Source organism: Ensifer sp. VA4 (assembly GCF_055710065.1).
The window spans coordinates 229,472-284,010 of sequence record NZ_JBVQPO010000007.1 but is presented as its reverse complement, the minus strand read 5'-3'; the positions used below and the strand labels follow the sequence as shown (position 1 = coordinate 284,010).

At 62.7% G+C, this 54,539-nt stretch carries 58 protein-coding genes (2 of these 58 running past the window's edge); 25 read left to right on the top strand and 33 right to left on the bottom strand.

The features are described from left to right. Window positions 1-578, top strand: the 3' end of a protein-coding gene (locus AC0C6X_RS14680) for an MFS transporter (protein ID WP_173518978.1). The gene continues 601 nt to the left of window position 1, outside the view; 578 of the gene's 1,179 nt are visible here — the last part of the coding sequence; its start codon lies off the left edge, out of view; the stop codon is at window positions 576-578. Window positions 579-654: 76 nt separating this feature from the next. Here the strand turns inward: AC0C6X_RS14680 and ycaC are convergent, their stop codons facing one another. After that, a complete protein-coding gene (ycaC, locus tag AC0C6X_RS14675; protein ID WP_173518979.1) occupies window positions 655-1,281 on the bottom strand; it encodes an isochorismate family cysteine hydrolase YcaC in 627 nt (208 codons plus the stop codon). 146 nt (window positions 1,282-1,427) lie between these two features. On the opposite strand from ycaC, the gene AC0C6X_RS14670 reads away from it, so the two are divergent. Further along, on the top strand, window positions 1,428-2,375 hold the full coding sequence (locus AC0C6X_RS14670) for a LysR substrate-binding domain-containing protein (RefSeq protein ID WP_173518980.1): 948 nt from the start codon (window positions 1,428-1,430) through the stop codon (window positions 2,373-2,375). Window positions 2,376-2,589: 214 nt separating this feature from the next. After that, complete coding sequence (locus AC0C6X_RS14665) at window positions 2,590-2,883, top strand: hypothetical protein (RefSeq protein ID WP_173518981.1); 294 nt, start codon at window positions 2,590-2,592, stop codon at window positions 2,881-2,883. A gap of 111 nt (window positions 2,884-2,994) precedes the next feature. Here AC0C6X_RS14665 and AC0C6X_RS14660 read toward each other — a convergent pair whose 3' ends face one another. The 11 genes from AC0C6X_RS14660 to AC0C6X_RS14610 form a co-directional block, all read right to left on the bottom strand. Then, window positions 2,995-3,693 (bottom strand): aspartate/glutamate racemase family protein, encoded by a 699-nt coding sequence (locus AC0C6X_RS14660; protein ID WP_173518982.1) that lies wholly within the window; start codon window positions 3,691-3,693, stop codon window positions 2,995-2,997. 446 nt (window positions 3,694-4,139) lie between these two features. Beyond that, window positions 4,140-4,985: a sugar phosphate isomerase/epimerase family protein gene (locus tag AC0C6X_RS14655; RefSeq protein WP_472953741.1), complete on the bottom strand. Its 846-nt coding sequence runs from the start codon at window positions 4,983-4,985 to the stop codon at window positions 4,140-4,142. Continuing rightward, window positions 4,982-6,292, bottom strand: coding sequence for a DUF6005 family protein (locus AC0C6X_RS14650; protein WP_472953739.1), 1,311 nt, complete (start codon window positions 6,290-6,292; stop codon window positions 4,982-4,984). Before AC0C6X_RS14650 ends, AC0C6X_RS14655 begins: the two co-directional genes overlap by 4 nt. Continuing rightward, a complete protein-coding gene (locus AC0C6X_RS14645) occupies window positions 6,289-7,569 on the bottom strand; it encodes an AMP-binding protein (RefSeq protein WP_173518985.1) in 1,281 nt (426 codons plus the stop codon). The genes AC0C6X_RS14650 and AC0C6X_RS14645 overlap by 4 nt, the downstream gene beginning before the upstream one ends. After that, complete coding sequence (locus AC0C6X_RS14640) at window positions 7,553-9,301, bottom strand: IucA/IucC family protein (RefSeq protein WP_472953737.1); 1,749 nt, start codon at window positions 9,299-9,301, stop codon at window positions 7,553-7,555. Before AC0C6X_RS14640 ends, AC0C6X_RS14645 begins: the two co-directional genes overlap by 17 nt. Next, window positions 9,285-11,069, bottom strand: coding sequence for an IucA/IucC family protein (locus AC0C6X_RS14635; protein ID WP_247958761.1), 1,785 nt, complete (start codon window positions 11,067-11,069; stop codon window positions 9,285-9,287). The genes AC0C6X_RS14640 and AC0C6X_RS14635 overlap by 17 nt, the downstream gene beginning before the upstream one ends. A gap of 103 nt (window positions 11,070-11,172) precedes the next feature. Continuing rightward, complete coding sequence (locus AC0C6X_RS14630; RefSeq protein ID WP_173518988.1) at window positions 11,173-11,463, bottom strand: DUF2218 domain-containing protein; 291 nt, start codon at window positions 11,461-11,463, stop codon at window positions 11,173-11,175. A gap of 113 nt (window positions 11,464-11,576) precedes the next feature. Then, the gene (locus tag AC0C6X_RS14625) at window positions 11,577-13,886 is read right to left on the bottom strand and encodes a TonB-dependent receptor domain-containing protein (RefSeq protein ID WP_472953734.1); all 2,310 of its coding nucleotides are present in this window, start codon (window positions 13,884-13,886) and stop codon (window positions 11,577-11,579) included. 119 nt (window positions 13,887-14,005) lie between these two features. Further along, window positions 14,006-15,007 (bottom strand): FecR family protein, encoded by a 1,002-nt coding sequence (locus AC0C6X_RS14620; protein WP_472953731.1) that lies wholly within the window; start codon window positions 15,005-15,007, stop codon window positions 14,006-14,008. Window positions 15,008-15,212: 205 nt separating this feature from the next. Then, entirely contained in the window at window positions 15,213-15,725 is a 513-nt protein-coding gene (locus tag AC0C6X_RS14615) for an RNA polymerase sigma factor (RefSeq protein ID WP_472953729.1), read from the bottom strand. A 439-nt stretch (window positions 15,726-16,164) separates the two neighbouring features. Further along, on the bottom strand, window positions 16,165-16,614 hold the full coding sequence (locus AC0C6X_RS14610; RefSeq protein WP_472953727.1) for a winged helix-turn-helix transcriptional regulator: 450 nt from the start codon (window positions 16,612-16,614) through the stop codon (window positions 16,165-16,167). Between the two features lie 105 nt (window positions 16,615-16,719). Between AC0C6X_RS14610 and AC0C6X_RS14605 the strand changes: the two genes are divergently transcribed. Next, window positions 16,720-17,991: an MFS transporter gene (locus AC0C6X_RS14605; RefSeq protein ID WP_173518993.1), complete on the top strand. Its 1,272-nt coding sequence runs from the start codon at window positions 16,720-16,722 to the stop codon at window positions 17,989-17,991. A 125-nt stretch (window positions 17,992-18,116) separates the two neighbouring features. Here AC0C6X_RS14605 and AC0C6X_RS14600 read toward each other — a convergent pair whose 3' ends face one another. Continuing rightward, the gene (locus AC0C6X_RS14600) at window positions 18,117-18,953 is read right to left on the bottom strand and encodes an oxidoreductase (RefSeq protein ID WP_173518994.1); all 837 of its coding nucleotides are present in this window, start codon (window positions 18,951-18,953) and stop codon (window positions 18,117-18,119) included. 115 nt (window positions 18,954-19,068) lie between these two features. Here AC0C6X_RS14600 and AC0C6X_RS14595 point away from each other — a divergent pair, with 115 nt between their 5' ends. Beyond that, window positions 19,069-19,974, top strand: coding sequence for a LysR family transcriptional regulator (locus AC0C6X_RS14595; protein ID WP_173518995.1), 906 nt, complete (start codon window positions 19,069-19,071; stop codon window positions 19,972-19,974). Between the two features lie 85 nt (window positions 19,975-20,059). On the opposite strand, the gene AC0C6X_RS14590 is transcribed toward AC0C6X_RS14595, so the two are convergent. Continuing rightward, the gene (locus AC0C6X_RS14590) at window positions 20,060-20,998 is read right to left on the bottom strand and encodes an MYG1 family protein (RefSeq protein WP_173518996.1); all 939 of its coding nucleotides are present in this window, start codon (window positions 20,996-20,998) and stop codon (window positions 20,060-20,062) included. A 351-nt stretch (window positions 20,999-21,349) separates the two neighbouring features. Here AC0C6X_RS14590 and AC0C6X_RS14585 point away from each other — a divergent pair, with 351 nt between their 5' ends. Next, on the top strand, window positions 21,350-21,793 hold the full coding sequence (locus tag AC0C6X_RS14585) for a hypothetical protein (RefSeq protein WP_173518997.1): 444 nt from the start codon (window positions 21,350-21,352) through the stop codon (window positions 21,791-21,793). A gap of 48 nt (window positions 21,794-21,841) precedes the next feature. On the opposite strand, the gene AC0C6X_RS14580 is transcribed toward AC0C6X_RS14585, so the two are convergent. The 7 genes from AC0C6X_RS14580 to AC0C6X_RS14550 all read right to left on the bottom strand — a co-directional run bounded on the left by AC0C6X_RS14580 (window position 21,842) and on the right by AC0C6X_RS14550 (window position 26,136). Beyond that, on the bottom strand, window positions 21,842-22,768 hold the full coding sequence (locus AC0C6X_RS14580; protein ID WP_247958763.1) for a fatty acid desaturase: 927 nt from the start codon (window positions 22,766-22,768) through the stop codon (window positions 21,842-21,844). 220 nt (window positions 22,769-22,988) lie between these two features. Continuing rightward, window positions 22,989-23,795, bottom strand: coding sequence for a phosphate/phosphite/phosphonate ABC transporter substrate-binding protein (locus tag AC0C6X_RS14575; RefSeq protein ID WP_173518999.1), 807 nt, complete (start codon window positions 23,793-23,795; stop codon window positions 22,989-22,991). A 178-nt stretch (window positions 23,796-23,973) separates the two neighbouring features. Then, on the bottom strand, window positions 23,974-24,189 hold the full coding sequence (locus AC0C6X_RS14570; protein WP_173519000.1) for a hypothetical protein: 216 nt from the start codon (window positions 24,187-24,189) through the stop codon (window positions 23,974-23,976). A gap of 45 nt (window positions 24,190-24,234) precedes the next feature. Beyond that, the gene (locus AC0C6X_RS14565; protein WP_173519001.1) at window positions 24,235-24,645 is read right to left on the bottom strand and encodes an SRPBCC family protein; all 411 of its coding nucleotides are present in this window, start codon (window positions 24,643-24,645) and stop codon (window positions 24,235-24,237) included. Further along, a complete protein-coding gene (locus tag AC0C6X_RS14560; protein ID WP_173519002.1) occupies window positions 24,642-24,965 on the bottom strand; it encodes an ArsR/SmtB family transcription factor in 324 nt (107 codons plus the stop codon). Before AC0C6X_RS14560 ends, AC0C6X_RS14565 begins: the two co-directional genes overlap by 4 nt. Window positions 24,966-25,105: 140 nt before the next feature. Beyond that, window positions 25,106-25,420 (bottom strand): hypothetical protein, encoded by a 315-nt coding sequence (locus AC0C6X_RS14555; RefSeq protein ID WP_210266627.1) that lies wholly within the window; start codon window positions 25,418-25,420, stop codon window positions 25,106-25,108. A gap of 251 nt (window positions 25,421-25,671) precedes the next feature. Continuing rightward, window positions 25,672-26,136, bottom strand: a complete 465-nt coding sequence (locus tag AC0C6X_RS14550; protein ID WP_173519003.1) for an Rrf2 family transcriptional regulator — start codon at window positions 26,134-26,136, stop codon at window positions 25,672-25,674. A 197-nt stretch (window positions 26,137-26,333) separates the two neighbouring features. Here AC0C6X_RS14550 and AC0C6X_RS14545 point away from each other — a divergent pair, with 197 nt between their 5' ends. Continuing rightward, window positions 26,334-27,305, top strand: a complete 972-nt coding sequence (locus tag AC0C6X_RS14545; RefSeq protein WP_472953721.1) for an alpha/beta fold hydrolase — start codon at window positions 26,334-26,336, stop codon at window positions 27,303-27,305. A 48-nt stretch (window positions 27,306-27,353) separates the two neighbouring features. Here AC0C6X_RS14545 and AC0C6X_RS14540 read toward each other — a convergent pair whose 3' ends face one another. After that, a complete protein-coding gene (locus tag AC0C6X_RS14540) occupies window positions 27,354-28,085 on the bottom strand; it encodes a glutathione S-transferase family protein (protein WP_247958765.1) in 732 nt (243 codons plus the stop codon). A gap of 328 nt (window positions 28,086-28,413) precedes the next feature. Between AC0C6X_RS14540 and AC0C6X_RS14535 the strand changes: the two genes are divergently transcribed. From AC0C6X_RS14535 to AC0C6X_RS14505, 7 genes are all read left to right on the top strand, one after another. Then, window positions 28,414-28,887 carry a VOC family protein gene (locus AC0C6X_RS14535; RefSeq protein WP_472953718.1) on the top strand — a complete coding sequence of 158 codons (474 nt, stop codon included), beginning with the start codon at window positions 28,414-28,416 and terminating at the stop codon, window positions 28,885-28,887. Between the two features lie 244 nt (window positions 28,888-29,131). After that, window positions 29,132-30,046 carry a glutathione-dependent disulfide-bond oxidoreductase gene (yghU, locus tag AC0C6X_RS14530; RefSeq protein WP_173519007.1) on the top strand — a complete coding sequence of 305 codons (915 nt, stop codon included), beginning with the start codon at window positions 29,132-29,134 and terminating at the stop codon, window positions 30,044-30,046. Window positions 30,047-30,056: 10 nt separating this feature from the next. Then, entirely contained in the window at window positions 30,057-30,434 is a 378-nt protein-coding gene (locus tag AC0C6X_RS14525) for a hypothetical protein (RefSeq protein ID WP_173519008.1), read from the top strand. Between the two features lie 339 nt (window positions 30,435-30,773). Continuing rightward, window positions 30,774-32,114, top strand: a complete 1,341-nt coding sequence (locus AC0C6X_RS14520; RefSeq protein ID WP_472953716.1) for an ABC transporter substrate-binding protein — start codon at window positions 30,774-30,776, stop codon at window positions 32,112-32,114. Between the two features lie 64 nt (window positions 32,115-32,178). Then, window positions 32,179-32,316 carry a hypothetical protein gene (locus tag AC0C6X_RS14515; RefSeq protein ID WP_173519010.1) on the top strand — a complete coding sequence of 46 codons (138 nt, stop codon included), beginning with the start codon at window positions 32,179-32,181 and terminating at the stop codon, window positions 32,314-32,316. Further along, window positions 32,313-33,254, top strand: a complete 942-nt coding sequence (locus AC0C6X_RS14510; protein WP_247958766.1) for a carbohydrate ABC transporter permease — start codon at window positions 32,313-32,315, stop codon at window positions 33,252-33,254. The genes AC0C6X_RS14515 and AC0C6X_RS14510 overlap by 4 nt, the downstream gene beginning before the upstream one ends. Beyond that, complete coding sequence (locus AC0C6X_RS14505) at window positions 33,251-34,066, top strand: carbohydrate ABC transporter permease (RefSeq protein WP_173519012.1); 816 nt, start codon at window positions 33,251-33,253, stop codon at window positions 34,064-34,066. Before AC0C6X_RS14510 ends, AC0C6X_RS14505 begins: the two co-directional genes overlap by 4 nt. 18 nt (window positions 34,067-34,084) lie before the next feature. On the opposite strand, the gene AC0C6X_RS14500 is transcribed toward AC0C6X_RS14505, so the two are convergent. After that, complete coding sequence (locus AC0C6X_RS14500) at window positions 34,085-34,489, bottom strand: CHRD domain-containing protein (RefSeq protein ID WP_312033055.1); 405 nt, start codon at window positions 34,487-34,489, stop codon at window positions 34,085-34,087. Window positions 34,490-34,646: 157 nt separating this feature from the next. Then, a complete protein-coding gene (locus AC0C6X_RS14495) occupies window positions 34,647-35,210 on the bottom strand; it encodes a TetR/AcrR family transcriptional regulator (RefSeq protein ID WP_173519013.1) in 564 nt (187 codons plus the stop codon). Between the two features lie 141 nt (window positions 35,211-35,351). Here AC0C6X_RS14495 and AC0C6X_RS14490 point away from each other — a divergent pair, with 141 nt between their 5' ends. Then, entirely contained in the window at window positions 35,352-36,554 is a 1,203-nt protein-coding gene (locus tag AC0C6X_RS14490) for an MFS transporter (RefSeq protein ID WP_173519014.1), read from the top strand. A gap of 43 nt (window positions 36,555-36,597) precedes the next feature. Here the strand turns inward: AC0C6X_RS14490 and AC0C6X_RS14485 are convergent, their stop codons facing one another. From AC0C6X_RS14485 to AC0C6X_RS14465, 5 genes are all read right to left on the bottom strand, one after another. Continuing rightward, entirely contained in the window at window positions 36,598-37,182 is a 585-nt protein-coding gene (locus AC0C6X_RS14485) for a cysteine hydrolase family protein (RefSeq protein ID WP_173519015.1), read from the bottom strand. A 134-nt stretch (window positions 37,183-37,316) separates the two neighbouring features. Next, the gene (locus AC0C6X_RS14480; protein ID WP_210266628.1) at window positions 37,317-37,700 is read right to left on the bottom strand and encodes a response regulator; all 384 of its coding nucleotides are present in this window, start codon (window positions 37,698-37,700) and stop codon (window positions 37,317-37,319) included. Further along, the gene (locus tag AC0C6X_RS14475; RefSeq protein WP_173519016.1) at window positions 37,697-39,223 is read right to left on the bottom strand and encodes a sensor histidine kinase; all 1,527 of its coding nucleotides are present in this window, start codon (window positions 39,221-39,223) and stop codon (window positions 37,697-37,699) included. Before AC0C6X_RS14475 ends, AC0C6X_RS14480 begins: the two co-directional genes overlap by 4 nt. Window positions 39,224-39,661: 438 nt before the next feature. Then, window positions 39,662-40,009, bottom strand: a complete 348-nt coding sequence (locus AC0C6X_RS14470) for an ArsR/SmtB family transcription factor (RefSeq protein ID WP_472953710.1) — start codon at window positions 40,007-40,009, stop codon at window positions 39,662-39,664. Continuing rightward, window positions 39,975-40,493, bottom strand: a complete 519-nt coding sequence (locus tag AC0C6X_RS14465) for an SRPBCC family protein (protein WP_173519018.1) — start codon at window positions 40,491-40,493, stop codon at window positions 39,975-39,977. Before AC0C6X_RS14465 ends, AC0C6X_RS14470 begins: the two co-directional genes overlap by 35 nt. Window positions 40,494-41,010: 517 nt before the next feature. Here AC0C6X_RS14465 and AC0C6X_RS14460 point away from each other — a divergent pair. After that, window positions 41,011-41,904, top strand: a complete 894-nt coding sequence (locus AC0C6X_RS14460; RefSeq protein ID WP_173519019.1) for a DMT family transporter — start codon at window positions 41,011-41,013, stop codon at window positions 41,902-41,904. A 40-nt stretch (window positions 41,905-41,944) separates the two neighbouring features. Next, window positions 41,945-42,220 (top strand): hypothetical protein, encoded by a 276-nt coding sequence (locus tag AC0C6X_RS14455; RefSeq protein WP_472953707.1) that lies wholly within the window; start codon window positions 41,945-41,947, stop codon window positions 42,218-42,220. Window positions 42,221-42,324: 104 nt separating this feature from the next. On the opposite strand, the gene AC0C6X_RS14450 is transcribed toward AC0C6X_RS14455, so the two are convergent. After that, entirely contained in the window at window positions 42,325-43,776 is a 1,452-nt protein-coding gene (locus AC0C6X_RS14450; RefSeq protein WP_173519020.1) for an amidase, read from the bottom strand. Between the two features lie 49 nt (window positions 43,777-43,825). Between AC0C6X_RS14450 and AC0C6X_RS14445 the strand changes: the two genes are divergently transcribed. Next, entirely contained in the window at window positions 43,826-44,599 is a 774-nt protein-coding gene (locus tag AC0C6X_RS14445) for a helix-turn-helix transcriptional regulator (RefSeq protein ID WP_247958770.1), read from the top strand. Here the strand turns inward: AC0C6X_RS14445 and AC0C6X_RS14440 are convergent, their stop codons facing one another. Further along, the gene (locus tag AC0C6X_RS14440) at window positions 44,600-45,931 is read right to left on the bottom strand and encodes an APC family permease (protein ID WP_173519022.1); all 1,332 of its coding nucleotides are present in this window, start codon (window positions 45,929-45,931) and stop codon (window positions 44,600-44,602) included. A 152-nt stretch (window positions 45,932-46,083) separates the two neighbouring features. Beyond that, window positions 46,084-46,914: an alpha/beta hydrolase gene (locus AC0C6X_RS14435; protein WP_173519023.1), complete on the bottom strand. Its 831-nt coding sequence runs from the start codon at window positions 46,912-46,914 to the stop codon at window positions 46,084-46,086. 327 nt (window positions 46,915-47,241) lie between these two features. Between AC0C6X_RS14435 and AC0C6X_RS14430 the strand changes: the two genes are divergently transcribed. From AC0C6X_RS14430 to AC0C6X_RS14400, 7 genes are all read left to right on the top strand, one after another. Next, window positions 47,242-48,861 (top strand): benzoate-CoA ligase family protein, encoded by a 1,620-nt coding sequence (locus AC0C6X_RS14430; protein ID WP_247958771.1) that lies wholly within the window; start codon window positions 47,242-47,244, stop codon window positions 48,859-48,861. A gap of 4 nt (window positions 48,862-48,865) precedes the next feature. Beyond that, complete coding sequence (kynA, locus tag AC0C6X_RS14425; protein WP_173519025.1) at window positions 48,866-49,702, top strand: tryptophan 2,3-dioxygenase; 837 nt, start codon at window positions 48,866-48,868, stop codon at window positions 49,700-49,702. Between the two features lie 42 nt (window positions 49,703-49,744). Continuing rightward, a complete protein-coding gene (locus AC0C6X_RS14420; RefSeq protein WP_173519026.1) occupies window positions 49,745-50,884 on the top strand; it encodes an ABC transporter substrate-binding protein in 1,140 nt (379 codons plus the stop codon). A 93-nt stretch (window positions 50,885-50,977) separates the two neighbouring features. Continuing rightward, a complete protein-coding gene (locus AC0C6X_RS14415; protein WP_173519027.1) occupies window positions 50,978-51,898 on the top strand; it encodes a branched-chain amino acid ABC transporter permease in 921 nt (306 codons plus the stop codon). A gap of 7 nt (window positions 51,899-51,905) precedes the next feature. After that, a complete protein-coding gene (locus AC0C6X_RS14410; RefSeq protein ID WP_173519028.1) occupies window positions 51,906-52,877 on the top strand; it encodes a branched-chain amino acid ABC transporter permease in 972 nt (323 codons plus the stop codon). Continuing rightward, entirely contained in the window at window positions 52,870-53,619 is a 750-nt protein-coding gene (locus AC0C6X_RS14405; protein WP_247958773.1) for an ABC transporter ATP-binding protein, read from the top strand. The genes AC0C6X_RS14410 and AC0C6X_RS14405 overlap by 8 nt, the downstream gene beginning before the upstream one ends. Then, window positions 53,616-54,302 (top strand): ABC transporter ATP-binding protein, encoded by a 687-nt coding sequence (locus AC0C6X_RS14400; protein WP_472953702.1) that lies wholly within the window; start codon window positions 53,616-53,618, stop codon window positions 54,300-54,302. Before AC0C6X_RS14405 ends, AC0C6X_RS14400 begins: the two co-directional genes overlap by 4 nt. Before the next feature lie 7 nt (window positions 54,303-54,309). On the opposite strand, the gene AC0C6X_RS14395 is transcribed toward AC0C6X_RS14400, so the two are convergent. After that, window positions 54,310-54,539, bottom strand: partial view of a threonine ammonia-lyase gene (locus AC0C6X_RS14395; protein WP_247958775.1) — the 3' portion only. It continues 739 nt past the right edge of the window; only the last 230 of its 969 coding nucleotides appear in the window; its start codon lies beyond the right edge, outside the window; the stop codon is at window positions 54,310-54,312.

Here is a 54,539-nt window from a genome sequence, read left to right as displayed (position 1 = left end):
CACTGCTTGGCGTCTGCTTCTTCGTTTTCGGCATCACCATGACCGAAGGCGCCGTGGCGGACTGGTCGGCCGTCTTCCTTCGCGACGTCTTCGGGCTTTCCGCCGCCAGCGCCGGTTTCGGTTATTCGATCTTCGCCTTCATGGTGGCAGCCGGCCGCTTCGCCGGCGACCGGCTGAAGGCAAGCTATGGACCAGTTGCCGTCGCGCGCGCCTGCAGCATTGCCAGCGTTACCGGGCTGGTTCTGGTGGTCATCAGCCCAGCTGCTTGGGCAGCGCTTGCCGGTTTTGCCGCCATGGGCTTCGGCGTTTCAGTCGGGTTCCCGCTCGCCGTCACCGCTGCGGCCGACCAGAAGGACCGGCCAGCCGCCGCCAGCGTCGCCATCCTGTCCTTCATCGCGCTCTTGGGCTTCCTGCTCGGACCGCCGCTGATCGGCCTCGTCGCCGAACACAGCGACATGCGCTTCGGCCTTAGCGTGCTCGTGCCTTTCCTCGTGATCAGCCTGCTTTTGACCGGCCGGCTGAAACCCGCCGCCCGCGTCACCGTGCAAGATGCTCAACGGGCCGCCAGCCGCGCGTAACGGCCATCGCGATATGCCATGCGAAAAGCCCCGGCCGAAAACGACCGGGGCTTTCACTGTCAGCGGCAGGCGTGCCTTACTTGCGCGCCGCCATGGTGTTGTAGCTGGTGATGAGGTTGCGGTAGTCGGGGATGTGGTTGGAAAACAGCGTACCGAGACCCTCGATGTCGTTGCGCCAGTCGCGGTGCAGTTCGCAGGCAACGCCGAACCAGGTCATCAGTTGAACGCCGGCGGCGGTCATGCGCGACCAGGCGGAATCGCGAGTCACCTCGTTGAACGTGCCGGAGGCGTCGGTGACCACGAAGACCTCGAAGCCTTCTTCGATCGCCGAAAGCGCCGGAAACGCGACACAAACCTCGGTCACCACGCCGGCGATCAGCAACTGCTTCTTGCCAGTGGCCTTCACCGCCTTGACGAAGTCCGCGTTGTCCCAGGCATTGATCTGACCCGGACGGGGAATGAAGGGCGCGTCGGGAAACAGTTCCTTCAGTTCCGGCACCAGCGGGCCGTTCGGGCCGTCTTCGAAGCTGGTGGTGAGAACCGTCGGCAGCTTGAAATATTTGGCGAGATCGCCGAGCGCCAGGACATTGTTCTTGAACTTGTCCGGATCGAAGTCGCGCACCAACGACAGGAGACCGGTCTGATGGTCGACGAGCAGGACGGCAACATCATCCTTGTTGAGACGTACGTAGGGCTTGGTCATCGGAAGTCCTTTCCTTCGCTTGGTTTCCATCACCGCCGGCGGTGCGTTCGTCGCGGCCTGATTCGCTGTGATTGGGTGTAGGCTACTGCAGGACCGACCATGCAAAAAGATTGTGAAATTCGACGCAGCGTTCTATTTGTAGAACGATGCAAGACCTGAACGACCTCTATTATTTCGTGCAAGTCGTGGAGCATGGCGGCTTTGCGGCAGCGGCACGGGCGACCGGAACGCAAAAGTCCCGATTGAGCCGACGGATCGCGATGCTGGAGGACCGGGTTGGCGTCCGGCTGATCCAGCGCTCGCCGCGCCGCTTCTACGTCACCGATGTCGGCCGCGAATATTACCAGCGCTGCGTCGCCGTGTTGATCGAAGCCGAAGCGGCCGATGCCTTCATCGCGCAGCACCAGGGAGAGCCGCAGGGCACCATCCGGGTGAGTTGCCCGACGGCACTGATCTCCTTCCAATTCGGCCGGCTCTTCGCCCGGTTCATGACCGCCCATCCGAAAATCAGCCTGCAGCTCGAAAGCACCAACCGCCGCGTGGACGTGATCGCCGAGGGCTTCGACGTCTCGATCCGGGTGCGGTTTCCGCCGCTGGAAAGAAGCGAGCTCGTCATGCGCAAGCTCGACGACAGTTCGCAATATCTCGTCGCCAAACCGGGCTTCCTCAAGGAGCCGATCCGGGTGCCCGAGCAACTGACGGGACTCGCGAGCCTTGCCTGGACATCCGCCACCCACAGCTATGAATGGCGGCTGGAAAGTTCCTCGGGAGAGCAAGCGGTCATCCGGCATGAGCCGCGCTTCCTGACCGACGATATGGCGGCGCTGCGCGAGGCCGCACTCGACGGCGCCGGCATCGTGCAGTTGCCGACGATGATGATCTGGAAGGACCTTGCGGCCGGAACCCTGGTGCCGGTGCTGCCGCAATGGCGGCCGGCGTCAGGCATCGTTCACGCCGTCTTTCCCTCGAAGCGCGGGCTTTTGCCGTCGGTTCGCACCTTCATCGACTTTCTCGCCCAGGAATGCGCTGCCGACCGCCTGACGATCGACGAGAGCCTGGCATGGCCGACGAAGACCACCCATATAGGTGGCTGAAGCGCCGCGAAGGCAACTCTCTTGCCGTAGGTCGCGACCCATGCGCGGGGCGCATAGTAGCCATTCCTTGCATACCGCGCCGCTATTCACGATTTTAGTGGGGAAGCCGCGTTCGACGCCGGCTCCCTTTAACGATCCATCACAGTCGTAGACTTTTCCCCCGGCCCTCTGGCCGGCGCGGCCAATTCCGGCTTGAACAACAGGGAAGGTAATCATGCAGACATCTGCCAAGACGCTTGACGCCAAGACACTGGACAAGATGACGCTTCACGAGCGTTCGGACATGATGGCGCTCGTCGCAGACGCACTCGAGGCGACGGCCGAAAAGGCCTATGAGATTGGCGATGATCGGTTCGCAGAGAATTCGATCAGCCTCGCCAACATCATCACCAGCTGTGCCGACGATCTGGTCACAGGCAACTTGCCGGCAGCTGAACTTCTACTGCAGCAGGGCATCGCGTTGGTCAGCCTGTTTCAGGGCGAGCCCCGAGCATTCACCTTACACTAAAGCTTGCGATCACGGCCGGCGGTTCCGCCGGCCGTCAAAGCATCGCGCGGCCAGCGCATCTCCGTCAGCACCCTGCCCGACCCGGCAGCAGTCGAATGGCATCTCAGCCACTCACGCGCCTTCGAGGGCGAGGTCCACGGCGGCGAGCGCGTGGATCTCGGTGGTGTCGAAGACCGGGACCGGGCTGTCTGCCTGCGAAATCAGAAGCATGATCTCCGTGCAGCCCATGATGATCGCTTCCGCGCCCGCATCGACGAGCCGCGCGATGATGGCGCGATAGGCGTCGCGCGAGCTGTCCTTGACGATGCCGGCGACGAGTTCGCGATAGATAATCTCGTGCACCTTGGCGCGGTCTTCCGCCTCCGGCACCAGCACCTCCAGCCCGAACGCGTCTTTCAGGCGGCCCTTGTAGAAGTCCTGCTCCATGGTGAAGGCCGTGCCGAGCAGGCCAACCTTGCCGAGGCCTGCCGCCCTGATCTTCTCGGCCGTCGGGTCGGCGATATGAAGCAGCGGGATGGAGACGGCTGCCGAAACGTCAGTGGCCATCTTGTGCATGGTGTTGGTGCATATCATCAGGAAATCGGCGCCGCCTGCTTCCAGTCGGCGTGCTGCCGCGATCATTTCCTCCGTCAGCGCCGGCCAATTGCCATCGTGCTGGAGACGCTTGATTTCACCGAAATCCATCGACCACATCAGCGACTTTGCCGAATGCACGCCGCCGAGCCGGTCGCGGACCGTCTCGTTGATGATGCGGTAATACTGGGCGGAGCTCTCCCAGCTCATCCCTCCGATTAGCCCAATGACCTTCACCTGACGTCTCCTCTTTGCACCGACCTTCGAGCTAACAAATCGCCGGCGATAGCGAAAGCTCCTGCGCGCGGGATTTCCCTGATGAACCGGGCGCTTCCTCGGCCGAGACTGCGCCGGCCCTGCCGGCCTCCATCAAGCCTGGCGTTCGACAACGCCCGTGACACGACGGCCTCCGGTCGACGCCGTGCCGATTGCTGATCCGACACGCCGCCATGCCCGCCGCGGCGTTGCAAGCGACGAGCTCAAGAGCCCCTTGCGCGCCCGACTGTATTCCGGCTAAACGGCGTTACCGGCAGGTCGGGGAGGACCATTTCGTCCAGGTGTAGACGGACCGTCGTCTATCCGGTACCCGCCCGCAAGGCCAGGGGAGCCACGCGCGGCGATCCGCTCGCCGTCATGCGGCACCGCCAAGGTGCCGCCATCAAGGTACTTCTTGTTATCGTGCTTTAGATCTGCGCCGTTCGCAGCGGTCTTTCGCGGCTCTCGATCGACTGGCGAACCCGCCTGCGATCGCGCCCGAGTGTCTCCAGGCAATCATTGCCGAACCACTCCAGCGACGCCTCGGCCTGCGGATCGCCTGAAATCTCCGCAAGAATGCGGTCGTAGTCGACAATCCCTTCGAACAGGGGCGTCATGCCCCTCCGGCTGCCGGCGGCGGCATAGACATTGGCCGGTTCGAAAACGGACAAATCCGAGCGGGCGACGATGTTCTTCAGGTGGTAGTGGCGGATATGCGGCTTCATCGTCCGGTGGACCGCGACGGGATCGTCACCCCCCTCCCACACATGCAGCGTATCGAAGTTGATCGCAAAATAGGGATGGTCGACCTCTTCGATGAGCTGCATGGTCGAGGCCGCGGTATCGGCCAACGTCTTCGGATGGGTCTCGGCGAGCAGATGGATGCCGTAGCTGGCGGTGATCACGCATATCTCCTTCAACCGGGCGACAACGCGCTGCCGCTCTTCTGCGCTGGCCGCAAGGCTTCCGACGCTGCCAGCAAAGGTGCGGACCTTGCGCGTGCGCCATCGGCGCGCGAGCCGGCAAAGCTCCACCGCCTTGTGCCGCAAGGTCTCCACCTCGCCATCGAGCGGCAGGTAGTCGCTGATCATCGGCACCGCGAGACCGTAGCCGTCGAGCCAATCGGCATTGCGATCCGATCGCGGCGCCAGGTTGCGCGCGTGCGCGCCCCAGAGCTCGATGCCTTGAAAATCGTTGGCCTCAGCCCAGGCGGCAATCTCGTCGAGCGAGGTGAGATGATGCCGGAACGTAATGGTGCAGAGCGAAACTCTCATCGTGCAATTCTCTTCAATGCAGGAATTTGTTCGGGAAGGACGAGATCGCACCAGAGATCGAAGACCTCGGCGAGCTTGCCCTTGAGCTTCGTCTCCAGCCGATCTGCCTCGTCGAGGCGCTCGAAGACGGTGCCCGCCAGGGTTCGGTCGCCGGTCTGGGCAAGCTTCATGCAGGCGTAGTGCAGGGTCTTCAGCGCCTGAACCAACGCCTCGATCTCCCTGCACCACCTTTCGAACTCTGCCGCCGGCAGCTTCAGCGCCCGCCAGTAGAAGGCAAAACCGTGTTCATAGGCGTATTTCCGGATGGTGATGACGGGAAGTTCGCGCACCGCCGCACCGAGGTTCGAAAGCGCGAGGCCATCCCGTTCTTCAAGATGCGCGGCAACGATCGCGCGGACCGCATCGACCAGCGGGTTTCTGTCTCTGACGAAGCACGCCTCGAAATAGGCTTTCAGATCTTCGGCATTTGGGGCCCGCGCTTCGGCAGTGTCGAAGACGTAACCACCGCCGACGGTCGGCTGCATGATGGCGTGGATAACCTTCTCCCGCGCGATCTCGCCTTCCCAGCGGTAGTCCGGATCGTGCACGAACCAGGTCTTGGGATCGGCGGTCTCCTGCAGCATCAGGTAGTGTGGGAAGGGGTTCTGGTTGAACTTGTTCTCGCGCTCCGGCAGGTGGAACATGTCGAGCATGACCATGACCGAGCCGGTTTCGCTGCGCTGTTTGAGAAGACCGGTGAGCACCGCCAGGTTGTCGAGTTTGGTGCGCTCCGGATCGTACCATTCGACGACGGAGACGCCGTAGAGCCGCTCGAACCAGCCGCGGAAGAACTCCTGGGTGATGTCGGGCGCGTGATAGAGAAGCTCGAACCGGTCGCTCACCGCGAACTTCGCGTCCCAGACACCGAAATAGAACGGCCTCTGGTCCAGCCCGTTTCGTTTCAAGCCATCGGAGACGCAACTGACGAAGCAATGAACCTTGATGTCATAATAGGCTTCACCATGGACACCCTCGTCGGTCGTCCCGCCGGTGAGCGGAAAGGCTGGAACGACGGTCGCTGTCGTTTTCGGCAGATAGAGCGAGACGAGATCGGAGATCGTTTCGATCTCCTGTTTCGCGATGGCTTCTTCCGGCACGGACAGCCCGTATTCGAGCTCGAGATTGAGGAAGATCTCCAGGATCAGGACGGAGTCGAGATAGAGGTCCTCGTTGAGCCGGGCATCCGGACCGAAGCCCTCCATATGCCCATGCGCCATTTTTTCATTCAGAACAGTCTCGATCGCCGTCAGGATTTCGATTTCGGTCATGATGCGGTTCCTGCCATCGGCTTGTTGAATTCCCCGGCCAGATGGCGCGCCGCGACGTCCCGACGGCTGATCTTGCCGTTGGCCTGCCGGGGGACGGCATCGACCTGCAGGATTTCCATTGGCAGCTGGTGGCCGGCGAGATGGCGGCTGCACCATTCGCGCACCGCCTGCGGCGGCACCGGCCCTTCAGCGCTGAAGAGTAAAGCGACGCGCTCCCCGGCGAAGCGGTCGTTCTTGCGGAAGGCGACCGCGTCGGTGATCGCCGGCATCGCCATGACCGTGTCCTCGACGTCCTTCGGATAGACGTTGAGGCCGGAGACGTTGATCATGTCGTCCAACCGCGAAACGAAGACCAGCATGCCATCGGCGCGACGGTAGCCGAGGTCGCGCGTACGGATCGGTGTGCCATCGCTATTGCTAACGACGATCTCGCCGGTGTCCTCGGCGCTGGTGCCCGTTTCGGCAGACAGATGCGGCAGCACAAAGCCCATATCGCCAGCGGCGGTCACATCCGGATTGATCGCGATGCAGCCGGATTCCGAGCAGCCATATTGCTGGAACATGTGCCTGCTCTTCGCGCGGATGTCGGCAAACCACGGATCGGGAAGCAGCGTGCCCGAGGTCATCGTCGCGTGGATCTGTTCGCGCTGAGGCAGCAGTCGCGCCAGCGTGTGCAGGATCGCCGGCGACGAATAGAGCAACGGCCGCTCGGTCTCGCGCAGCACCTTCAGCAGGTATTTCGGATTTGCCGTATTGACGATGACCGGCGTCTGGCCGCGCTTCATCGCCACCAGGATGCCGCAGATCAGCCCATAGGAATGGGTGGTCGGGCAGGCAATGATCGGAGTCATGTCCTCCGGTTCGCGGAAGGTGCGCACGTAACTGTCGATCTCCGCATCGATGTCTTGCCAGCTTCGCGCAACGCATTTCGGAGCACCGGTGGTACCGGAACTCATCTGCAGCAGCGTGCCTTGCGTCGATGCCACCTCCGGCACGTCGAGGACCTCGGCCGTGAGACTATTGTAAAACAGACGATCGCAGCCGGCAGCGATCGCGAGCCTGCGGGCCGCCGGATAGGGCGTGCCGGGATGGATCGGCAGCACGCTCGCACCCGCCTTGCGGATCGAAAAGAACAGCGCCAGCCAGTCGACCGTCTCTGCAAAGCAGACGGCGTAGCGGCCGGTGCTGCAGTCGGAAACGCCGGTCGCGACAGCGAGCTGCGCCGATCTCTCGCTGAAATTGGTCTCCTCGTAGAGCCTGTCATCGATGCGGATCATGCCATCTCCTTTGTTGAAGCGCTTTCCCGGCCAGGGTGTTCGGTATGCTGTGGTGGTATTCCGGCTTGGCGGCGAGGAGCTTCCTGGTCATCAGGGATTCGGTGAGAATGCGGGGTCGGCCGCAACCGAGCGCGGCCAGCCGCTCCGTCGCCGCATGCGCCATTTCGTAGGAGGCGAGCACGGCTGCGACGCGTTGCCAGAAGAGCGCTTCCGGCAGGTCATAGGCGTGGTCGAGCAAATGGGAGATTTCGCTGAGGTTGAAGACGAACAACGTGTCCATCACCAATTCGCGTAGCGAATCCGGATTGTCCGTCCAGTAGAACCGGTCCGGCTCGGCATCCCGGTAGACCGGGTTCAGCGCCAGGAAATCCGGCGCGTTGCCCGGCTCGCGCAGAAAGCTCGGCGAAAACTCGATGCTCTCGTGGAAATCGCGCAGGATAAGCCTGGCCGGCCAGCCGTCGCGATGGACGAGCAGCATGTTCTGCCCGTGCGCCTCGACCGCCAGACCGTGATGAACGAGCAGATGCCAGACCGGGAGAACCGCGACTTCGATCAGCCGGTTGATCCATGGCATCAGCCCATGGCGCTGGATCCAGTCGTCGGCGAACGGACGTCCGTCCCCTTCCACTATCATCAGGGCATTGAAGGGAATGACGGCCTCGCCGGCTGCAAGCGTGGCTTCGGCATTTGCGCGCCATATGGCAGCGACCTGTCCCGCCAGAGGTCCATCGCGATCGGCGATGATGCCCGCATATTCCTGCAGGATCGTCAGCGGATAACGCTCACCAAAAGCCGGATCGCTCGCAACGATCCCGGCAATCCAGCGCGAGATCACCGGCGCCGTGCAGACCGAATGCGGCTCCAGCGTCCGCCGCGACGAGGTGTTGACGATGTTGAGCGGCAGCTTGAGGCTGGCGGCACTAGGCCGGTCCCGGTTCATGAGCGAGCGAACCGACTGCGTCGCCGCATAGTGGTCGCCCGCCGGCCCCAGGCAAAGCGCCTCCCCCGACGCGATCCAGCCGGCAAGCTCGGTTCCCCGCAGTTCGCGCCATTGCCAGGGGTGGAGCGGGACGAGCCCGAATTCTTCCGGCGAGACGCCGAGTTGCTGCTGCTTCGCGGTCAGCTCGCACCATGCCTCATGCCCGAGTTCCGCCCGCCAGAATGCATCCTCGTCTCCGGGCAAGGCCTGGTGAAGATGTTTGCGCGCGACGAGCAGCCAGACGAGTTGGAACGCCCGACCTGCCTCCGGCCCGTAGGCCGCATGGTCAGCGAAGGAAAAACCGGTGCGCGCCTTGAAGCAGGGATGGTACGGGTGTCCCTCGTCAAGCGCGCCTTCGAGCTCGGCGACGGACAGGGCACGGCGAGGGCGCTGAGGGAGATGGCGTTCGTTCCACGCGCAAAAGGCGATCGTCTGCGAAAGCTCGTCGAGCAGCTTTCCTCGCGTGGGACCACTGCCCGGCAAGGCTGCAACCAGTTGCGCCAGCGCCGGCGCGATCCAGTTGTCCGCGCCTTCGCGGACTTCCACGGAACCCGGCACCAGGCGAAGCCGTCCAAAAGGGCCAATGGTGCCGCGGCAACGATAGTCCCGGCCGCCGAGCGACCACTGAAACTCGACCGCATCCCCTTGGATGTGCTCCCTGGCATCGACGACGCCCTCGAACAGCAGCGCCCCAACGAGCTGGCGAAGCACCCTATCCTCCGGCCGTCCCTTGAGATCAAGAGGCAATGGCATGATCGGTCCTCGGCACTGTCAGGACTGCCGGCGCCCTGAGCGGGTTTGGCACCGGGCGGTAGAGCGCAGGGGCGTGATTGGACTGTAGCTCGTCCACGTCATGGAGGCGGGTCGTCAGATTGGCCTTGGAGGCGATCGTCGGCAGGTCGAGAACATGGCGCGCGAATTCACGGCCAGCTCCGGTCATACGGGCGGCATAACCTTCGAGATGCAGGCGCAGTTCGCGCAAGAGCAAGCTCTCGTTGCAGACGCCGTCATGGCCCATGCGACTGACGACCGAGAAGACCTGGTTGACGATCAAATAGTAGGCGAAGCGGTCGCGGATTTCGCAGTCGGCAAAATAGAGAGACGCGATCGTTTGCGTCTCGGGAACATGGCTGACGAGCAGGTTGCGATAGCGTTCGGAGAGATAGAAGCCCTGGTTGTCGCGATAATAGCTGGCCGAGGGATAACCATTGGCCACGTCGAGCAGGCTGTTCTGCTGATGCGCCTCGAGCGCGATGCCATAGTCGTCATAGAGGCGGATCAGCGGTTCGACGGCGCAGTCGAGGTAGCGACGGAACCACAAGAGAGCCGCGTCCGGCAGGCTTTCACCGGTGCGCGCGGCCAGCGCCCGTACGAGGCGTTCCAGGCGGGAAACCTGGCCCGGAAGCGGATCTGCCGTCAGGGCGGCGACCGTCACAACACCCCTGCCCTTCGTGCCCGGAAAAGGGTTCTCCCGCAGGATGACTTCGAAGCCGCTTTCGCTGCGGCCGGGCAGGTCGAGCGTGATGTAGGCGGGGTCCTGGATGATGTGGAAATTTTGGGACCGCGCGGCAAAGCCGATGCGATCGATGAGCTTTGCCATGGCGACGCCCGCCTCGAGCTCCTGGCGCCGATTGAGACGAACCGAGTTGGTGATGCGGACAGGGAGGGAGAACTTGAGCATCCAGTCGGCATCGGCGGCGTAGACCGTGCGTACCGAAGAGGTCGCCGTAAAGGGTTGGCCGGCGGGACCGAGATGGCGCAGCCGCCCTTCCCCGAGCATGGCCTGAATCTCGGGATCGAGCAGCAGTGCTTCCGCCTGCAGCGGGTGCATTGGCAGCAGATGCTCGTCGTTCCCCAGCGCGATGGCCTCTGCGTCCGATCCCATCAATGACCGGACAATCTCGTGGGCCGTCATCGAACGGGCGGATGCGTGCCGCACGCAATCCGCATGGGCCGCAAAATAATGCAGTCTGAACTGCCCGCGCAGTTCCGGTGCGTAGGATTCCTGCTGCCAATAGGTCATGCCCTGCCGACTTTTCGGCGTCGGGTGCTGCCAGTGACCAAAGACGAGCGACTGCTCGGCTTCGATGAAATGGCCGCCTTCCGCCGGTTCGGGCGCCGCCTTGTCGATATAGAGGCTGGTCTGCTGATAGCTTTCGAGCACCCGCATCAGCAGTTCGAGTTCGAAGCCGCGCAAGTTGTCGGCGTGATTGTCATCAGCCTGGCGGTAGCATTCGTGAATGAGAATGTGCAGCGCGGAGATCAACTCGATCTGGCGCCAGGCCATATCCGAGATCCCCCGACCCCAGATCCGGCCAAAATGATGCGGGCCGCAAAGCGACGGCGAAACCACCTCGGCGCGCAGGATCATGTGCTGCCTTGGGAGCGACCATTCCACACAGTCGAAGCTGCCGCCGACGGTTCGATGCATGACCCGGGTGCCCGGGTTCACTTCGCGCAGATAGCAGTTGGCGAAGCTTTGAAAGGTGGCGATTTCTGCGACTTGCCTAGACGATTGCATCCTGTCGGTCCTCGGCACGCGACACGTACAGCCGCGCAATGGCGTTGGCATTCTCGGCCAACACATTGAATTTCTTTTCGAACGAGGTTTCAGTGCGCCGTGCTCAGCCGGTGGCCTGCCAGTGCAACGATCCCGGCTCCTCGCGGAATGCGAAGCGCCGAAGATGGCTTTCGATGACCGACTTTGTATCGGCGAGATTGGCCTCGTCGGGTGACCGGGCCCTGATACTCAGGCCGTCCGATGTTGCCTGGAGATAACCAGTCCCGCAGGAGAACCGCAGTTCGGCGCGATCGCCCGCCTGCTCGACGTCGATCTTGTGGGCGAAGTGCTTGCAGAGCTGCGTCAGGTATTTCTGACCGTCTTCCGTCGCAAAATGGGTGGTCGCTTCTTGCATCTGGAACTCCTGTTTCGGCTTTCGCTGCTCGGGCGGCCCTTGGGCGGCCGCCGTCGCGTCTTGAAGCGAGTGCCGCGGGGAGGATGCGGCGGTCGCGATCGCGGATCGTCGACCTAGAAGGTCGCTCTTGCGGTCAGGATGAAGGAACGGCCGGGCTCGTAGAGCGGCGTCACGTTCCCGAACTCCTGGCCGTAGGTCGCCCGGTCCGAATAGGTTTCGTCGAAGATGTTCTTGAGCTCGGCGCGCAGCGTCAGGTTGGGTCGTTGCGGCGGCACATATTCGACAAAGGCGTTGAAGACTTCGTAGCCCTGCAAGGGCTTGCTGCCGGCAGCGACATCATCATAGTCGAGTGCGATTTCCGCATCGGCGCCGAAGGTGACGCCCCAGTCGGCCAGTGTGTGAACCGCCTGCAGAGTGATGATCTGGCCGGCGGGTGCTGCGAGATAGGTGCCGAGATCGGAGTCGGCAGGCTTTCCATCGATTTCGACGTCGATATTTGCGTATTTCACCTTGAAGTAGCCATCGCCCCAATTGTAGCCGCCGCCGATTTCAAAGCCACGCGAGCGAACGTCATGGGCGGCGATGCCGAGATCTGCGCGGAAACGCGGCGCGCGCGCATCTTCGAGATCGGTCTGGAAGACACTGCCCTCGACGATGAAGCCGTTATGGTTGGCCTCCAATCCGAAGATGTAATTGTCCGCGGTTACCGGCTTCGGACCGCTGCCGTAGTCCCACTTCGGATTGATGATGAAGTTCTCGGCAAGCGGAATGCCAGCCCAGACATGCGAATAGCCGGCCTTGGCCGTCAGAAGATCCTCGATGAGATCATATTCGCCCGAGATGTTGCCGCTGAAGCCGGAATTTCTCCATTTCTCGCCGGTCGTTCCGGTGAAGTGCTGGTTGTCCCCTCTTGCGCCGAAGGAGAGCCGCGTCCTCTCCCAGGGCTCTAGCCTCGCCTGCGCGTAGATACCGACATTGCGCGCCTTCTCGGCACCGGGATCGTAGAGGTCCTCGAGCTCCGCCTTGTCGCTGTAGAAGTCGATGCCGGCGATCACATTGCCGATGTCGAAGGAGAACTTGTTCTCGAACTTGCCGTTGAAGCTATCCGACGTGCCGACGGCGTCGTAGCTGGCAGGAACACCCGGCCGCGGTTTCGGGAAGATCGGCAGATCGACCTCGGTCTTGCTGTAGGCGAGCAGAAGCTTCGGGTCCCACCACCCCTCCGGCGTGCTGTCGGTATAGGTGAAAACGGTGTTCTGCCGATCGAGCGTATAGTCGCGAATGCGTGGCTCCCACGGCTTGGGGTTCGAAATCGAACCCACGTTGGCACGGAACGGCCGTGGCGCGGCGTCATTGATCCGGTCGTGACTGATCTCGAAGCGGTCACCGCTGTCGAACTCATAGGCGAGCTTGCCGAGACCGCTCAGCAGATTGGTGCTGGTGCCTTCGACCTCATTGCCGTTGCCGGCGGTGAAATCGTTGCCCTTGCCGAAATTGAAATAGCCCAGGAATTCGAGCCCTTCCTGCATGCCGTAGGCCGAAAGGCCCGTGGTTACCGTATCGCTGTTGAAATTGTAGTTCGACGTGACGAAGCCGCCGAAACCGTCGCCATCCGACAGCTCGCGCGGGTCGATCGTTTCATAGGCAATCGCACCGGCGAGCGCCCCCGGGCCGGCATCGGCGGGCGCAACGCCGGCATCGACGTTGACGGCCTTCAGGAGGCCCGGATCGATGAGGTTCGTACCGTTGTGGTGGAAGACCTTGTTGTTCTGGCGGCCGCCGTCCATGGTCACGGCAAGGCTCGTTTCCTCGATCCCGTGGACATAGACCTTTTGCGACATCGGCAGCGAACTGCCGACGGCTATGCCCGGCTCGCCTGAAAAGACGTCGGCGATGTTGGCAGGGTTCTTCTGCTTCAGATCCTCGGACGAGATGACGATCTCGCCGGCGCCGAGCGGGCCGCTGCCAAGGGCGGAAATCGGGTCAAGGACCGTGGCACCGGAAGCATCCACGCCCTCGCTGCCGCCGGCCACAGTCGTCGCACCGATCAGGGCCGTTCCGCCCGATATCCTGTAGGAGATGCCGGTGCCCGACAGCAGCCGTGTAAGAGCCTGCTGCGGTTCCAGCGTCCCGTTGACGGCAGTCGAGCGGATGCCCTCGGACGTCGCGGCAGCCAAGGTCACCTGCAGGCCGGACTGCCGCCCAAAGGCATTCAGGGCACTCGCAAGCGGTTGCGACGGGATGTTGAACGTGCGGGCCGTGCTGCCGCGCGACGTCATCTCTTGGGCCGAGGCGACGGAAAGGGGCATGAAGGCAAGGGAGGAAAGCCCGACGATCGCCGCCGTTGTCAGCAGGCGCAGTCCTGCATGGCTATATCCTGCACTGAAGGAAGGATGTCCCTTGCGGCATTTCGGCGAACTCATTTTACCCCCGTGTCGATGATCCGCGCGCTGCCTCTCGGGCAGGCGCTTCGGACCAAAGACGACGGGCTCCGGATTTTTTTTCACCGGCCCGCGATTTTTCTTGAATTTTTGAGTCCAAATTAAAATCGCGTCAGAACGCGGCCATAGGGTGTTACCGCGCGCACCGTGCCGCCAAACGGCTGAACCAATGCCTGAAGGGCATGATCGGGATCCGTGAGATCGTAGACCCCCGTCACTCGTCGTGCCGCGAGCTCCGGTTGCGGAATGGAGATCCAGGCAGAATGGTAGCGTTGCAGCCGCGCGGCTGCGGCGGCGACGGTAACGTTGTTGACGAACATCTTGCCGCTGCGCCAGGCTCCGATCTCTTCGGTCGCAATCGTACTTCGGGTGACCGCGCCCGTCGCATGCACCACTGTCGCTGTTTCTCCCGGCGCGAGTTCGAAATTCTGCCTGTGGTCTTTCCCGCTGTACGAAACGGCCACCGCGCCATGCGCGAGCTCGACCGTCGTTTCCGTACTTGCGAGTTGCACATCGAAGGACGTGCCGAGAACCGACACTTCCACGCCGCCGGCGTCGACGACGAACGGACGCGACGGGTCGCGCGCGACATCGAAATAGGCTTCGCCCTTGAGGAGTCGGACGTGCCGGACCGTGGCAGAAATCTCGGTGGCGATGGCGCTGCCGCCTCCCATTTCGATGGTCGTGCCGTCCGCCAAGGTGATCGTCCTGCTCTCAGCGGTCTCGGTCACGTGGTCGGCCTGCCACCACACCAACAGCGAAGGGAGCGAGACGAACAGCACCAGGCAGGCGGCGAGCGCTATGGCCGCCGCACCGGCGGCCCAGGTTCTGGCCGCCCAGCGCTTCGGCTGGCGGGCAGTTGCGGCAGGTGAAACCAACGGCGCCGCGCCGCGCCAAAGATGTTCATGCACCGGCGGCACGTCTCCCAGCATTTGCCAAGTCTTCAGCGCCGTCTCCCAGGATCGGACATGGAGGGCCGATCGACCCAGCCAAGCCTGAAACGCGAGCTCCGTCTCCCGACAGTTCGGACGCGCCTTTAGTTCGAGGAACCAGTCCATGGTCTCTTGGAGCAACGCCTCCGGTATGTTGTTGTCCTTGGTCAAAGCTCTGCCTGCTGGTTATGTGTTCAACGAAACACTACGGCGCCGCGCGTCTTATCAGATGCTCAAAGGTCGCCGTAGCACTTTGACTTGCTGCATGTCTCCGTCCTTAAAACGAAGTCGATTCAAGGAGACATGCAGGAGCGGAATCATCCGGTCTGTCACAAAGACGAATTGCTTCGGATTTTTTTTCACGCGGACCAAAATCCTAGGAGGCATCGCCTGCCAGAGTGGTCGCCACCCGCATCATGGCGGTGCGCACATGGCGATGGGCGGTTGCGACCGAGATGTTCAGGTGGGCGGCGATCTCCTCCAGGGTGTATCCACCGAAGCGATGCATCTCAAGGGCAATACGAACCTCCATGGGAAGCGCGTCGAGGACGCTGGAAATGCGCCGGATCTCATCGGTCACCACAACGATATCTTCCGGCGTCGGCAGCTCGATCGGCATTGACCAGAACGGCGGCTCGCCCTGTTCCTCTCGCGCCTCGATCTTCCGGCGCTTGAGAAGATCCAGGCACAGGTTGCGGACGATCCTGTAGAGATAGGCAGGCGAGAGCCCCTGGGAACCATTGTCGGTGCTGGTCGGCGCAAAGCGGATGAACGCCTCCTGCACGATGTCTTCGGCAGTTTCACGCGAGCCGACGATGCGCGTCGCATAGGCGACCAAAGCGGTACGATTGGCGAAATAGACCTGATGGCGCGTTTCTATATCGACCAAGGCGTCTGATCCGAACAAAGCAACTTCGATTGGCGTCCAGCGTCGTTACTGCTTGCCGCTACGCGATCGGTGGACCGGATGACCAAACGAGCGCGAAGCCTCTTAGCACGCGGAAATAAACTTGTCTGTAATAGTCATGTTATTTTTCGAGGCAGCAACCGCGACGCGTTGCCGCCGAGCCTTTCCGTTCTTGGCGGGGCACCCGTATCCCGTTGCAGAAGCGGAACTTTTCTCCGAGAGGACCATTACCCAGCCGAGCGCGAACCGTGTCAACCGGACGCGGCAGGGATGGCGAACATGGCGGTTTTTCCGGTTTCTCGCCATGGCCAACGAAACGGCAGTCGAGCGCCCAACCTGCCCGGTTCGTCTCACCTTTGTATCGAGGTTCCGGCTGGCGACGATCGGTTTGTCGTCGTTGTGCGAATCGTTGCAGACCCGATCAGCCTTCGGGAACCTTGATCAGGGCCGTCTCGCCGGCACCGATCGGCCTGCCGTCCTGTGTGCGGATATCAAGCTTTACCGGCAACCCGGTTTCTTTTTCGACCAGCAGGGAATGCTCCTCGCCTGGCTGAAAGAGGTGTCGTTCGCCGAATTGCCGCAAAGCGACCATCACGGGAAACAGGTCCCGCCCCATCGGCGTCAACTGATACTCGACCCGGGCCTTCGTCCCGCCCACGGGAACCGTCTCGAGAATGCCGCGGTCGACGAGCGTACGCAGACGATCCGTCAGGATGTTCTTGGCAATGCCGAGGCTTTTGTGAAAATCGCTGAAGCGCCTCAGTCCGTCGAACGCATCGCGCACGATCAGCAGCGACCACCAGTCGCCGATCGCGTCCAGAGATCGCGCGCTCGGGCAGTAGTCGCCCTTGAGGCTTTTGCGCGCCACCATACGAACTCTCCTCTCCCGCGCCACGAGACTTTTGGTTGCATTATAAAACTAAACCGGTACCATTGGGTTTGTTTCATTATTAAACCGAAGCAAGGAAGAAGTCCAATGGATGGTAGAGCTGCTGCGGCGTCGAGCGACGCCGCAAACGATGCCGTGCGCCCAAATGCCGGTGCCGTGGTGTCACCGTTACCGCGCCCGATGATGACCCTTTTTGCCTTTGCCGCCGGCCTTGCGGTCGCCAACGCCTATTTTGCGCATCCCCTGCTGGATGTGATGACGGCCGACCTCGACCTTTCGCAGACAGGCGCCGGCTTGATCGTCGGGGCGACGCAAGTCGGCTACGCGCTCGGCCTGATCCTGCTTGTTCCGCTTGGCGACCTTTTCGATCGCCGCAGGGTGATCATCGCCCAATCGTTGCTATCAACGGTGGCGCTCGGCTTCGTGGCCCTTTCAGCCAACACGGAAATGCTGATGGCCTCGATCGCGGCCGTCGGCATGCTTGCCGTCCTGACGCAGGCCCTGGTTGCCTATGCGGCCAGCCTGGCCCGGCCATCTGAACGTGGCCATGTGGTCGGTTTCGTCACCAGCGGCATCGTGATCGGCATCCTGTCCGCCCGCACAGTCGCAGGTCTCCTGACGGATCTCTTCGGCTGGCGGTCGGTCTATCTCGCATCGTGTGCCGTGACGCTTGTGATCGCCGTCTTACTGCATCGGCTCCTGCCGCACCAGAAGCGGGAAGCGAATGAGCTCAGCTACCCCCGCCTTGTCGGCTCCACCTTCAAGCTGATCTGGCAAGAGCCGGTGCTGCGCACCCGGGGCGTGATAGCCCTGCTGATTTTCGCGAACGTGACGACGCTGCTGACGCCGCTTGTTCTGCCGCTGAGTGCGCCGCCCTTCTCCATGTCGCATACGAAGGTCGGTCTTTTCGGCTTGGCAGGCATCGCCGGGGCACTGGCTGCTTCTCGCGCTGGCCGCTGGGCCGACCTAGGACTGGGCCAGACGACGACGGGCATTGCACTCGCGCTCATGCTCATTGCGTGGCTGCCGATCTCATTGCTGGACCAGTCCATTCTGTGGCTGATCGCTGGTGTCCTCGTTCTCGACTTCGGGCTCCAGGCGGTCCACGTCACGAACCAGGCCTTGATCTACCGGGTCCGCCCGGAAGCGCAGAACCGGCTGACGGCCGCCTATATGCTGTTCTATTCGCTCGGCAGCGCAATCGGATCCTCCCTGTCCACCGTCGCCTACGCACATGCGGGATGGAGCGGCGTTTGTCTGATGGGCACGGTGATCAGCCTTGCCTCGCTGCTCTTCTGGCTGGCGACCCGACCTTCGAGATCGAAGCATACGGAGGAAGGGGCGGCGTTGAACGGTTGAGTGGCGGCGCGGACCGCGACGACCGGCCGAGACCGCCGTCGTCAAAGCGGAGTTGTCCCAGATAACGAGAAGGCCCCGCACCATGGCGGGGCCGCCTCCGCGGGAGCGGCAGGCCGCCTCGACGTTTATGCGGCCGGGTCGAAGTCGGTCGAGAGGGACACGGCACGCCATTGGGCCAGAAGCTCGGCGTCCGATTCGTGTTTGGCCTCGATCGCCGCCACCGTGTCGCTACCGAGCGGCAACCGCACCGGCGGATTTTCCGCGTCGACGAACGAGATCAGCACCTCTGCCAGCTTGTCGGGGTTGCCCGGCTGGTTATGGCTGATGTCCTTCGCCTTGCTGCGAACGACAGCGGCCGTCTCCGCGTAATCGTCGATTTCGATCGGGCTGACGCTGAGTGAGGTCGAGTCGAGGAAGTCGGTGCGGAAGTAGCCGGGCTCGATCGCCGTGGCATGAATCCCAAGCGGGGCAAGCTCTGCCGCAAGTGCCTCGGTCAAGCCTTCGACCGCAAACTTCGTCGAGCAATAGACGCCAAAGCCGGGCCCGCTGCGATATCCGCCGATCGACGAGAAGTTCAGGATGCGTCCCGAATGCTGGCGGCGCATATGCGGCAACACGGCACGGGTGACGGCCAGCAAGCCGAAGACATTGGTGCGGTAGAGGGCCTCGATCTCGGCACCGCTTGCCTCTTCGACTGCACCGAGCAGTCCGTAGCCGGCATTGTTGACCAGAATATCGATCCGGCCAAAGCGTGCGATCGCCTGCCCCACGGCCTGATGCGCCTGAGCCTCATCGGTAACATCGAGCGCCACGGCGAGAAGATTGGGCTGCGCGCCGAAACGCTCGACGATCGCCTTCGGATTGCGCGCCGTCGCGACGACCTGATCGCCCTTGGCGAGCGCCTTTTCAACGATGAGGGCACCAAATCCGCGGGATGCACCGGTAACGAACCAAGTATGCATGTGAACCTCCTGTTGTTTCGCCGCTCCATCGTCGGCGGCTGAGAAGGTTTTACCCCGTCGCATTTGCTGAGATAATCGACTGGAATCTCTTTTAGCTAATGAGTAGCTTTCAACAATGAGAACCGTATCGCCTTCCGATCTGTCTTGCTTCCTGGCGCTGGCCCGGCACCGAAGCTTCCGCCGCGCCGCCGACGAAATGGGCTGCACGCCATCGGCACTCAGCCATGCCCTGAAGGCACTTGAGGAACGGCTCGATCTTCGTCTCTTCAACCGGACGACCCGCAGCGTCGCGCTGACGGAAGCAGGCGAACTTCTGCTCGCCCGGGTCGCCCCCGCCTTCCGCGACATCGAGGATGCGCTTGATGATCTCAACAACTTCCGGGGCACACCTATCGGGCGGTTGAAACTCAATACGGCGCGGGTCTCGGCAAAGTTGGTGCTCCTGCCTCTGGTCGCGCGTTTTCTGAAGGTTCATCCGAAGATCAGTATCGAGATTGTCGTCGACAACGACCTCGTGGACATGGTGTCGGAGGGCTTCGATGCCGGCGTTCGTTTCGGCGAAGTGATCGCGCAGGACATGATCGCCGTGCCGATCGGGCCGCGCCAGCGCACCGCGATCGTGGCAACGCCTTCCTTCTTCGAGCGCTTTGCCAAGCCAACTGCTCCCGATCACCTGAAGGAACTACCCTGTGTCGGACTGCGCTTCGGCAGCGGCCGGCTTTATGCATGGGAGTTCGAGCGCGGCGGCGTGGAACTTCAGGTCGAGGTGAACGGCCCTCTGATCGTCGACGACCAGGACATGATGGTGGACGCCGCGCTTGCGGGCGCCGGCGTAGCCTTCACCTTCGAGGATCAGGTGCGATTGCTCGTCGAAGAAGGCAAACTGGTTCGAGTGCTCGAGGATTGGTGTCCCTATTACGGCGGCTTCTATCTGTATTACCCCAGCCGGCGGCAAATGCCGGCGGCGCTGCGCGCCTTCGTCGATTTCGTCAAAACCGCGGGCCCCAAAACTCAGCGCTAAGCCGCTTCATGCGACCGATCGCGCCGCGGTCGGTCCTGATACCGTCTCCGGCTAGGCAAAGCCGCCCGATGCAAGATCCCCTGGCTTACGCCCTGTTTTCCGTGGCGGAAGTGGCCTCCGCAACGGCCAGCGCGGCCATGGCAAGGGCCGCTTCGCGCGTTGCGGCGGCCGCGATGAAGCGGCCATTGTGACAGAAGCTCGCGCCTGCGACCCCACAGACCGCCTCCAATTCGCCGTTGGTCAGACCGGCCCAGGCTGCCGGCAGGTCTGCGCGAAGCTCGAAGCCCTCATCGGCCTTGCGGATGCCCGTCAGGCACCAGTCTTTTTCGCGCGGATGAACGACGAACAGCAGGTGATCGGCGCCGGATTTCACGACGGCCGGACGAAAGGGCATGCCCATCGGCAGTTCGAGAATTCGACCGTCGCCGGCCTGGGCGATTTGCTGAAGGACGAGCGTCTCGGCCCTGAGCTTGGCAGCGCGCTGCGCTACGCCGGCCTCTACGAGCGTACGGGCAATCGCCAAGGCAGCCTGAAAGCCGCGATCATCAGCCTCCTGGCCGGCTTCGTCGAAAACGGGTTTCAAGGTTTCGAGCAGCGCCGGCAACGTGAGCCCGGCCAGCGGTCCGGCAACGGACGGATCGAGCGCGCCATTGTCCATCAGGTCGACCGGAAGCACGAAGCGAGCGTCGAAGGCGGCATGGACCGCCTCGATATGGTCTTCAGGAACGCCTGACGCGGCCAGATAGTCGCGGCCATAGTGCTTCCAGATCAGTCCGAACGAACTGTAGGGCTGGCCGTCCGCTCTCAGCGGCGCGCCGCGCTGATGATGATCGAAGATACCGGCGGCGGCGTCATACTGGCCGCCCACATCGTAGACGATGCGGTCTGCACCGGGCCTGATCCATTCCGCAGCCCGACTGCGGACGAGACGCGCCTCTGGGAAAAGCCGCGTGAGGATGACGGTGGACAACAGCTCGTCGGCATGGAAGCCACCGGAATGGGTAACGAGAAACTCTGGGATCATCCCGATTGGCCTTGTGGTTCGTTGAAGAGGGCGCGCCCCACATAGCCATTGCTTGCTGCCACCTCAACCCACCATCTTCTTCGCGGCGTGGGGGATCTCGCATCCGGACTGGTTCGAGCGCACGACGACGAACCGCATCTGTGTTTTACGACACCCCCATCTCCAATCCACCAGGCTTTCCTCGGATATCGACTTCGAATGACGTAAGAGCCTTTCACGGACAGGATGTCAGCCGGTTCAAGTCACTGCGGCGAGATGGTAGTTGTTCGCGCGGCAGCGATCAGACGCCGGGGACTGGATATGCCGCCAACGCTTTGACAACATAGGCGTTCAAGGCAGGGTTGCGATTCGATGACGATTTTCTTTAAGGCAGCAATTTCCGACGACGTGGCATTCGGGATGATCGAGCGGTGTTTTTCCGATCCGGATGATTATGACGGCTATCTCGATATCTTTGGCGATCACACCGAGCGGACCGTTTCATGGAGCAAGGGACGGTCGGTAGACGAGTTCAAGGCAGAGATAACGGAAGCGTTGCGGTCCGCTTGGGAAAGCGCACGTTTCTGGCAGGTATACGAACGGCGCGAAGACCGGGACGATGCCGGCACCAACGAAATTCGGCGCGCTGCCATCAACCTGACACGCACCTATGGCGGCGTGATCGTCATCACGCTGAGCCTGCTTGGCAGGCGTAGCAGCACGAACGATCTCGAACTGGTGTTCGTCTGCTTCCAGGAAGATGCCCAGCGCCGGAATTTTCGCGTGCGCTACGACGGCAAGTTCATTCCCGTCTGACGCCTCCCGCAGCATGGAAAGCAGCGCCCACGTCGCTCGCTCCCTGAGCTACGGATGCTGCGGATGGCGCGGATCGTCATGCGGCTTCAAGAGAAATCGGCGCGCCACGTCGAGATAGCCGCGATAGACGAGGCCACCATTGATCGTCAGCAGCGCAACTCTGTGCCGGCGATAAAGGCCCGGGATCTGATACCAGGGAACGCCCGGTCGTTGGTGGTGCAGCACATGCAGGTTGTTGTAGAGAAACAGGAGACCGAAGAGCGGCGTGCCTTCGACGATCGCCGTCCGCTCGTCATGATGACCGGCGTAACGATGTTCCGCATAGGAGCGAAGCCTCGTCAGCGCAGCTCCGACATAGACGAAGCCGAAAAGATAGAGCCAGAGCGGCAGGCCGCAAACACCGACAATCCAGACGAGCACGACGGCAACGCCGGCCGCGTGCGCGCGCCAGATCCTTGTCCGCGCGCAGCCACCCCGCGCGATCAGGACCGCCTCCTGCGCGAGGAAGCTCAGGATCATGACCAGCGGGCCAAGCGTCAGCCGGCCGAGCAAGGTCGTGTTCCACTCGGCAAGTTTCCGTCCCGCCTTGCCCATACCTTCCCAGGCCGTCCGGGTGAAATAGGAGGACTCCGGATCCTCTATCGGATCCGTCAGATGTTCGTCGCGATGGTGGACGAGGTGCCCTTCGCGATAGATCGCATAGGGCAGCCAAAGGGACAGCGGCGGCCATCCGATCGCATCGTTGACGCGCTGATTGCGCGTCGGATGCCCGTGAATGACCTCGTGCTGCAGCGATCCGTGCCAGGCAATGAGCCAGCCGCCAAGGCCAATCACGACGGCAATAGGAAGCGATTGCCAGAACCAGGTCAGAGCGAGAAAGCCACCATAGATGACGAGCGCCAGGGCAACGGTCTGCCATTCGACGCGGGCGATTGCAGATAGGCTCGATTGTGGGGGCAGCGCGTCAGTCGACATCGGGTCTCCGGCCGGAAAAAGCGATCGATTTCAATCGCCAATATAAAAAGCCGACCAATGGGAAGGCGCCGCATGGCTTTGCGGCGAAGCCACGCAAACGGGAAAAGTGCCTGCGCCAAACGCACAGCAACAAAATATTTATTCTATGTAATTTATAATCTATTCCGCCCGTCTCGCTTATGTTCGCGACCGGTCGGGATGAATCGCGGTTGATGAACCGTCAGGCGATCGTCGGGTACCCCCGGCCGGCAGCATCGCGGTCAAGCGCAGCCAAAGCCTCGTAGTCGCCATCTCCCAGCAGGCTGATGCCGCGCAGCGAAAGCGTGTTGCAGATCTCGGCAAGTGCCGGATCGGCGATGGTTTCCGCAAGCACGCGGCGCAGCAGCACGAGATCCCTTGCCGGCGTCGATGCGGCGGTGATGAACGGCAATCCCGGACCTTTTTTCGTTTCCGCCAGGATGCGCACGCCGGCGACGCGATCCGGGTCGAAACGCAAGGTATTGCCGAAGGTCACGCAGTCGATCGCGGCGATATCCGCGATACCGCTCGAAACCGCGTCGATGCTCGCAACATGGCCACCGGTCTCCAGCACCGACGAGAAGAACCGGCCGTCGACCGCATGGGGCGCCACAAAGGCGCGAAAGAGGTTGTAGCCGGAATTGCTGCCAGGATCGTTGATCGCCGCGCGGGCACCCCGAAGCTCCTCGATCGAGCGCGCAGAGGATTCGGCATTGACGATGATGAAACTGCATTTGAGCGGGCCATCGCAGCCCGGCAGTCCGTAGACCGGTGTCGCCACCAGTTGCACCCGGCCGCGCAGCCGCTGGACATAGGGATAACCGCAGGTCTGGCCGAACAACAGGTCAGGACGAAGCCAGGCGTCGTCATAACGCATGTCCTCCTGCAGTGCCGCGGGCGCATCGAGCCCCACGGCACGAAGGCGATCCGCCAGCGCCTCCCAGAACAGCCGCGTCGCGTCTTTCAGCGGCGCCGGGCTGACATACATGGCAAGACTTGCGATGGGCATGAGCGACCTCGGGGCGACATCGTGAATGCGATTAGAAATCCTATGCATTGCATAGACTTAATTCTCAATCGAATTCTATGCGACCCCGAGGCCCGCCTCGAGGATAGTGGATTCCCGCACGCGCTTGTCTACGCCGACTGGGTGCCCGCACGGCCCTTTTAGGATCCCGTCACGCCCCTTACTCGGCCGCCTGAACCCGGTCCCTCGGCTTGCTCAGATAAGGTAGCGCGAAGAGATAGAGGCCCGTCGGCAGAAGCACGGCCAGCGGCGGCAGAGGCAGGTAGTAGACCCATTCGGGAAGCACCACCAAAACCATGCCGGCAAAGATCGCGGCAACGGCCAGGGAGAACAGCAGCGACGTCCATCGATGGATTGTCCGGATGAGAGAGGTCATTCTGGCACCTTGATTGTGAGAAGCGGTTCTGAAGCCAAGGGATGATCAGTCGAGTTTCGCGACGACCTCGGCCAGCTGGGTGATGAAGCGCGGCCATCCGACGGTGGCGCCCTGGAAATAAGCCTTCTGGTCCGCCCTGAAGCCGCGCTGCTCCATGCGCAGGTTCGTGCCACCATCGGCGGCTGCAAGGGTCCACGTAACGACGCTGGTGAGATCCTTGGTATCCCAGCGATAGGCGAGCTCGCGGTTCGTCTCGATCGTCTGAACCTCGCAATCGACCTGCCCCCAATCGGCGGAGAGGGTAAAGCGACGGCCGACCTCAGGGATGAAATCGTTCCGCATCAGCCATTCGGCGATCAGATGCGGTTGTGTCAGCGCGCGCCAGATCTTCTCTGGCGGATAGGGAAAATTGCGTTCGACCACGACAGCGCGGGTAGTTTCGGTTGTTTCGATCATTGGTCCATTCTCTTCAGTAGATCATCGAGATCGTCGAAGCGGTCCTGCCAGAAGCCGGCCATCTCCGTCGTCCAGTCAACCAGGGTCCCAAGCGCTTCGCGTCGGGCACTGTAATAGGTGTAGCGGCCTTCATGCCGGTCGTGCACGAGCCCTGCAGCTTTGAGGATCTTCAGATGTTTGGACACGACCGGCTGCGAAACGCCGGCATCGGCCAGCAAGCCGACGACGGTCGTATCCCCCTGGCGGCAGAGACGCTCGAAGAGCCCACGACGTGTGGGATCTGCGAGCGCCCGAAATACCGCGTCCTGCAACTGCGACATGTCTCATACCCAATTGGCTATGAATGACGTATACCCAATTGGCTATACGTTTGTCAAATGGGTTGCGGCGAAACTTGCTTGCAGGTCTCGTCCGTCTTCGCATCCAAGGCAGTTAGAGAGGAAGGTGAGCTAATCGGAGATTACCATTTCCTGCTGAGTTTGAACGTGACGGTCCGGGCGTCGCCGTAACCGCAGACGAGCACGCCGCTGCAACCGCTCACATACTCCTTGTCGAACAGGTTGGTGACCTCCTTGTCGAACAGGTTGGTGACGTTCAGAGCGGCATCTTTAATGCGCAACGGAAGCCCTGATTGGGGGCGCATTAGCGAACCCCGTCGAAGGTGAATCAGGCCTGCATCGGTTGGAACGAACCCGCAAGTTTCAAAATGGAAGCCACGAAGATGTGCCTCGAAGTCGACATGCAGCCATTCGCCCGATGACTTTGCATTTGCCACCGTCTCTTCGACGAGCCGACGTGCATAGCCCTTTCGCCATCAAGGCGTGGCCACCATGTCGAACAGAAAGGCGTGCTGCCGTCCCAGGCAACATTGACGAAACCGCCAAGCTTTCCCGAGAGAAGCAGGCAAACCCAGCCGAGACTGACGATGTTCACCTGCGTCTACCAATCGTCCTCGGCAACCCTGTGTTCGAAACATTTGGCTTATCGCCATTCTTGAAGTCGCCGCGCCATACCAGGCGCGGGTCGTCAGCGCTCATTTCCGTCTCTTCCATCGGGAGGCGGGATCACTTGTCTTCCGTCCGATATGGCATGTTCGGCAATGATCGACAGCCTGAGCTTTGCGAACTCGTCCAGCAAAGCGCTCTCCGCCTTGTCGAACGCCTGCACCAGGGCGGCATTCGCTGCCCGCTCTACCGGACAGGCGGGGTGATCTTCCGAAATGCCGGCGGCCAGGACCTCGCCTTCATCCAGCGCCTTTTGAATATCAAGGACTGTCAGGTCGTCCAGCGACCGCAACAGAACCCATCCGCCGCCTCGTCCCCCTTCGGAATCCACCACGCCCTTGCGCTTCAAGGCCGCCATCGTGCGGCGCACGACCACCGGATTGGTGTTCAACATTTTCGCGATGGTTTCCGAAGTCTCGCGCCCGCCCAGAAGCCCCATATGGATGAGCACGTGGATCATCCGCGCCAGCCGGCTATCTCTTTTCATGTGTCACCCCTAAAGCGTAACTATGATTGTTACGCAATCTTGACCTCACCCGATTCTGTAACTTATAAAATTACGGAATCAAGGACCCAGGGATGCGAAGACGGACGATATTGGCCGCTCTGCTGGCAGCAGCGTGGCCGGCAAGGAGCGCTGGGATCGCCATCCGAGGCACTACATCAAGAGCGGAAGGACTGAAAATGCCTGCTCGTACCATCGAGACGCGAACGATCCGAATGAATGTCGTCGAACAGGGAGAAGGGCCGCTCGTCCTCTTCTGCCACGGCTTTCCGGAAACGGCCCGCGCCTGGCGTCATCAATTGGCGGCACTGGGCAAAGCCGGCTTTCGTGCGGTGGCACCGGATATGCGCGGATATGGGCATACGGAATGCCCCGCAGCGATCGATGAATACACCCTGTTTCATCTCGTCGGGGACATGGTCGCGCTCTTGGACGCGCTCGGCGAAGAGACTGCCCTCATCGTCGGCAACGACTGGGGTGCCACGGTCGCGTGGCATGCCGCGCAAATGCGGCCGGATCGCTTCCGTGGCGTGGTCGCGATCAGTGTGCCGATGATGGCTCCTCCGCCCGTGCCGCCGACCCGGATCTTCCCGCAGACCGATAAGGCACAGCTTTACGCGCTCTACTTCCAGGAACCCGGTATCGCCGAGGTGGAGCTGGAGCGGGACATTCGGCAGACGCTAAGGAAAATTCTCTTTGCAGCCTCCGGAGACGCCGGCCCGCGGCAAGCCGGAGATCAGACGCCAAATCCGTTCGGGATGGTTTCCCGGCGCGACGGACTGCTGGCGACTCTTCCTGATCCGCATAACATGCCGGACTGGCTGACGGCCGCCGACCTCGAGGCCTATGCGCAGGCGTTCGCCCACTCCGGCTTTCGCGGCGGCCTGAACTACTACCGCAACCTGGATCGCAACTGGCAACTGCAAGCGTCGCTCGCCGGCATGAAGGTCGATGTACCCGCCCTGTTCATGGTCGGCGAGCGGGACACCGGGCTCAGCATCCCAGGGATGCAGGACATCATCGACGCAATGCCCCGCCTCGTTCCCCAACTCCTGCACCAGGTCGTCGTGCCCGGCAGCGGACATTGGCTGCCGCAGGAACGTCCGGACCTCGTGAGCGACGCCATCATCGATTTCGCGCGGCATATCTGACGGTCGGTGGGTTGCGCGCCGCGCTCGTCGGCGCACAATCTCATCGGATCAAAGCGCGCCCGTCAACCGCAACACGTCCTCAAGCGGAACGAGTCCTTTCATCGAACCGTTACCGGCAGCCGGCTCTCCATCCTCGATCGCCAGCGCGAAGCGGAAGGCGGGATCGGCCTCGAGGCGTTTGCGCAGCGCGTGGATGCGGGGGTAGTTCCGCTCATAGTCCTGCGGATCGATCGCTTCGTGAAAATCCACCCAGCGCGCGACGCCAACGAACACCGCATCGGCGAGCGTCTGCCGGTCGCCCAGCAGATAGTCGCTGGCGCCCATCATCGCCTCGAGCTGCGCATGGCGCTTGACGACAAATTCGCGACCGGCGGCGCGGAGCGTTTGGCGATAATCCTCCATGGCCTCCTCCGCCTCCAGCGCCACCCACAGGGGGAAGAAGGCGCTGGTGAAGCCGGTGTTGAGGAAGGCGATGAACTGATGCATCCGGTCAGCTTCGTACGTTCCGGGCGCGAAGCTGATGTGGCGCTCTCGGTCCCGCACCTCCAGCCACAACGCGATCGCCATCGTTTCGGTGAGGACATGGCCTTCCTCGCTGACCAGTACCGGGGTTTCGACCCGGCCGTTGAGCCGCCGATAGGCCTCGGTGCGCATTTCCCCGAGCATGTCGACGCGGGTGAGGCGGTAGGGTTGGCCGAGCCATTCGAACGCAGTGACGAGTCCTGCGGAACTGCCAAGCGGAAAGCCAGCAGTGAAGATCGGTTCAGAGATAGAGTTCATGTCGGTTTCTCCATGGTTGGTGCCATGGATCTAACTGCATGGACGCTGTCTCTGTAGACGGCCAGATTTGGACTTATCGTCTACATGTGTAGACGCTGACTACCGCGAGTGAGACCGCCGCCCAACCAGGGATCGCGACCATGCGTTCCACCAGATGGCGCTCCGATCGAATGCGCGTGAAAAAATGGAAGGCGATGGAAGCTGTCATCATGCGCGCTCGGCAGAACGCTCTAACACTTTTGGGCTGGAGAAAACCGGGAGGCTACCTATTTCGTAGGAGACCCCATGGAGAGGACCGCAGGTCTTCAACGCGAAAGGAACAAAGCTCATGGCAAAGAACACGATCTGCCTCTGGTACGACAAGGATGCCGAAGCGGCCGCGCGCTTCTACGCCGAAGTCTTTCCGGACAGTCGCGTGACGGCGGTGCACCGGGCACCCAGCGACTATCCGTCCGGCAAGGAGGGCGACGTGTTGACGGTCGAGTTCACCGTTGCCGGTGTCGCCTGTCTCGGCCTCAACGGGGGACCGATGTTCAAGCACAACGAGGCCTTCTCGTTCCAGATCGCCACCGACGATCAGGAAGAGACCGACCGCTACTGGAACGCCATCGTCAACAATGGCGGCGAGGAGAGCGCCTGCGGCTGGTGCAACGACAAATGGGGGATCTCCTGGCAGATCACGCCCCGCGTCCTGACGGAAGCGCTGGCCGCCGGCGGCGGCGAGGCGAAGCGCGCTTTCGAGGCCATGATGGACATGCGGAAAATCGATGTGGCCGCAATCGAAGCGGCAAGGCGCGGCTGAGGCTCCGCCCAACGGACGATCCTGCCAACGGCGTTCTTGGCCGACCAGAGCGGACGAGCGCACGTCGAAAAAGCCGAGCGTCTGCGAGACTTGCATGCTAGTGCGTGCGCACGAAGTGAAACCGTATTTCTGGAAGGCGCCGAAAGGACGGTATAGAACTGCGCGAAGCAACTGGCCGACATCGGATGCTTTGTGACGTTGCTTGCCCGTTGGATGTGCCTTTTAAACGACAAGGACAGATTTCATGACCGAAAAATCTCCCGCTGACAATTTCCCTGCGGGCTACCAAGTTCCCAAGGTCTGGACCTGGGACAAAAGCAACGGCGGCGCGTTTGCCAGCATCAACCGCCCGATCTCCGGGCCGACCCACGACAAGGACCTGCCGGTTGGCAAGCACCCGCTGCAGCTCTATTCGCTCGCGACTCCGAATGGCGTGAAAGTCACGATCATGCTCGAAGAGCTTCTGGCCGCGGGCCATTCGGGCGCCGAATATGATGCCTGGCCGATCCGTATCGGCGATGGCGAACAGTTCGGATCCGGATTTGTCGACGTCAACCCCAACTCGAAGATCCCGGCGCTCTTGGACCGTAAGCCGAAAGGCGGCGGCGAACCGGTCCGCGTCTTCGAGTCAGCCTCCATCCTCACGTATCTCGCCGAAAAATTCGGTGCCTTCCTGCCGAGCGAGCTTCGTGCCCGCACCGAGACCTTCAACTGGCTGTTCTGGCAGATGGGCTCGGCCCCCTTCCTCGGCGGCGGCTTCGGTCATTTCTACGCCTATGCGCCGATGCACATCAAATACGCCATCGATCGCTATGCGATGGAGGTGAAGCGCCAGCTCGACGTGCTCGACCGTCATCTCGCCGATCATCGGTTCCTGGCGGGCCCCGAATACACCATCGCCGACATGGCCACCTGGCCCTGGTACGGCAACCTCGCGCTTGGCCAGGCCTATGGCGACGCCGGCACCTTCCTCGAGGTCCAGAGCTACGAGCACGTCCAGCGCTGGACAGCCGAAATTGCCGCGCGCCCGGCGGTCAAGCGCGGTCGCATGGTCAACCGGTTGAGCGGCGATCCGTCGGAACAACTGCACGAGCGCCACGACGCCTCCGACTTCGAGACGAAGACGCAGGACAAGATCGCTCAGGCCGAGACGGCCTGAGGAGGATCAGATGGCAAACCTGCCCGACATGACCAAACACCGGGGCTTTCCGTCCGGCATGCCGGGCACCGGCATCCAGTTCACCATTCGCCGGGCCAATCCGCGCGGGGTGACGCCGCTCAAGGCGATACCGCGTCGCGGCCGCCCGGGCACGGCGGAACACCGCATCGACGCCGCCTTCCTGCATGCTCTTTGGCATTACTTCGGCGCGGAACCCTTCGAGCGCGGCAATCTCGACGCCGCCCGCCTCTGCCTTCTGTTCGGCCGCGAGGTCGTGGCCGCGGACAAGGACTTCGACCCGCTATCCTACGAATCCCTGCTCGTCATCGACGAAAGGGTCGCCCGCCAGAGCTTCCCGGAATCGTTCGAAGACGTATTCGAGGTATGACCGCCGCGATTGGACCTTCAAGCATCTGATCGCCGAGGCCCAATCGGCTTTTTCCGCCGCCTTCGCGTAGACGCGCTCCATCCCCAAGGCGCTGACGAGAGCGGCTTTCGGCTCTCCAGCAGCGTTGACGCGGTGATCGGACCGGCTGAGAAATTCCTACCCCGGTCGATGGGTCGTCGCAGGAAATTCGTTCTCATATAATCCATAAAACATATAGACTATATGTATGTTGAGATCAATTTCTCCCCCATGATGCTGAAGCAAGGTCGCGCGGCGCTGACCACCGGCCGACGGAGGCGCGCGCCGACCGCCAGAACTCAGATCTCGACGGAGGATCCCATGTCCAGTTCCATTTTCGACCAGGCTTACCGCCGCCGCAGCGTGCTGAAATCGCTTGCCGCCGCCGGGACCCTTCCTTTCACCGCACCGCTTGTTGCCTCGACGGTGCTTGCATCCGGCAACAAGTACGCCGGGCGCACGATCAATCTCCTGATCATCCAGCCGCATGTCGTCACCGGCAGGAAAATCGCCGAGGATTTCGAGAGATTGACCGGCGCCAAGGTCAACGTCACGGCGGTCCCTTATGATCAGGTCAGCGTCAAGGCGACACTGGACGTGCAATCGGGCGCGAACCAGTTCGACGTCATCGACTATTTCTATACCTACAAGGGCCAGCTCGCCGAGGACGGCGTGATCGAGGATGTAACGGACCTGATCGAACGCGACAAGGCGGAGATCCAGCCGGACGATTTCATCCAGACCATCTACGACCAGTACACGCTGCATGATGGCCGCCGCTACGGACTGCCCTATGACGGCGACAGCCATCTGCTGTTCTACAATCGCGAGATCTTCGACCGCTACGGCCTGAAGGCGCCTTCCACCTGGGACGAATACAATGAAAACGCCAAGGTGATCACCGAGGCCGAAGCGAAGAACGGCATCTACGGCGCGGCCGTTCTGGGCGCCAAGATCCCGGTCATCATCCTCTCGACCTATGCCAACCGCCTGACCGGCTTCGGCGGCAACTTCCTGAGGCCAGACGGCACCTCTGCGCTTGACAGCACCGAGGCCGTCGAGGCGTTGAAGTCGCTGCTCGCCTCGGCACCCCATGCGCTGCCGACCCCGCTCGAAACCCGCTTCGAAGAGGGGCTGCCCGCCTTCCTCAACGGCAAGGCGGCGCAGATCGATTTCTGGACCGACCTTGGCGGCTATGCCCAGGATCCCAAGGGCTCGAAGATCGTCGACAAGTGGGGCGTTGCTCGCATTCCCACCGGCGGCAGCAACAGGACGCCGCGGCTCGCCTTCAACGCCGGATTCGGCTTTGCAATCACGAGCGGATCCAAGAACAAGGATGTCGCCTGGGACCTGGTCAAGCTCGCCACAGGCAAGGACTATCACGAGCAGCTCCTGGCGCTGACCGGCTCCGGCATCGATCCGGATCGCCAGTCGGGCCTGAAGTCGGAAAAGTTCAAGGCCTTCCAACCGCTCGTGCAGCCGTTGCTGGATGACGGCGCCTTGGAAAACAGCCTGGCCTGGCCGACGGCGGTTTATGCGCCGAAGCTCGAAAACGCGCTGACCGACGAGCTGGCGCTGGCGCTCGCCGGCACCAAGAGCGCAGAACAGGCGATCGCCGATGCCCACCAGGCCTGGACCGAGATCATCGAGACCAACGGCTGATTGCTCGCTGGGGGCGCTCGCTTCCTCCCGGCAGCGCCCCTCTTCTCTTTAGAGGTGAAAGACCATGACCACGCAAACCTTGCCGAAGCGCAGGCTCGGCCGCAGCGAATTCGAAATCACGCCTGGTGACATCGAGGACATGCTGGTCGCCACACGGGCCGGCAGCAGGTCGACACGGCCTGCTCTGGCAGAGGCCGCATGACCGTCTTCACTCTCGACGCCCTTGGCCCGGACGCGAACCGAAAGACCTGGCGCCGGGGCACCCTGTCGGCACGCTTCGGCCGTGCGTTATGGATCGTCCCCGTCGTGCTCGCGCTGGCCGTCACGACGTTCTACCCGACCGTCTTCCTGCTGGGTCTCGCCTTCAGCAAGAGCACCCTTGGAAAGCCGTTTCGCGGCTTCGTCGGCATCAAGCATTTCGCAACGGTGCTGCAGGATCCGGTGTTCCTTTCGGCGATCGGCAGAAGCGTCGCCTATGCGTTTTCGACGTCGCTGCTGCAGCTCGCATTCGGTTTCCTGATCGCGCTGCTTTTCACGTCGCTGCTGAAAGGCGGCCGATTCCTGACGAGCCTCGTGCTCTTGCCTCTGATGACGCCGCCCGTCATGGTCGGCATCGCCTGGAAGCTGATCTTCGCGCCGGCGGGCGGTCTGCTGAACGGCACATTGATCAACGCCGGCATGATCTCCCAGCCGATCTCGTTCCTCGGCCACCCGCTGTTCGCCTGGCTGGCGATCGCTGTGGCCGACCTCTGGCAATGGACGCCCTTCATCGTCATCCTCTGCTTCGCGGCGCTTTCGACGATCCCGGAAGGCGTCCGGGAGGCGGCACTCGTCGATGGCGCGAATGGCTGGCAGCGCTTCTGGCACATCACGCTGCCGCTCGTCGCCGCACCTCTCTCGTCGATCTATCTCTTGAAGCTGATCCTCTCGTTGAAGCTGTTCGACCTCGTCTATATCCTCACCTTCGGCGGGCCGGGTTTTGCAACGACATCGGCGGGATTTTCCATCTACAGGCGGGCGATCGAGCAGTTCGATGTCGGGCGGGCGGCAGCCGAGACGATAATCTACGCGCTGGTAATCGGACTGGCGACGCTGCCGGTCGTCCGTCTCCATCAGCATTTCGAAAGGCGCGAATTATGAGGCTCGTCCCACGCCATCTCTGGCTCAGCCTGGCAACGGCACCGATCGTCGGCTTCTTCGCCCTGCCCTTCCTCTATCTCCTCGCCGTCTCCCTGAAAACGAAGGACGACGTGCTCAACGGCCACTTCTGGCCGACTGCGCCGACGCTTGCCAATTGGCCGGCGGCCTTCGAAGCGGCCAACATCCTCGGCTTCATAGTGAATTCCGTGATCGTATCGCTCCTTGCCGGATCGCTCACCATCGCGCTCACGTTGCCTTCGGCCTACGCGATGCTGCGGCTGAAGATCGGCGGGCGATGGCTTTCGGACGTAACGCTCTCAAGCTACATGGCGCCACCGATCGTGGCACTCATCCCGCTGTTTTTCCTGCTGAAGGCGAGCGGTCTCCTCGACACGCGCACCGGTCTGGTTCTCATCTATGGTTTCGCCAACGTACCCGTCGCCTTCTGGCTGCTGACGCCATTCCTGCGCCGGATGCCGATCGAGATCGAGCAAGCCGCGGCCATCGACGGAGCGGGGCCGCTTCGCATTTTGCTGCAGATCGTGGTGCCGATCATCGCGCCGGGCATCGTGGCGACCTTCATCATCGTCACGATGCTCGCCTACAACGAGTTCCTCTTCGCTTCGGCCTTCACCTTCTCCGATGCCACGCGAACGCTGCCGGTCGGCATTTCGCTCTTCCAGGGCGACAGGCTGGTGAATTTCGGCCAGATGGCTGCGGCCTCTCTGGCGGGCATCGCCCCGGTCTATCTGATCGCACTGTTCATGCAGCGCTATCTGGTCAGCGGGCTTGCCCATGGCGCCGTGAAGTAGGCGGAAGGTCGCCGGCCGTTACTGTGCCTTCTCCACCTGGCCGCGGATCTCACCGTCGGGGAATTTTGCCGTGTGGATGTTGAGGTACCACTTGCCGCCTTGCAAATCGGCGAGCTGCTGATCGGTGAGTTCGGCAGAGCCCGATTTCATGGAGGTCGAGATATCGACGACCGGGTCGGCGTTTTTCCCCGTGGCTGCCGGACCATGAAAATGGGCGGCGGTCGGATCCCCTGACAGGCCATCGGCCGTCACGGTCCAGGTCAACGTCTTCGACGTTGTATCAAGGGTGACTTCACCCATGCCCTTGCCCGCGCTTTCATTGGGCGGCACTTCAGCCGATCCCGTCATATCCGCCTTGAATTTCAAGGTTTCGGCCGAAACGCCGCCGGCGGCCATGATCGCAATGGCAGCAAGGCCGGCCAAAAGGGAACTCTTGTGGATCGGTCTCATCTCGCATCCTCCAGAACAGGTGTTGGGCAGGTCTTCCAACCCCGAGCACCGGCTTAAGTTCCGGTTGCAGGATCGTCGCAGGACCCGCGGCGGGATGCAGATGCTATCGTTCTCGGGAAGCAAGCACGCCTCAAGGCGCCGGTTTCGCCGCCAGCGACGCCCTCACCAGACGCTCGACATGCGCCGCGTCCGGCGCTCCGCCGAAGAGGATCCGGTACATGATCGGCGCGACGACGCCGTCCATGACGGTCTCGACATCCGGAAAGAATTCACCGCGCTCCTCGGCGCGTTCGGCAATCGTTTCGATCTGTTGCCGCGTGAAGTTGCAACATTGGTAGGCGCCGCTTCCATCCTGTGCCGCAAGCACGTCGCGGATCATTTCGCGACCCGGCCCCGAGGACATTTCCTCGGCATATTGTTCGGCCCAAGCCATCAGGTCACTACCAAAACTTCCAGTGTCGACGGGTACCATGTCGGGGCGCAGCCGCTCGACCGCGACATCGGCGAGAAGTTCCTGCAGGTCGCCCCAGCGGCGATAGATTGTCGAAGGCGTAACGCCCGCTTCCGCCGCGATCAGCGGAACCGTGACCTCGGTGCGCTCGTGCGTCGCCAGCAATGTCTGCACGGCCTTGTGAACCGATGCCTGAACCCGTGCGCTTCGTCCGCCCGGCCGCGGGCCTTCCCTTGTCGCCATTCGCTCCAACCCTGTCTTCCTTGGCCGCGCGGCCGATGCTTCAGAAATTCTCACAACAGCATAAAAGCAAATTATTTGCTTTTAGCGCGGCGCATACCTAAATCTGCCAAACGCAACGATTTAGCTTTAAGGGTTATATAGATGTCTTCCTCCTCCGAATCCAGAGAGAGCACTCGCCCGGCAGGTCCCATCGCCTTCTACGCCGTCACGCTCGCGACATTCTTCGGGGCCTCCTCGGCACCAACCCCGCTCTACCGCTTCTATCAGCAGAACTTCGCCGCCAGCCCGGTGGAAATGACCGTTATTTTTGCGGTCTATGCCTTCGCACTTCTCGCGGCCTTGCTGATCGCCGGTTCGATCTCGGACCATCTCGGGCGCAAGCCGGTGATATTCGCAGCATTGCTCGTCGAGATGGCGGCAATGGCCCTGTTCGTGCTCGCCGACGGAACCCACTGGCTGATCGCGGCACGCATCGTGCAGGGTCTTGCGACTGGCGTCGCCGGCGCTTCGATCGGCGCGGCGCTCGTCGATGTCGACTACGCCAGGGGGCAGCTCGTAAACTCGCTCGCACCGCTGATTGGCCTAGCGGTCGGGGCGCTCGGCACCAGCGCGCTGATCCAGTACGGCCCCCTTCCGCTTCATCTCGTCTATGTCCTTCTGTTCGCCGGCTTCCTGGTGCAGGCGGCGGCGATCTGGCTGATATCCGAAACCGGTTCGCGCCGCCCCGGAGCGCTATCCTCGCTCATGCCGCGAATCGCCGTTCCGCAGCGCGCCAAGCGGCCGCTGGCACTCGTCACCCCGGTCAACGTAGCGAACTGGGCGCTTGGGGGCTTTTACCTCTCGCTCGTCCCATCGCTGGTCGTCGCCACCACGGGAAGCAAGAGCCCGCTGACCGGGGGCGCCGTGGTCGCGGCGCTGATGGCTGCCGGCGCGTTCGCAGTCTTCCTCCGCCGCGCCCGCAATCCTCAGGCAAACCTGACCTTCGGCGTCCTGAGCACGACCTTCGGCATGCTGACCGTGGTCACCGGAACCCACCTCGCCTATGTGCCCGTCCTGGTCGTCGGCACGCTTCTCACCGGCATGGGTTTCGGCACGAGCTTCCTCGCCACGCTCGGCTCGATCATGCCGCTGGCAAAAGCCGACGAGCGCGCCGGGCTGCTATCCACCATCTACATCCAGAGCTACCTGGCGTTCAGCCTGCCGGCAATTCTCGCCGGCTTCCTGGCGAAGGCGCTGGGCTACCAGCTCACGACCGACATCTATGCGGCAGCGATCATTGGCGTCGGTATCCTCGGCCTGATTGCCAGCCGCACGTCTTCGGAAAGGGAGCCGAGCATGGCCTGACCCGCGGCGCGAGGGGTGTTGGGGACCTGCCAAATGGCCGCGCCTAAGCCCGCATCTGCGAGAGCCATTCCTGCGTCGTCGCGATCTCCAGCTGAACCGAGAAGCGATTGCCGAGGAGGTCGAGCGCGGCATTGTAAGTTTGATCGACGGAGCTGCAGACGGCGTCCTTCAACAGGATCACCCTGTAGCCAAGGTCGATCGCGCCAAGTGCGGTCGCCAGGACGCAGACATCCGTTTCGCCGCCCGTCACCACGATCGTTCCGACGTCCTGATGAGCGAGCAAGCTTTCCAGCTTGCCGCTTAGCCAGGGCGAATAGGTGCGCTTGTCGAGGACCCGGGCAGGCGGCACCAGACGCTGCAAGGGATGAAGCAGATCGAGCATGCCCGGGTCGAGCCGTGTCGCTGTCATCATCGGCCATTTTTCATAATAGGACCGCCACATGCCAGGCATTTCTGCCGGCGAATGTGGCGGAATGAACCGGGTAAAGACAGTGCGATCAGGAAAGCGACCTGCAACCTCCAGCACCTGGTCCGAGATCGTCGCCATCCAGTTCACCTGCCATGGCGTCTCCTCGCTGAACATGCGCTGCATGTCGACGCAAATATGAATCCAGCGTTCCGCGTTCATGATCACAATCCACCCGACACATTGGGCCATCCGATGCATTTGGGTCCGACGACCCAACCCGCAGGATGAAATGCGGTTCCTTCAGGGCGGGAGGCACTCTATGCAGGCGCCACCAGCCAGGGTGCCCGGGCCCATCATGAGCGGCTGCCGTCGAAAAGCGTCGTGAGAGCCTTCACGAGTACCGCACTCGCGAAGGGCTTGGAAAGGATCGGGGCCGCATGGCGTGTCCCGCTGAGAGCGGTGTCGCCATAGCCGCTCAGGATGAGAAAGGGGATCGATCTTTCATCGCATGCGTCCGCGACCGGAAGCCCGCTGTGTCCCTGGAGGTTCATGTCCAGCACGACGGCATCGATTTTGGCCTCGTCCTGCAGCAGCCCCAATGCCCGCCCCACGGTGGGCGCGGGGCCAACCACCTCGCCGCCGGCATCGATCAAGGTGTCCTCGATCGACATGGCCACCAGCATCTCGTCTTCGACGACAAGTATCCGGCGTCCCGCCAAAATCGCAGACATGATCATTCCCCCCTGTCGTCCATGCCGGCGCGCCGCCCGTCGACGAAATCCATCCGGATCGTGCAGGTAACACCCGCCGGCTCGAACCGAAGATCGACCGGGCGTCCGAGTTCGCTGGCGAGCCCGCGGTTGAGAACGCGCAGCCCGAACCCCTGGCGGTGCGGGGGTGACGCCGATGGTCCGCCGCGCTCTTCCCACCGGACCGAACATGCGTCGCTGCATTGCCACGACAGCACAACGCAGCCACTGCTGTTCGATAGAGCGCCGTATTTGATCGCGTTGGTCAGCAATTCGTTGAACGCCATCGAAAGCGCGAGCGCCTGTTTGGGACTGATGCGGATCGCAGGTCCTAGAAGAGACACGCGCCCATCTTCGATCCAGGCTGCGAGAACGGCGTGGGCAATGTCGTTGAGGTATACCGCCTGCCATGCCTCGCGCGTGAGCAGGTCGTGCGCCTTGGCAAGAGCAAGCAGCCTGGTGTTGAAAGCACTGGCGAACGCTTCCGGCGTCTCCACGCTCTTCAGCGTCTGTTCGGCAAGGGACTGCACTGTTGCCAGCGTGTTCTTCACACGATGATTGAGTTCGCCGATCAGCAGCTTCTGCCGCTTTTCCGCCCTGCGCTCCTCGGTTCGGTCCCTGAAGATCTTGAGGTAGCGGTCCGGTCCGCTCCCCTCGACCGGAAGCATGACGCCAGAACCCCAGAAACGGGATTCATCCTTGCGATAGTGCCAGCGCTCGCTGGTCGCGCGGCCCTCCTCGCGCGCCGTTCGCATTTCCTGGTCGGGGACATCCGACGCTCGGTCCTGAGGGCTGAAGAAAATGCCGCCTGGTTGGCCAAGTATCTCGCTCTCGCGATAACCGAGCAGTCGTTCGGCGCCGCTGTTCCAGCTTGCGATCCGTCCGGCACCGTCGAGCGTGATGATCGCATACTCGCTGGCGCTGTCGAGGATGATCCGCAATCGCTCATTGCTGCGGCGAAGTCCCTCCTCGGCACGCTGATGCGCCTCCTCGGTCCGTCTACGCTCGATGCTGAAGCCCAATTGTCGTGCGATCGTCAGGGAGAGAACGGCCTCCTCCTCCGTGAAGACGTGCACGACTTCGCGATAGGTCATAAACTTTCCAATGACCACGCCGTTGGCGGTCAAGGGAATGAAGGCCAGCGCGCGGATCCCCTCGCGTCTTATGGTGTCCTTGAGCGCCTCAGGCTCGTCGGCAAGCTCTATGTCACTGATGAAAATCGGGGCGGCGTCGCGGTCACCAGGTTTCCACGGCGAGTGACCGTCAACAGCCCGGCGGTAACCTTCCGAGAGCCCGCGCGACGCGACGAAGCGCATCACCCCCTCATGGTCGAAAAGCAGGATGGAGGCACGGCTGCAGCGCAAGGCTCGCTCGATCGCATCGAACGTAGCATCGAAAATGTCGGCGATCGAATCGGCGCGGTAGAGGGCATCCGTGAACTGAAAGAGGGCCGCTAGTTCGTCGGCCTTCTTGATCCAGGAACTATCGACGCCGGACGAACCCTGCCTCATGTCTGCACCCCGAGTCCCGGCGAGAGGTCTGCCGGATCCACCCCTGGAAGGCTGCGATCACGAATGCCATTTGTGAGATTGGTCCGTCCACGCACGCCCGGTGACCAAAAGAAAACAACTGTAGCGGCGCGCTTCGATTTCAAGCCTGCCTGGACAGCCGATCGGACCAATCACGGACAAGTGCGACGCGCGACCCGGGCGGGCATCTCGACCTTTGGCGGCACGAGATCGGTTCGAGCACCGAGACCAGGCGTTCCCGGCGCTCGCCAGGTGGTCCGTCGCGAAAGACGTATCCAAGGCCGGAACCGTCGGCAATCATCGGATCGCAGGTGCCGTTTCTCCTCTCCGGCGCATCCGGACCGGATCACCGGCCAGGTCGGCCAAGTTGCCGACGGACACGCACTTTGATCCGGCCATCAGGGCCGAACCCACATCGCCTCAGGGCGCTTCGACAAGCGACTTGAGCCGGCCAAGCGCCTTGTCCCAGCCCTCTGCGATCGCCTCGAGAAATGCGCGCGCCTCTTCGAGGCGACGTGGATCGACCGCGTAGAGGACCTCTTTGCCGTGACGCTCGTGCACCACCAGCCTTGCCGTCACCAGCACCTGCAGGTGTTTCACGATCGCCTGCCGGGTGATTGCCTGCCCCTCGGACAGCGCCGTTGCCGTCAGGGCACCGGCGGCCAGGAGCCGCGTGACCAGCGCAAGTCGGGTCGTATCGCCGAGTGCCGCAAAGACGCCCGCCAGTTCGCGCTCAGGCGTGTTCGACATGGCGCTTGATGTTTTCAATCTGGGCGCTCCAGCCCCCGTCATTCATGAGAAATGCGCGCTTGCGCCGATGCGCAGGCACGTTTTCGAAGCCGGATTCCGTGACCGTCAGCCGTGTGTCGCCGGCAACCGCCTCCAGCCGGAATTCAACGAGCGTGGTCGGCTCCCGCGCGGGATCGCATTCGGCGTCGAGGCCGTAGGGTATCCAGCGGAAGCTGAAAAGCCGCGGCGCATCCATTTCCTCGACGGTGCAGAAAACGGCATTCGGTTCAGGCTGGCGGATCGGGGCCGGCTCGAGACCCATCGCGGCCTGGTATTTCGCAATATGCTCCTCGTTGAACTCTCCCTTGAATGAGCCGGTTACCGCCCGTCCCGGAGCAAACGGCTCGTTCAGCTCGACGCCAAACCACCGCCCGAATTCCGAGACGTCGGTTATCGCCCGCCAGACGCGCTCGATGGGCGCGCGCAGCAGGATTGCCTTCTCGATACGATCGAATGAGCTCATGACGCTTTCCTTTCGTGCAACGATTTGGTTGCAAGTATAGCGGCCACCGACAGATGCGCAACCAAATAGTTGCACATAATATCCACCGACCCTGCGCCGCGAGATCGCTCAGGATGCGGGGACCGGCCGCCGCAGCGCCTTGCCGTCGTCAGTCAGGAATCCCGTCAGTGCCGCGACAGGTAGCCGAGGCCCACGCCGCCAGCAGTCGCAACGACGCCCAAAGCCAGAAGGGCGATCCTTTGATGTCCGAACCTAACGACAGCCGGCTTCAGGCGTTCCGAGCGCCTGGAGAAAAGTGCAGAAAGACGCATTCGCAATCAACGTCAGCGCGCAACCCCTTGGACATATCGCCTGCTTACGCCCGACAGCCGCTGTGAACGAGGCCGCATCGTCCCCACTGAGGACGAAACGCTCTGTTGATGCGGCTGAAAAAGCGCTGGACGAATGCTGCCCGCTCAAGCTTTAACGGAGGCCGAGGAGAGCTCCTGCGGAGCTGCAGTCTACCGATCGGAACATCATGCCAATTCATGAACTCGCCGCGCTGGGGGCGGCGACCTGCTGGGCCCTGACGGGATTGATCTCGGCCGGGCCGGCCGGCCATCTCGGCGCACCCGCCTTCAACCGCCTTCGGCAGGTCTTCGTCACAGGGCTCCTCGCAATCTACGTGCTCGCCACCGGGACGTGGCGCGAGCTTCATGCCGCAAGCGTCACCCCACTGCTTTTGTCCGGCTTGATCGGCATTTTCATCGGCGACACGCTGCTCTTCGCCGCGCTCAACCGGCTCGGTCCGCGCCGCGCCGGCATCCTCTTCGCCCTCAACGCGCCGATCGCCGCCTTGCTCGGCTGGCTGGTGCTCGGCGAAACGCTGTCACCCACGGCGGTCGCAGGCATCGCGCTGACGGCCACCGGCGTGTTTCTCGCCATTCTCTTCGGCAAGCGCCGGGCGCAGATTCACGAATGGGAAAAGGTCAAGGGGCCGCTTTGGATCGGCGTCCTGCTCGGGCTCGGCGCCGCCACCGGCCAGGCGATCGGCTCGATCATCGTGCGACCGGTCATGGCCGCCGGCATCGATCCTTTTGTCGCCTCCATGCTGCGCGTCGGCATTGCGGCCTTCTGTCTGAGCATCCTGATCCAGCTGCCTATTCCATCGGTCAAACCGAGGGCGCCGCTGACGCTGAATGTTGCCGTAATGACGGCGCTGACCGGGATGCTCGCCCTTGGCATGGGGATGACGCTGCTGCTCTTCGCGCTCGCGGGCGGCAAGGTGGGCATCGTATCGACATTGTCGGCGACCTCGCCGGTCATGATCCTGCCGATGCTCTGGCTGCGAACGGGCGAACGGCCTGCCGCCGGTGCCTGGGCCGGGGCTGCCCTCGTCGTCCTCGGCATGGCGCTGATCTTCATTCGCTGATACCCGGTCATGGTGCGCCTCATTATGCCGGGCATTGCTGATGCTTGGCGTGCAGGCGACACGTTTCCACCGCGCAGCCGAACGCAAGGTGCTCGGTCGCAATGTGCTCTCGGACGCAGCCACCGAGCCGGACGAAGAGCTGGCGGACCCGAGCAAGCTCTTCGATATGACCAACAAGCTCTCGTCGGTGCTCATCAGCCGCAGCGCCGTCGTGCCTGTCGCGGCTGCCGCGCTCATTCCCTTTGCCGTCGCCGGCGCAACCAGACTGCCCTACAAGGACGTCTTTTCGGTGCTGAAGAAACTCCTGCTGCTTTGAGGCCTTGGCTTCGGCCGGGCCGCAGGCTCCACCCGAAGGATAGCAGGTCCGGAAGCGACAAGCCCGGTGCTCTCAAATGACAGATGGCACTCGATGGCGATAGCTCACCAGCGCCACCACTTTGCTCGACCGACTGCAAGACCCGAAGCCTGCAATACGCTCTCGATTGCGCCGCCGATCGACAACAGCTCCTCATCGCCATAACGACGGCCGACGACTTGCAGGCCAACAGGCAGGCCATCGTTGGCGAGGCCGGCAGGCACCGAGAGAGCCGGACACTGCGGCAGCAGGTTGAACGGGCAGGTCATGTCCAGCCCGCGAAAACGCCCCTCTGGCGTATCGGCAACGTAGTCGTTGTCGTCCGCGTCGGCTGAAGGGGCCGTGACCGCGCAGGTCGGGCAAAGCAGCGCATCGTAGCGGGCAAGGATGGCGGCGAGATCAAGCCACATCGCGGTCCGAAGCAGTTCCACCCGTTTGTAGACTGTGGCGCTCAGACCAAGCCCACGTTCGATGAGCTCGATGACGATCGGGTCCATGCGCTCGCGGTAGCCATCGATCGCGTCGCCGAAAAATGCGGCCATGAACACACACCAGAGATCGTACCATTGGTCGTTGACGGCTCGAGACCAGCCGATATCCACGAGTTCCACCGTGGCCCCGGCCGCACGAAGCTGCTCGACCGCGGCCAGGATGGCGGCTTGCACCGGCGCCTCGACTCTGTAGTAACCAAAATCCAGCGAAAGCGCGAAGCGCCGGCCCCCAAGAGAGCCGGCCTGTGCCCTGTCGACCACGAAGGGAAGCGGCAGCGAAGAAATGTCCGCATCATCCGATCCGGCGGCCGCGGCCATGAAGGCGATAGAGTCGCCGATGGTCCGCGCCAGCGGGCCGAAATGGGATATGTTGTCGAAGACGCTCGGCAGGATGGTCATGGGAACTCGACCAAGGCTGGGCTTGAAGCCGACGGCACCCGAGAGCGCGGCAGGAATACGCACCGACCCGCCCATGTCCGTGCCTTCGGCGAACGGGACAACGCCGGTGGCGACGGCGACCGCCGATCCACCGGACGAGCCGCCGGAGGTTCGCTCCGGGTTCCAGGGGTTGCGGGTCACGCCCCATCGTGGGCTCGACGTGAAACTGGAATGGGCGAATTCCGGCGTCGTCGTCTTGCCGATGAGGATCGCGCCGGCGTCCTCGAGCCGCTCGATGCACAGCGCAGTCTTTGTTGGAACCCAATCCCCGCGCGTCCAGGAGCCGAGCGTGGTGAGATCGCCCTTGGTCGGCGTCAGATCCTTGGCGGCAAAGGGGACGCCGAGAAGAACGGGCGTGTTGCCGCCGGTTGCGACAAGTTCGTCAGCCGCCCGCGCGGATGCAAGTGCTGCCTCCTCACGCAGCAGCGTGAACGCGTTCAGCGATTGGTTGACAATTTTCGCGCGGCGCAGGGATTCGGCAACGACCGCCTCGGCGGAAAAATGGCGGGCGCGGATGCCGGCAGCGATCTCCGTTGCGGGCAGATCGAGCGGATGCGTGGGCGCAAGGGCGCGAGAAATCGTCTGCATGACTGCGGACTCCGTGCTAGGTCTTGTCTTCGACAGGTGGGGAATGGATGTGGCAGCAAGATCCGGTGGGGCGAGCGCCTATATCGATGATTGGAATGCCGGGCTCGCAGAGGCCGTAGCGAACCTCGGCGAACTCGGTTTCCCGGAGGCTCTGGAGCGTGCGCTTCGGCAACTCGTCTCCTTCGAGATGATGAACGGCTTTGCCTATTCGCCAAGCGGTAAGGCCTTCGATCTCGATAACGACCGCATCGTCGGCGACCGCATCACCATCGTCGACCACTACCTTGCCGGCGCCTACATACTCGACCCGTTCTACGATGCCGTCCGCAGTGCAAAACCCGACGGCGTGCTGGTGATGCGACGATTGGCGCCGGACCGCTTCACCGAGACGGAATACTTCCGCCGCCACTACCAGGCGACTGGCATCGTCGACGAGATCGGCTTCATTCTGAAGCTTCCGGACGTCGATGCAGTGCTGTCGCTCTCGCGCATCGGCACAGTGCCTGCCTTCTCCCGCCGTGATATCGCACGGTTGGAAAGCGCGGCGCCGATCGTCCGGGCGCTCGCTGAACGGCACTGGCGCGCGCGGTTCGACCCGCCGCGCCAGGAGGACGATGCCGCGGCGACGATCAGCCACCCATTGCTTTCGAAACGGGAACTGGAGATCGTGACCCTGATCCTCAAGGGTCACTCGACCTATTCGATCGCCGCGACGCTCGGCCTCTCGCCGAATACGGTCAAGGTCCATCGTCGCCAGGCCTATGCCAAGCTCACCATTTCCAGCCAGGCGGAACTCTTCCATCTCTTCCTCAGCCGCCGCTGATCATTCGACGAACTCGACTTCCGGCGGCGCAGACTGGAAAAACCGGGTGAGGTAGGCGAGATAGCACACGCCGACAGCCAGCCAGATGATACCCAGAAGCTTGGCGTGGCCATCGAGATTCCACAGCAGGAACAGGTCGCAGACCGCACCGACAGCCGGCACGACAAGTCCGAGGAGCGCGCCAAGCGGCCGCACGATTGCGTTGCCCTGCAGGTAGAGCGCGATCACCGACACATTGACGGCAGTGAAGGCGAGGAAAGCGCCGAAATTGATGAAGGACGTCGAGGTCGTCACATCAAGCGTGAGCGCGAGCAGGCCGACGATGCCGACGAGCACGAGGTTGAAAACCGGCGTGCGCCATTTCTCGTGCAGTTTGCCAAAGACACCGGCCGGCAACACGCCGTCGCGGCCCATGGCGAACAGCAGCCGTCCGACGCTCGCCTGTGCCGCAAGGCCCGAGGTGAACTGGGCAACCACGAGCGTGGCGAGGAACAGGGTCACGAAGAGATCGCCGCCGATCATCAGGGCGATTTCCGAAGCGGCGGAATCGACGGAGGTGAACGCGCCGCCGGGATGGGCGAGCTGCGTGACATAGGCCGACCCCGTGAAGATGATCCCGCCGATGACCGCGATGATCATGATTGCCTTCGGCATGGTGCGGGTGGGATCACGTGTCTCCTCCGTCAGGGTCGAAACGGCATCGAAGCCCAGGAAAGAATAGGCCGCGATCGCCGCACCGGCGACGGAAGCGCTGAACGGTACATTCGCTTCAAAGAATGGCCGTACCGACGCAAGCCCACCGGCGCCGTTGATGGCAACGACATAACGCGCTGCCAGCGCAACGAAGGCGACCAGCACCGTGAGCTGCACCAGCATCAGCACGACGTTTACCCGGTTGGCGAACGCGATGCCGATGACGTTCACGGCCGTCGTCAGCACGATGAAACCGGCGATCCACAGCCAGGCCGGAACGGCCGGGAAGGCGGAGCCCAGATAGGCAGCGCCGATCAGCCAGATAACCATCGGCAGGAAGAAGTAGTCGAGCAGGACGGCCCAGCCGACAAGGAAGCCCGCGCCCGAATTCAGCGACTTACGGGCGTAGGTGTAGGCGGATCCGGCGACCGGATAGACCTTCGCCATGACCCCGTAGCTCGCGGCCGTCAGGAAGATCGCAAGCGCCGCGATGAAATAGGCCATCGCCGTCGTGCCCTGGCTTGCCGAGGCCAGCGCCCCGAACGTGCCGAACACGATCATCGGCGTCATATAGGCAAGCCCGAACAGCACCACCGACCACAGACCAAGGGTTCGATCGAGTTTAATGTTTTGCGTCATGTTCCCCTCCTCCAACGAACAGGCAGGAAACGTCGGGGAAATCGAAGGCTATGCCAATAACCCTAGGGTGTTATGGCGCCCCACGGTGACACGGCGCGGAGGGGAGAGCCAGCCGGGTCACTCGAGCTTCACAGCTTGGTTCGGCGCCGCGCTCACACGGAGAGCAAGGTTCTCGTCAGCGGATGCCCGGCATCGGCAAGACCATCGATGATGTTGAAGTGATGCCTGTCCGGCTCCACGACGGTCGCCGTGGTCGCCCCGAGCCCGATCCAGATGTTGGCAAGGAGCGCATTCTGGCGCAGGAACTCCGCGCGCTCGCCGCCACCGACCCAGCAGGTGATGCGGGCATTTGGCATTGGCCGCAGCAGCGCCGGGCTCTCCGAAAGCGCCTCCGCCTCGTCGATCGCCAGTTTCTCGTTCATCCCCGTCGACATGATTGGACGCAGATCGTGCACGCCCGAGATCGAGACGACGTTGCGGATTCGCTCCTGGACATCCGGCGCAAGCGGCGCGCTCGCGGTGATCATCCGGCTGACGAGATGGCCGCCGGCGGAATGGCCGGCCAGCATCAGCGGCCCTTCAACCAGCTTCGCCGCTTCGCTGATGGCCGCCGCGACCTCGCCGACAATCCCGGCAATCCGGATCTCCGGGCAGAGCGTGTAGGAGGGCATGGCTACGGCATAGCCATGGGCGACAGCGCCTGCCGCGAGATGCGACCAGAAGCTCTTGTCGAGCTGCAGCCAGAAGCCACCATGGACGAAAACGACCAGACCTTTCGCCGCGCCATCGGGGAAAAACAGGTCCATGCGGTTTCTGGATCGCTTGCCATAGGCAACGTCAAGCTTGGCAAGCCCCGATGCTGAAAGCGCGTTGCGGAATGCCTCGGCAGGCCCCGCCCATGCCTCCGGCCACCGATCACCCCGCGCAATGTTCACGCCATTGGCATAGGCGTCGTTCCAATCGGAAACACGGTGTTCCAGCATCGATGCAATCCTCCCTTCGATGTCTCCCCACGCATAGAAATCACCCGCCCCGGCCAGAAACGCAATGGCATCATCGGAAAAACTTTAGGCTTGAAATAATTTTGGACTGGTGCGATGCTGCCTCATGTTCAGCCGAGAAGTGGAGGTCTCGCTGTGCCCATCACGATCATTGGAGTTGTCGCAGCGACGGCGCAGCCCATCGGCGACGATGCGGCGAAGCTTGCGACCAGTTCGCACGGCAGGGCTCCGCACCACCGCACGAAATTTAGCCGGCTTTGAAAAATGCCTGCGCAACAGGCAGGAACTGAACAAGGGAACAGCCGCCACATGCTTGGACCGACTTCGCACGTCGATACGTTCACACGCGACCATCTGCCACCACCGGAAGAATGGCCGGAATTCCTTCTCGAAGGCTTCGACTACCCGGACCACCTCAACGCCGCCGTCGAACTGACGGACGTCATGGTCGCCAAGGGTTTTGGCGACCATACCGCGCTGATCGGCAACGGCCGCCACCGAACCTACAAGGAACTGTCCGACTGGACGAACCGGCTCGCCCATGCGCTCGTCGAGAACTACGGCGTGAAGCCGGGACAGCGCGTGCTCATCCGCTCCGCCAACAATCCGGCAATGGTCGCCTGCTGGCTGGCGGCGACAAAGGCCGGCGCGGTCGTCGTCAACACCATGCCGATGCTGCGCGCCGGCGAACTGACGAAGATCGTCGACAAGGCAGAGATCGGCCTTGCGCTCTGCGACACGCGCCTGATGGACGAGATGATCGCCTGCGCCAAGGACAGCCGCTATCTGAAACAGGTCATCGGCTTCGACGGGACTGCGAACCACGACGCCGAACTCGACCGTATTGCACTCGACAAGTCGGTGGTCTTCGAGGCGGTGAAAACCGGCCGCGACGACGTGGCGCTTCTCGGCTTCACCTCGGGCACGACGGGGATCCCAAAGGCAACCATGCACTTCCACCGCGATCTCCTTGCGATCGCCGACGGTTATGCCCGGGAGGTCCTCGGGGTCACCCCTGACGATGTTTTCGTCGGCTCGCCGCCGCTCGCCTTCACCTTCGGCCTCGGCGGCCTTGCGATCTTCCCTTTGCGTTTCGGGGCGGCGGCAACGCTGCTCGAGCACGCGACGCCCGCCAACATGGTGGAGATCATCGAGAAGTACAAAGCGACGATCTCGTTTACCGCCCCCACAGCCTATCGGGCGATGATGAAGGCGATGGACGACGGCGCCGACCTCTCCTCCCTGCGCGTGGCGATCTCGGCGGGCGAGACCTTGCCGGGACCCGTCTTCGAGGAATGGACGGCAAAGACCGGCAAGCCGATCCTCGACGGGATCGGTGCGACCGAGATGCTGCACATCTTCATTTCCAACCGTTTCGAGGACCGCAAGGCCGCCTCGACCGGGAAACCCGTCGGCGGCTATGAAGCCCGGATCGTCGACGACGAGATGCGGGAAGTCCCGCGCGGCACGATCGGCAAGCTTGCCGTGCGCGGCCCCACCGGCTGCCGCTACATGGCCGACAGCCGCCAGCGCGACTATGTCCGCGAGGGCTGGAACCTCACCGGCGACGCCTTCTACCAGGACGAGGACGGTTTCTTCCATTTCGCCGCCCGGTCAGACGACATGATCATCACCGCCGGCTACAACATCGCCGGCCCGGAGGTCGAGGCCGCCCTGATTTCCCACCCGGAAGTCGCCGAATGTGCCGTCGTCGGCGCGCCCGATGCGGAGCGAGGCCAGATCGTCGAGGCCTATGTCGTGCTGGTATCAGGCGTTTCGGCAGACGCCGCGACGATCAAGCGCCTGCAGGACCACGTGAAGGCGACGATCGCGCCCTACAAATATCCGCGATCGGTAAAATTCCTGGACAGCCTGCCGAAAACAGCCACGGGCAAGATCCAGCGGTTCCGATTGCGGTCGGAGAACTAAAACCATGAGCAAGTCATACGACCCTTCGAAAGAAGGCGCGCAGATGTCGTTCAAGGGACGCATGTCCTACAGCGACTACCTCATGCTGGAGAAGGTGCTCGACGCACAGGAGCCGCTTTCCAAGGCGCACGACGAGATGCTGTTCATCATCCAGCATCAGACATCGGAGCTCTGGATGAAGCTCGCGCTGCACGAGATCAACGCCGCGGTCCGCTCGATCCGCGACGACCGGCTGGAACCTGCGTTCAAGATGCTGACGCGGGTTGCGCGCATCTTCGAGCAGCTAAACAGCGCCTGGGACGTGCTGCGCACGATGACGCCCAGCGAATACACCACGTTCCGCGAATCGCTCGGCCAATCCTCCGGCTTCCAGTCCTGGCAGTACCGGGCGATCGAGTTCCTCGCCGGCAACCGCAATGTCGCGATGCTAGGGCCCCATGCGCACCGGCCCGACATCATGGAGAAGCTGGAAGCGATCCTCGCCGCGCCGTCGCTCTACGACGAAGCGATCCGGCTTCTTTCGCGCAACGGCTTCGACGTTGGCGAGGAGGCCGATCGGACCGATTGGCGCGAAACCCGCACGGAAAGCGACAAGGTCTTTGCCGCCTGGCAGACCGTCTACCGCGATCCCGAGCGCTACTGGATGCTTTACGAGCTCGCCGAGAAGCTGGTCGATTTCGAGGATTACTTCCGCCGCTGGCGCTTCAACCACGTCACAACGGTCGAACGCATCATCGGCATGAAACGCGGAACCGGGGGCACATCCGGCGCGTCCTATCTGAAAAAGATGCTCGAAGTGGAACTCTTCCCTGAGCTCTGGCACGTGCGCACGGGCCTCTGATAGAACACATTTATAAGGGAACCCCAAAACGAGGAGAACAGCATGAACCGCATTCTGGCAGCGAGCCTTCTTGGCCTCTCGCTTGCGACGTCGAGCCTTGCCCATGCCGAGCCGGTGAAGATCGGCGTCATCACCACGCTTTCGGGCGGCGGCGCGGGACTCGGCATCGACATGCGCGACGCCTTCACGCTGGCGATCAAGCAATCGGGCAACAAGGACGTGGAACTGGTGATCGAGGACGATGCCCAGAAGCCGGAACTTGCGGTGCAGATCGCCGAGAAGATGATCCAGGGCGACAAGGTCGATCTCATGACCGGCATTATCTGGTCGAACCTGGCGATGGCCGTCGTGCCGAACACGGTCGCGCAGGACGTGATCTATCTCTCGCCCAATGCCGGCCCCTCGGCTCTTGCCGGTGCGAACTGCAACCCGAACTATTTCAACGTCGCCTATCAGAACGACAATTTCCATGAGGCGATGGGGCAATACGCCAACAAGGACTACAAGAACGCCTTCATCCTGGCGCCCAACTACCCGGCCGGCAAGGACGCGCTGACCGGCTTCAAGCGCTACTACAAGGGCAGCCTCGCCGGCGAGATCTACACGCAGGTCGGCCAGACGGACTATGCCGCCGAAATCGCCCAGATCCGTGCGTCCGGCGCCGATAGTGTCTACTTCTTCCTGCCCGGCGGCATGGGCATCGCCTTCATGAAGCAATATGCCCAGTCGGGCGTGAACATCCCGGTGATGGGCCCCGGCTTCTCCTTCAGCCAGGATGTCCTGCCGGCAATCGGCGATGCTGCGCTCGGCGTCAAGAACTCAGCGACCTGGTCGAAGGACCTCGACAACGAGGCCAACAAGGAATTCGTCGAAGCCTTCAAGGCCGAATACAAGCGCCTTCCCTCGATCTATGCGGCACAGAGCTGGGATACGGCAAACCTGATCCTCGCAGCTCTCTCAAAGGCTGATGTCAAGGACAAGGACGCCTTCCGCGCGGCGCTCAAGGCGGCGGACTTCCAGTCGGTGCGCGGCAAGTTCGTCTTCAACAACAACAACCACCCGATCCAGAACATCTACGTTCGCGAGGTGGTGAAGGAAGACGATGGCACGCTCACCAACAAGATCATCGCCACCGCCTTCGACGATCACAAGGACGCCTACGCCGAGAAGTGCAGCATGTAATGCTTCGGCGCTGTTATCGCCCGGATGCCCGGCCTTCACGCCGGCATCCGGTCGGTGATCCATGTCCTCCCAAATGAAGCTTGGACCGGTCTCTTGTTCACCGCACTTCTGATTGAACAACTGCTCAACGGGCTGCAGCTCGGTGTGATGCTGTTTCTGATGGCCGCCGGCCTGACGCTGATCTTCGGCGTCATGGGGTTGATCAACCTCGCCCACGGCTCGCTCTACATGATCGGCGCCTTCGCCTGCGCCACCGTCGCCGCGGCCACCGGCTCCTTCTGGATCGGGCTGATCGCCAGCCTAGCGGCCGCCGCCGGCGTCGGTGCGATCATCGAAGTCGCGGTCATCCGCAGGCTCTACGACCGTGATCATCTCGACCAGGTGCTCGCGACCTTCGCGCTGATCCTGATCCTGTCCGAAGGTGCCCGCTGGCTCTTCGGTTCGTTCCCGCTCTATCTCGACATACCGCTTTTGCTGCAGGGCGCGGTGCCGCTCCCGGGCGGCGGCCAGTATCAGCTCTATCGCCTGGCGATCATCGGCGTAGGCATCGCAGTGGCTGTCGGTCTCTACCTGCTGATTTCAAGGACGCGTCTCGGCATGCGCATCCGGGCGGGCGAGTCCGACCGCGAGATGATCGGGGCGCTCGGCGTCGACATCGGCACGCTTTACACGGTCGTCTTCGCGCTTGGCGCAGCGCTCGCGGGCCTTGCCGGCGCGCTCGTCGGCGCGCTGCAATCGGTGCAGGTCGGCATGGGCGAGCCGGTGCTCATCCTTGCCTTCGTCGTCATCGTCATCGGCGGCATCGGCTCCATCAAGGGCGCGCTGGTCGGCGCGGTGATTGTCGGCGTGGTCGATACGATGGGCCGCTTCCTGCTTCCCTCGCTGCTGGCGCTCACCATGCCCGCGTCGCAGGCGACGACGATCGGCGCCGCACTCGCTTCGATGCTGATCTATGTGGTCATGGCGCTGATCCTCGCCTTCAGGCCGAGCGGCCTGTTTGCGGCGCAAGCGTGAGGTCCCGATGAGCCGCGAAACCACCGTCAACCTGCTTCTCGCCCTTCTGCTTCTCGGCACACCGCTTCTGGCCGCCGGCCTGGGCGAACCCTTCTACGTAACGCTCGCGACCCGCGTCACCGTGCTGGCGCTCGCTGCCGTCGGCCTCAATCTCGCGCTTGGGCTCGGTGGGCTGCTCTCCTTCGGGCACGCCGCCTTCTTCGGCCTCGGCGGCTACGTCGCCGGCATCCTCGCGACGCATGCCTTCAATGCAGAACCGCTCTTCGCCGACATTCCGGCCACGACGTCGATGCCGCTCATTTGGGTAACGGCCGCTGCGGTCGCCGGACTCGTGGCGCTGCCGATCGGTGCCGTCAGCCTGCGCACATCAGGCGTCTATTTCATCATGATCACGCTCGCCTTCGCGCAGATGATCTACTATTTCGCGATCTCCTGGCCGGCCTATGGCGGCGAAGACGGGCTCTCCCTGTCGATGCGCAACGCCTTTCCCGGCGTCAACACCGCCAAGCCCCTGCCCTATTTCCTGATCTGTTATGCTGCACTCATGGCCGCACTTCTTCTGTTCCGCGCGATCGAGGGTTCGCGCTTCGGCAGCGCGCTGCAGGCGGCAAGGCAGAACGGAACCCGCCTTGCAGCCGTCGGCATCGCGCCCTTCCATATCCGGCTCGTCGCTTTTGCGGTCTCGGCGATGATCACGGGCCTTGCCGGGGCGCTTTATGCCGATCTCAACCGCTTCGTCGGCCCCTCGATGCTGTCCTGGCACATGTCGGGCGAACTGATCGTGCTGATCATCCTCGGCGGCAAGGGCCGGCTGTTCGGCCCGGTCGCCGGCGCGATGGTCTTCGTCTTCTTCGAATATGTGCTCGGCGGCATCACCGAACGCTGGCAGTTCTTCCTCGGCCTGATCCTTCTCGGCATCGTGCTCTTTGCCCGCGGCGGATTGCTGGGTCTCCTCTCCGGAAAGCCGCGCCATGTCTGAGCCCGTTCTCGAAATCCGCGATCTCCGCAAATCCTTCGGTGCCCTCAAGGCCACCGACGGGGTGAGCCTCGATCTTCGCCCGGGTCAGATCCACGCGCTGATCGGCCCGAACGGCGCCGGAAAAAGCACACTGATCCACCAGATCGCCGGTTCGCTCAAGGCCGACAGCGGCACCATCCGCTTTCTTGGAGAGGACATTGGCAACCTCGACATGGCCGCCCGCGCCAGACTCGGTCTTGCACGCAGCTTCCAGATCTCCTCGCTGGCGCAGGAGTTTTCAGCACTTCGCAACGTCATGCTGGCGGTGCAGGCGCGGCAGGGCAGCAGCTTCCGCTTCTTCCGCCAGGTGACCCGCGACAAGGACCTGACTGAGCCGGCCATGGCGATGCTCGAACGCGTCGACCTCGCCGCGCGCGCCCATGTGCCGGCGGCAGAACTTTCTCACGGCGAACGCCGGCAACTGGAGATCGCGATCGCGCTGGCGCTTTCGCCGAACGCGTTCCTCCTCGACGAGCCTATGGCCGGCATGGGACCGGAGGGCTCGAAGCGGCTGACCACGTTCCTCGACGGCTTGCGCCATGAGGCACCGATGCTCTTGGTGGAGCACGACATGGACGCGGTCTTCGCGCTCGCCGACCGGATATCCGTGCTCGTCTATGGTCGCATCATCGCGTCAGGCACGGTCGATGAGATCCGCAGCGACCCGGAAGTGCGCCGGGCCTATCTGGGAGAAGCCGCGTGAGCCTGCTCGAAATCAAGGGCCTCGAAACCTTTTACGGGGCTTCCCAGGCGCTTTTCGGCGTCAATCTCGATGTGCGGCAGGGCGAGGTGGTCGCGCTCATGGGCCGCAACGGCATGGGCAAGACGACGACGATCAATTCGATCCTCGGCCTCGTGCGCCCACGCGCCGGCGCCATCTCCTTCGCCGGCAAGGCGATCTCCGGCATGCGCCCGCACCGGATCGCCAGGCTCGGCCTTGGCCTCGTACCCGAGGGGCGGCGCTGCTTTCCCAATCTCACCGTCATGGAAAACCTCATAGCCACGGCGCGCGGCAGCGCGTGGACCTTCGAGAAAGTCATCGCCCTCTTTCCCCGCCTCGGCGAGCGGCACGACCAGTATGCCAACACGCTTTCGGGCGGCGAGCAGCAGATGCTCGCCATCGGCCGGGCGCTGATGACCAATCCCAGCCTTCTCATTCTCGACGAGGCGACCGAAGGGCTGGCGCCAGTCATCCGCCAGGACATCTGGTCGGCGATCCGCACGCTGAAGGAGGCGGGACAGTCGATCCTGGTGGTCGACAAGACGCTTTCGGAACTGCTGCCGGTGGCCGACCGCTGCTTCGTCCTGGAAAAAGGCGCGGCGGTTTTCGAGGGGCTACCGTCCGCGTTGACTCCTGAGCTTCAGGACCGCTATCTCGGCGTCTGAGTTCTGGTCAGGCTGCGGGAATGCCGCCGCCGAGCACCACGGAATAGGCCGCCGCGTCGATGTTGCCGCCGGAGATCACGCAGACGACGTTTCCCTTGAGGTCCGGCCGCGCGATCGCGGCGGCGAGCGAGGCAGCGCCTGCTCCTTCGGTGACGATCTTCGCCTTCTTAAACAACAGCCGCATCCCATCGGTCACCTGAGCCGGGCTGACGGCAATCGCGCCATCGATCAACTCGC

What these genes read in the sequence shown, in the direction of transcription:
- AC0C6X_RS14505 (WP_173519012.1), top strand. Translation starts at nt 33,251, where the DNA reads ATGAGGCTCGTCCCACGCCATCTCTGGCTCAGCCTGGCAACGGCACCG.
- AC0C6X_RS14650 (WP_472953739.1), bottom strand. Translation starts at nt 6,292, where the DNA reads ATGACCGAAATCGAAATCCTGACGGCGATCGAGACTGTTCTGAATGAA.
- AC0C6X_RS14520 (WP_472953716.1), top strand. Translation starts at nt 30,774, where the DNA reads ATGTCCAGTTCCATTTTCGACCAGGCTTACCGCCGCCGCAGCGTGCTG.
- AC0C6X_RS14490 (WP_173519014.1), top strand. Translation starts at nt 35,352, where the DNA reads ATGTCTTCCTCCTCCGAATCCAGAGAGAGCACTCGCCCGGCAGGTCCC.
- AC0C6X_RS14435 (WP_173519023.1), bottom strand. Translation starts at nt 46,914, where the DNA reads ATGCTGGAACACCGTGTTTCCGATTGGAACGACGCCTATGCCAATGGC.
- AC0C6X_RS14410 (WP_173519028.1), top strand. Translation starts at nt 51,906, where the DNA reads ATGAGCCGCGAAACCACCGTCAACCTGCTTCTCGCCCTTCTGCTTCTC.
- ycaC (WP_173518979.1), bottom strand. Translation starts at nt 1,281, where the DNA reads ATGACCAAGCCCTACGTACGTCTCAACAAGGATGATGTTGCCGTCCTG.
- AC0C6X_RS14405 (WP_247958773.1), top strand. Translation starts at nt 52,870, where the DNA reads ATGTCTGAGCCCGTTCTCGAAATCCGCGATCTCCGCAAATCCTTCGGT.
- AC0C6X_RS14595 (WP_173518995.1), top strand. Translation starts at nt 19,069, where the DNA reads ATGAGAACCGTATCGCCTTCCGATCTGTCTTGCTTCCTGGCGCTGGCC.
- AC0C6X_RS14585 (WP_173518997.1), top strand. Translation starts at nt 21,350, where the DNA reads ATGACGATTTTCTTTAAGGCAGCAATTTCCGACGACGTGGCATTCGGG.
- AC0C6X_RS14635 (WP_247958761.1), bottom strand. Translation starts at nt 11,069, where the DNA reads ATGCAATCGTCTAGGCAAGTCGCAGAAATCGCCACCTTTCAAAGCTTC.
- AC0C6X_RS14480 (WP_210266628.1), bottom strand. Translation starts at nt 37,700, where the DNA reads ATGATCATGTCTGCGATTTTGGCGGGACGCCGGATACTTGTCGTCGAA.
- kynA (WP_173519025.1), top strand. Translation starts at nt 48,866, where the DNA reads ATGAGCAAGTCATACGACCCTTCGAAAGAAGGCGCGCAGATGTCGTTC.
- AC0C6X_RS14625 (WP_472953734.1), bottom strand. Translation starts at nt 13,886, where the DNA reads ATGAGTTCGCCGAAATGCCGCAAGGGACATCCTTCCTTCAGTGCAGGA.
- AC0C6X_RS14670 (WP_173518980.1), top strand. Translation starts at nt 1,428, where the DNA reads ATGCAAGACCTGAACGACCTCTATTATTTCGTGCAAGTCGTGGAGCAT.
- AC0C6X_RS14655 (WP_472953741.1), bottom strand. Translation starts at nt 4,985, where the DNA reads ATGAGAGTTTCGCTCTGCACCATTACGTTCCGGCATCATCTCACCTCG.
- AC0C6X_RS14640 (WP_472953737.1), bottom strand. Translation starts at nt 9,301, where the DNA reads ATGCCATTGCCTCTTGATCTCAAGGGACGGCCGGAGGATAGGGTGCTT.
- AC0C6X_RS14580 (WP_247958763.1), bottom strand. Translation starts at nt 22,768, where the DNA reads ATGTCGACTGACGCGCTGCCCCCACAATCGAGCCTATCTGCAATCGCC.
- AC0C6X_RS14575 (WP_173518999.1), bottom strand. Translation starts at nt 23,795, where the DNA reads ATGCCCATCGCAAGTCTTGCCATGTATGTCAGCCCGGCGCCGCTGAAA.
- AC0C6X_RS14475 (WP_173519016.1), bottom strand. Translation starts at nt 39,223, where the DNA reads ATGAGGCAGGGTTCGTCCGGCGTCGATAGTTCCTGGATCAAGAAGGCC.
- AC0C6X_RS14600 (WP_173518994.1), bottom strand. Translation starts at nt 18,953, where the DNA reads ATGCATACTTGGTTCGTTACCGGTGCATCCCGCGGATTTGGTGCCCTC.
- AC0C6X_RS14605 (WP_173518993.1), top strand. Translation starts at nt 16,720, where the DNA reads ATGGATGGTAGAGCTGCTGCGGCGTCGAGCGACGCCGCAAACGATGCC.
- AC0C6X_RS14560 (WP_173519002.1), bottom strand. Translation starts at nt 24,965, where the DNA reads ATGTCGCAGTTGCAGGACGCGGTATTTCGGGCGCTCGCAGATCCCACA.
- AC0C6X_RS14430 (WP_247958771.1), top strand. Translation starts at nt 47,242, where the DNA reads ATGCTTGGACCGACTTCGCACGTCGATACGTTCACACGCGACCATCTG.
- AC0C6X_RS14495 (WP_173519013.1), bottom strand. Translation starts at nt 35,210, where the DNA reads ATGGCGACAAGGGAAGGCCCGCGGCCGGGCGGACGAAGCGCACGGGTT.
- AC0C6X_RS14465 (WP_173519018.1), bottom strand. Translation starts at nt 40,493, where the DNA reads ATGAGCTCATTCGATCGTATCGAGAAGGCAATCCTGCTGCGCGCGCCC.
- AC0C6X_RS14565 (WP_173519001.1), bottom strand. Translation starts at nt 24,645, where the DNA reads ATGATCGAAACAACCGAAACTACCCGCGCTGTCGTGGTCGAACGCAAT.
- AC0C6X_RS14630 (WP_173518988.1), bottom strand. Translation starts at nt 11,463, where the DNA reads ATGCAAGAAGCGACCACCCATTTTGCGACGGAAGACGGTCAGAAATAC.
- AC0C6X_RS14420 (WP_173519026.1), top strand. Translation starts at nt 49,745, where the DNA reads ATGAACCGCATTCTGGCAGCGAGCCTTCTTGGCCTCTCGCTTGCGACG.
- AC0C6X_RS14645 (WP_173518985.1), bottom strand. Translation starts at nt 7,569, where the DNA reads ATGATCCGCATCGATGACAGGCTCTACGAGGAGACCAATTTCAGCGAG.
- yghU (WP_173519007.1), top strand. Translation starts at nt 29,132, where the DNA reads ATGACCGAAAAATCTCCCGCTGACAATTTCCCTGCGGGCTACCAAGTT.
- AC0C6X_RS14525 (WP_173519008.1), top strand. Translation starts at nt 30,057, where the DNA reads ATGGCAAACCTGCCCGACATGACCAAACACCGGGGCTTTCCGTCCGGC.
- AC0C6X_RS14535 (WP_472953718.1), top strand. Translation starts at nt 28,414, where the DNA reads ATGGCAAAGAACACGATCTGCCTCTGGTACGACAAGGATGCCGAAGCG.
- AC0C6X_RS14450 (WP_173519020.1), bottom strand. Translation starts at nt 43,776, where the DNA reads ATGCAGACGATTTCTCGCGCCCTTGCGCCCACGCATCCGCTCGATCTG.
- AC0C6X_RS14570 (WP_173519000.1), bottom strand. Translation starts at nt 24,189, where the DNA reads ATGACCTCTCTCATCCGGACAATCCATCGATGGACGTCGCTGCTGTTC.
- AC0C6X_RS14485 (WP_173519015.1), bottom strand. Translation starts at nt 37,182, where the DNA reads ATGAACGCGGAACGCTGGATTCATATTTGCGTCGACATGCAGCGCATG.
- AC0C6X_RS14610 (WP_472953727.1), bottom strand. Translation starts at nt 16,614, where the DNA reads ATGGTGGCGCGCAAAAGCCTCAAGGGCGACTACTGCCCGAGCGCGCGA.
- AC0C6X_RS14440 (WP_173519022.1), bottom strand. Translation starts at nt 45,931, where the DNA reads ATGACGCAAAACATTAAACTCGATCGAACCCTTGGTCTGTGGTCGGTG.
- AC0C6X_RS14550 (WP_173519003.1), bottom strand. Translation starts at nt 26,136, where the DNA reads ATGAAAAGAGATAGCCGGCTGGCGCGGATGATCCACGTGCTCATCCAT.
- AC0C6X_RS14540 (WP_247958765.1), bottom strand. Translation starts at nt 28,085, where the DNA reads ATGAACTCTATCTCTGAACCGATCTTCACTGCTGGCTTTCCGCTTGGC.
- AC0C6X_RS14455 (WP_472953707.1), top strand. Translation starts at nt 41,945, where the DNA reads ATGCTTGGCGTGCAGGCGACACGTTTCCACCGCGCAGCCGAACGCAAG.
- AC0C6X_RS14590 (WP_173518996.1), bottom strand. Translation starts at nt 20,998, where the DNA reads ATGATCCCAGAGTTTCTCGTTACCCATTCCGGTGGCTTCCATGCCGAC.
- AC0C6X_RS14665 (WP_173518981.1), top strand. Translation starts at nt 2,590, where the DNA reads ATGCAGACATCTGCCAAGACGCTTGACGCCAAGACACTGGACAAGATG.
- AC0C6X_RS14515 (WP_173519010.1), top strand. Translation starts at nt 32,179, where the DNA reads ATGACCACGCAAACCTTGCCGAAGCGCAGGCTCGGCCGCAGCGAATTC.
- AC0C6X_RS14460 (WP_173519019.1), top strand. Translation starts at nt 41,011, where the DNA reads ATGCCAATTCATGAACTCGCCGCGCTGGGGGCGGCGACCTGCTGGGCC.
- AC0C6X_RS14545 (WP_472953721.1), top strand. Translation starts at nt 26,334, where the DNA reads ATGCCTGCTCGTACCATCGAGACGCGAACGATCCGAATGAATGTCGTC.
- AC0C6X_RS14510 (WP_247958766.1), top strand. Translation starts at nt 32,313, where the DNA reads ATGACCGTCTTCACTCTCGACGCCCTTGGCCCGGACGCGAACCGAAAG.